Origin of the sequence: Paenibacillus yanchengensis, from assembly GCF_042684845.1 — a bacterium.
Classification (GTDB): Bacteria; Bacillota; Bacilli; order Paenibacillales; family Paenibacillaceae; genus Pristimantibacillus; species Pristimantibacillus yanchengensis.
This window is the reverse complement of sequence record NZ_JBHUMH010000062.1, coordinates 1-57,671: the sequence shown is the minus strand read 5'-3', so window position 1 is coordinate 57,671 and position 57,671 is coordinate 1. Positions and strand designations below refer to the sequence as shown.

At 39.2% G+C, this 57,671-nt stretch carries 48 protein-coding genes and 2 pseudogenes; 36 read left to right on the top strand and 14 right to left on the bottom strand.

Annotated elements, in window-relative coordinates; translation table 11 throughout:
* Positions 1 to 85: 85 nt before the first annotated feature.
* The 4 genes from ACFSTH_RS18620 to thrC all read left to right on the top strand — a co-directional run bounded on the left by ACFSTH_RS18620 (position 86) and on the right by thrC (position 4,816).
* Positions 86 to 1,144 carry a M42 family metallopeptidase gene (locus ACFSTH_RS18620; protein ID WP_377773046.1) on the top strand — a complete coding sequence of 353 codons (1,059 nt, stop codon included), beginning with the start codon at positions 86 to 88 and terminating at the stop codon, positions 1,142 to 1,144.
* A gap of 184 nt (positions 1,145 to 1,328) precedes the next feature.
* Positions 1,329 to 2,147: a sugar phosphate isomerase/epimerase family protein gene (locus ACFSTH_RS18615; RefSeq protein WP_377773048.1), complete on the top strand. Its 819-nt coding sequence runs from the start codon at positions 1,329 to 1,331 to the stop codon at positions 2,145 to 2,147.
* Positions 2,148 to 2,452: 305 nt separating this feature from the next.
* Positions 2,453 to 3,256 (top strand): TerC family protein, encoded by an 804-nt coding sequence (locus tag ACFSTH_RS18610; protein ID WP_377773050.1) that lies wholly within the window; start codon positions 2,453 to 2,455, stop codon positions 3,254 to 3,256.
* Between the two features lie 168 nt (positions 3,257 to 3,424).
* On the top strand, positions 3,425 to 4,816 hold the full coding sequence (thrC, locus tag ACFSTH_RS18605) for a threonine synthase (protein WP_377773052.1): 1,392 nt from the start codon (positions 3,425 to 3,427) through the stop codon (positions 4,814 to 4,816).
* Positions 4,817 to 4,834: 18 nt separating this feature from the next.
* Here the strand turns inward: thrC and ACFSTH_RS18600 are convergent, their stop codons facing one another.
* The gene (locus ACFSTH_RS18600; protein ID WP_377773054.1) at positions 4,835 to 5,701 is read right to left on the bottom strand and encodes a helix-turn-helix domain-containing protein; all 867 of its coding nucleotides are present in this window, start codon (positions 5,699 to 5,701) and stop codon (positions 4,835 to 4,837) included.
* Between the two features lie 148 nt (positions 5,702 to 5,849).
* Between ACFSTH_RS18600 and ACFSTH_RS18595 the strand changes: the two genes are divergently transcribed.
* The 3 genes from ACFSTH_RS18595 (at position 5,850) to ACFSTH_RS18585 (ending at position 8,856) form a co-directional block, all read left to right on the top strand.
* Positions 5,850 to 6,911 (top strand): Gfo/Idh/MocA family protein, encoded by a 1,062-nt coding sequence (locus tag ACFSTH_RS18595; RefSeq protein ID WP_377773056.1) that lies wholly within the window; start codon positions 5,850 to 5,852, stop codon positions 6,909 to 6,911.
* Positions 6,908 to 7,765, top strand: coding sequence for a sugar phosphate isomerase/epimerase family protein (locus ACFSTH_RS18590; protein WP_377773058.1), 858 nt, complete (start codon positions 6,908 to 6,910; stop codon positions 7,763 to 7,765). The genes ACFSTH_RS18595 and ACFSTH_RS18590 overlap by 4 nt, the downstream gene beginning before the upstream one ends.
* A gap of 203 nt (positions 7,766 to 7,968) precedes the next feature.
* Positions 7,969 to 8,856: a sugar phosphate isomerase/epimerase family protein gene (locus tag ACFSTH_RS18585; RefSeq protein ID WP_377773060.1), complete on the top strand. Its 888-nt coding sequence runs from the start codon at positions 7,969 to 7,971 to the stop codon at positions 8,854 to 8,856.
* 660 nt (positions 8,857 to 9,516) lie between these two features.
* On the opposite strand, the gene ACFSTH_RS18580 is transcribed toward ACFSTH_RS18585, so the two are convergent.
* Complete coding sequence (locus ACFSTH_RS18580; RefSeq protein WP_377773062.1) at positions 9,517 to 10,638, bottom strand: glycoside hydrolase family 88 protein; 1,122 nt, start codon at positions 10,636 to 10,638, stop codon at positions 9,517 to 9,519.
* A 205-nt stretch (positions 10,639 to 10,843) separates the two neighbouring features.
* On the opposite strand from ACFSTH_RS18580, the gene ACFSTH_RS18575 reads away from it, so the two are divergent.
* The 4 genes and pseudogenes from ACFSTH_RS18575 to ACFSTH_RS18560 all read left to right on the top strand — a co-directional run.
* Positions 10,844 to 11,713, top strand: a complete 870-nt coding sequence (locus ACFSTH_RS18575; protein ID WP_377773064.1) for an AraC family transcriptional regulator — start codon at positions 10,844 to 10,846, stop codon at positions 11,711 to 11,713.
* An 11-nt stretch (positions 11,714 to 11,724) separates the two neighbouring features.
* Complete coding sequence (locus ACFSTH_RS18570; RefSeq protein WP_377773066.1) at positions 11,725 to 12,618, top strand: helix-turn-helix domain-containing protein; 894 nt, start codon at positions 11,725 to 11,727, stop codon at positions 12,616 to 12,618.
* 106 nt (positions 12,619 to 12,724) lie between these two features.
* Positions 12,725 to 13,360 (top strand): hypothetical protein, encoded by a 636-nt coding sequence (locus ACFSTH_RS18565; RefSeq protein WP_377773068.1) that lies wholly within the window; start codon positions 12,725 to 12,727, stop codon positions 13,358 to 13,360.
* A pseudogene (locus tag ACFSTH_RS18560) lies at positions 13,329 to 13,678 on the top strand (transposase); the annotation flags it as partial. The gene ACFSTH_RS18565 and the pseudogene ACFSTH_RS18560, both read left to right, overlap by 32 nt.
* Positions 13,679 to 14,076: 398 nt before the next feature.
* Here ACFSTH_RS18560 and ACFSTH_RS18555 read toward each other — a convergent pair.
* Positions 14,077 to 15,468, bottom strand: coding sequence for a hypothetical protein (locus tag ACFSTH_RS18555; protein WP_377773070.1), 1,392 nt, complete (start codon positions 15,466 to 15,468; stop codon positions 14,077 to 14,079).
* Between the two features lie 138 nt (positions 15,469 to 15,606).
* On the opposite strand from ACFSTH_RS18555, the gene ACFSTH_RS18550 reads away from it, so the two are divergent.
* The 9 genes from ACFSTH_RS18550 (at position 15,607) to ACFSTH_RS18510 (ending at position 25,276) form a co-directional block, all read left to right on the top strand.
* A complete protein-coding gene (locus ACFSTH_RS18550) occupies positions 15,607 to 16,275 on the top strand; it encodes a hypothetical protein (protein ID WP_377773072.1) in 669 nt (222 codons plus the stop codon).
* Positions 16,276 to 16,426: 151 nt separating this feature from the next.
* Positions 16,427 to 16,618 carry a hypothetical protein gene (locus ACFSTH_RS18545; RefSeq protein ID WP_377773074.1) on the top strand — a complete coding sequence of 64 codons (192 nt, stop codon included), beginning with the start codon at positions 16,427 to 16,429 and terminating at the stop codon, positions 16,616 to 16,618.
* Between the two features lie 221 nt (positions 16,619 to 16,839).
* Positions 16,840 to 17,730, top strand: a complete 891-nt coding sequence (locus ACFSTH_RS18540; RefSeq protein WP_377773148.1) for a phytanoyl-CoA dioxygenase family protein — start codon at positions 16,840 to 16,842, stop codon at positions 17,728 to 17,730.
* A 58-nt stretch (positions 17,731 to 17,788) separates the two neighbouring features.
* The gene (locus tag ACFSTH_RS18535; RefSeq protein WP_377773076.1) at positions 17,789 to 21,226 is read left to right on the top strand and encodes a glycoside hydrolase family 2 protein; all 3,438 of its coding nucleotides are present in this window, start codon (positions 17,789 to 17,791) and stop codon (positions 21,224 to 21,226) included.
* A gap of 185 nt (positions 21,227 to 21,411) precedes the next feature.
* The gene (locus tag ACFSTH_RS18530; protein ID WP_377773078.1) at positions 21,412 to 22,344 is read left to right on the top strand and encodes a manganese-dependent inorganic pyrophosphatase; all 933 of its coding nucleotides are present in this window, start codon (positions 21,412 to 21,414) and stop codon (positions 22,342 to 22,344) included.
* A 108-nt stretch (positions 22,345 to 22,452) separates the two neighbouring features.
* Complete coding sequence (locus tag ACFSTH_RS18525) at positions 22,453 to 22,737, top strand: DUF6509 family protein (RefSeq protein ID WP_377793757.1); 285 nt, start codon at positions 22,453 to 22,455, stop codon at positions 22,735 to 22,737.
* 59 nt (positions 22,738 to 22,796) lie between these two features.
* Positions 22,797 to 23,168, top strand: a complete 372-nt coding sequence (locus tag ACFSTH_RS18520; protein WP_377773152.1) for an ArsR/SmtB family transcription factor — start codon at positions 22,797 to 22,799, stop codon at positions 23,166 to 23,168.
* A gap of 99 nt (positions 23,169 to 23,267) precedes the next feature.
* Positions 23,268 to 24,308: an EamA family transporter gene (locus tag ACFSTH_RS18515; protein WP_377773080.1), complete on the top strand. Its 1,041-nt coding sequence runs from the start codon at positions 23,268 to 23,270 to the stop codon at positions 24,306 to 24,308.
* A 23-nt stretch (positions 24,309 to 24,331) separates the two neighbouring features.
* Entirely contained in the window at positions 24,332 to 25,276 is a 945-nt protein-coding gene (locus ACFSTH_RS18510) for an AEC family transporter (RefSeq protein WP_377773082.1), read from the top strand.
* Between the two features lie 518 nt (positions 25,277 to 25,794).
* Here the strand turns inward: ACFSTH_RS18510 and ACFSTH_RS18505 are convergent.
* The 6 genes and pseudogenes from ACFSTH_RS18505 to ACFSTH_RS18480 form a co-directional block, all read right to left on the bottom strand.
* Positions 25,795 to 26,247: a DUF441 domain-containing protein gene (locus ACFSTH_RS18505; RefSeq protein ID WP_377773084.1), complete on the bottom strand. Its 453-nt coding sequence runs from the start codon at positions 26,245 to 26,247 to the stop codon at positions 25,795 to 25,797.
* 311 nt (positions 26,248 to 26,558) lie between these two features.
* A complete protein-coding gene (locus ACFSTH_RS18500) occupies positions 26,559 to 27,704 on the bottom strand; it encodes a serine hydrolase domain-containing protein (protein WP_377773086.1) in 1,146 nt (381 codons plus the stop codon).
* A 144-nt stretch (positions 27,705 to 27,848) separates the two neighbouring features.
* Positions 27,849 to 28,115, bottom strand: a pseudogene (locus ACFSTH_RS18495) (IS1634 family transposase); the annotation flags it as partial.
* A gap of 253 nt (positions 28,116 to 28,368) precedes the next feature.
* Positions 28,369 to 28,911, bottom strand: coding sequence for a GerMN domain-containing protein (locus ACFSTH_RS18490; RefSeq protein ID WP_377773090.1), 543 nt, complete (start codon positions 28,909 to 28,911; stop codon positions 28,369 to 28,371).
* A 20-nt stretch (positions 28,912 to 28,931) separates the two neighbouring features.
* The gene (locus ACFSTH_RS18485) at positions 28,932 to 30,335 is read right to left on the bottom strand and encodes an N-acetylmuramoyl-L-alanine amidase (protein WP_377773092.1); all 1,404 of its coding nucleotides are present in this window, start codon (positions 30,333 to 30,335) and stop codon (positions 28,932 to 28,934) included.
* A 636-nt stretch (positions 30,336 to 30,971) separates the two neighbouring features.
* Positions 30,972 to 31,139, bottom strand: coding sequence for a hypothetical protein (locus tag ACFSTH_RS18480; protein ID WP_377773094.1), 168 nt, complete (start codon positions 31,137 to 31,139; stop codon positions 30,972 to 30,974).
* A gap of 803 nt (positions 31,140 to 31,942) precedes the next feature.
* Between ACFSTH_RS18480 and ACFSTH_RS18475 the strand changes: the two genes are divergently transcribed.
* The 5 genes from ACFSTH_RS18475 to ACFSTH_RS18455 all read left to right on the top strand — a co-directional run bounded on the left by ACFSTH_RS18475 (position 31,943) and on the right by ACFSTH_RS18455 (position 38,100).
* Positions 31,943 to 32,635, top strand: a complete 693-nt coding sequence (locus ACFSTH_RS18475; protein ID WP_377773096.1) for a PadR family transcriptional regulator — start codon at positions 31,943 to 31,945, stop codon at positions 32,633 to 32,635.
* A complete protein-coding gene (locus ACFSTH_RS18470) occupies positions 32,632 to 34,440 on the top strand; it encodes an ABC transporter ATP-binding protein (RefSeq protein ID WP_377773098.1) in 1,809 nt (602 codons plus the stop codon). Before ACFSTH_RS18475 ends, ACFSTH_RS18470 begins: the two co-directional genes overlap by 4 nt.
* Entirely contained in the window at positions 34,421 to 36,304 is a 1,884-nt protein-coding gene (locus ACFSTH_RS18465) for an ABC transporter ATP-binding protein (protein WP_377773100.1), read from the top strand. Before ACFSTH_RS18470 ends, ACFSTH_RS18465 begins: the two co-directional genes overlap by 20 nt.
* 361 nt (positions 36,305 to 36,665) lie before the next feature.
* Entirely contained in the window at positions 36,666 to 37,733 is a 1,068-nt protein-coding gene (locus tag ACFSTH_RS18460) for a transposase (protein ID WP_377773102.1), read from the top strand.
* A gap of 226 nt (positions 37,734 to 37,959) precedes the next feature.
* The gene (locus ACFSTH_RS18455; protein WP_377773104.1) at positions 37,960 to 38,100 is read left to right on the top strand and encodes a hypothetical protein; all 141 of its coding nucleotides are present in this window, start codon (positions 37,960 to 37,962) and stop codon (positions 38,098 to 38,100) included.
* Here the strand turns inward: ACFSTH_RS18455 and ACFSTH_RS18450 are convergent.
* On the bottom strand, positions 38,093 to 39,094 hold the full coding sequence (locus ACFSTH_RS18450; protein ID WP_377773106.1) for an aldose 1-epimerase: 1,002 nt from the start codon (positions 39,092 to 39,094) through the stop codon (positions 38,093 to 38,095). The two genes, ACFSTH_RS18455 and ACFSTH_RS18450, sit on opposite strands and share 8 nt — an antisense overlap.
* Before the next feature lie 274 nt (positions 39,095 to 39,368).
* Between ACFSTH_RS18450 and ACFSTH_RS18445 the strand changes: the two genes are divergently transcribed.
* The 8 genes from ACFSTH_RS18445 (at position 39,369) to ACFSTH_RS18410 (ending at position 49,682) form a co-directional block, all read left to right on the top strand.
* Positions 39,369 to 40,238, top strand: coding sequence for a DUF2877 domain-containing protein (locus tag ACFSTH_RS18445; RefSeq protein WP_377773108.1), 870 nt, complete (start codon positions 39,369 to 39,371; stop codon positions 40,236 to 40,238).
* A 23-nt stretch (positions 40,239 to 40,261) separates the two neighbouring features.
* Positions 40,262 to 41,824 (top strand): acyl-CoA synthetase FdrA, encoded by a 1,563-nt coding sequence (gene fdrA, locus ACFSTH_RS18440; protein WP_377773110.1) that lies wholly within the window; start codon positions 40,262 to 40,264, stop codon positions 41,822 to 41,824.
* Complete coding sequence (locus ACFSTH_RS18435; protein ID WP_377773112.1) at positions 41,817 to 43,247, top strand: YlbE family protein; 1,431 nt, start codon at positions 41,817 to 41,819, stop codon at positions 43,245 to 43,247. The genes fdrA and ACFSTH_RS18435 overlap by 8 nt, the downstream gene beginning before the upstream one ends.
* A 21-nt stretch (positions 43,248 to 43,268) precedes the next feature.
* Positions 43,269 to 44,219 carry a carbamate kinase family protein gene (locus ACFSTH_RS18430; RefSeq protein WP_377773114.1) on the top strand — a complete coding sequence of 317 codons (951 nt, stop codon included), beginning with the start codon at positions 43,269 to 43,271 and terminating at the stop codon, positions 44,217 to 44,219.
* Between the two features lie 81 nt (positions 44,220 to 44,300).
* Positions 44,301 to 45,839 (top strand): xanthine permease, encoded by a 1,539-nt coding sequence (locus ACFSTH_RS18425; RefSeq protein WP_377773116.1) that lies wholly within the window; start codon positions 44,301 to 44,303, stop codon positions 45,837 to 45,839.
* Positions 45,840 to 45,872: 33 nt separating this feature from the next.
* A complete protein-coding gene (locus ACFSTH_RS18420; RefSeq protein WP_377773118.1) occupies positions 45,873 to 47,036 on the top strand; it encodes an ankyrin repeat domain-containing protein in 1,164 nt (387 codons plus the stop codon).
* On the top strand, positions 47,029 to 48,288 hold the full coding sequence (locus ACFSTH_RS18415) for a Zn-dependent hydrolase (protein ID WP_377773120.1): 1,260 nt from the start codon (positions 47,029 to 47,031) through the stop codon (positions 48,286 to 48,288). Before ACFSTH_RS18420 ends, ACFSTH_RS18415 begins: the two co-directional genes overlap by 8 nt.
* Before the next feature lie 86 nt (positions 48,289 to 48,374).
* Positions 48,375 to 49,682 (top strand): uracil/xanthine transporter, encoded by a 1,308-nt coding sequence (locus ACFSTH_RS18410; RefSeq protein WP_377773154.1) that lies wholly within the window; start codon positions 48,375 to 48,377, stop codon positions 49,680 to 49,682.
* A 95-nt stretch (positions 49,683 to 49,777) separates the two neighbouring features.
* Here ACFSTH_RS18410 and ACFSTH_RS18405 read toward each other — a convergent pair whose 3' ends face one another.
* Positions 49,778 to 50,122, bottom strand: coding sequence for a LytTR family transcriptional regulator DNA-binding domain-containing protein (locus tag ACFSTH_RS18405; protein ID WP_377773122.1), 345 nt, complete (start codon positions 50,120 to 50,122; stop codon positions 49,778 to 49,780).
* A gap of 200 nt (positions 50,123 to 50,322) precedes the next feature.
* Between ACFSTH_RS18405 and ACFSTH_RS18400 the strand changes: the two genes are divergently transcribed.
* On the top strand, positions 50,323 to 51,417 hold the full coding sequence (locus ACFSTH_RS18400) for a lactonase family protein (protein ID WP_377773124.1): 1,095 nt from the start codon (positions 50,323 to 50,325) through the stop codon (positions 51,415 to 51,417).
* Between the two features lie 38 nt (positions 51,418 to 51,455).
* Positions 51,456 to 52,682 carry an MFS transporter gene (locus tag ACFSTH_RS18395; protein WP_377773126.1) on the top strand — a complete coding sequence of 409 codons (1,227 nt, stop codon included), beginning with the start codon at positions 51,456 to 51,458 and terminating at the stop codon, positions 52,680 to 52,682.
* 98 nt (positions 52,683 to 52,780) lie between these two features.
* Here the strand turns inward: ACFSTH_RS18395 and ACFSTH_RS18390 are convergent, their stop codons facing one another.
* From ACFSTH_RS18390 to ACFSTH_RS18380, 3 genes are all read right to left on the bottom strand, one after another.
* A complete protein-coding gene (locus ACFSTH_RS18390; protein WP_377773128.1) occupies positions 52,781 to 53,776 on the bottom strand; it encodes an alpha/beta hydrolase in 996 nt (331 codons plus the stop codon).
* 101 nt (positions 53,777 to 53,877) lie between these two features.
* A complete protein-coding gene (locus ACFSTH_RS18385) occupies positions 53,878 to 55,251 on the bottom strand; it encodes a sensor histidine kinase (RefSeq protein WP_377773130.1) in 1,374 nt (457 codons plus the stop codon).
* Entirely contained in the window at positions 55,248 to 55,931 is a 684-nt protein-coding gene (locus tag ACFSTH_RS18380) for a response regulator transcription factor (protein WP_377773132.1), read from the bottom strand. Before ACFSTH_RS18380 ends, ACFSTH_RS18385 begins: the two co-directional genes overlap by 4 nt.
* Positions 55,932 to 56,118: 187 nt before the next feature.
* Between ACFSTH_RS18380 and ACFSTH_RS18375 the strand changes: the two genes are divergently transcribed.
* Positions 56,119 to 57,405, top strand: coding sequence for an MFS transporter (locus tag ACFSTH_RS18375; protein ID WP_377773134.1), 1,287 nt, complete (start codon positions 56,119 to 56,121; stop codon positions 57,403 to 57,405).
* Positions 57,406 to 57,671 lie beyond the last annotated feature (266 nt).

The window sequence follows — 57,671 nt, the reverse complement described above, 5'->3', positions numbered from 1 at the left end:
AAGCTGAATGTCATGCTGCATTTTGATCATGTATAATGAAAGGAAGGGGAATACTCCAGATGAAATAAGAAGGTAGGTTGATTTTTTGGATACAAAAACATTAGCGCTATTTCAAACATTGACAGAACTGCCAGGCGTTCCTGGTCACGAGCAACAAGTGAGAGCATTTATGCGAGAGCAGCTAACACCGTATGCAGACGAAATAATCGGTGATCGATTAGGTAGCATTTTTGGTGTAAAGCATGGACCGGCTGGTGCGCCCAAAGTAATGGTAATGGGACATATGGATGAAGTTGGTTTTATGGTAACTGCAATTACGGCATACGGTATGCTAAAGTTTGTTCCGCTTGGTGGTTTTCGTCCCCAAGTTTTGTTAGGGCAAAGAGTCCGCGTTATGACAAGTACGAAGCAGCTTGATGGCATTATTATGACGAGTCCAGCTTTTTTGCAAGACAATGAACGAGCTGTACCAATCGATAAATTGTTCATCGATATCGGTGTAAGTACAAAGCAAGCAGCGGTCGATGCAGGGATTGTCCCTGGGCAGCAAGCTGTTTTTCATAGTCCATTCACTCCACTTGTCGACGGGAAACATATCATGGCGAAAGCTTGGGATAACCGTTATGGTGTAGGATTAGCGATTGAGCTGATACAAGAACTGCATGGAGAGCAGTTACCTAACCAATTGTATGCGGGGGCGAGTGTGCAGGAAGAAGTGGGCTTGCGTGGAGCGCAAACAGCAGCTCAATTAATCCAACCCGATATTGCTTATATAGTAGATGCGAGCCCAGAATTATCTTTTGCTGGTGATACAGAGGCGATGGGTCGACTTGGTGATGGAACATTGCTACGAATAATGGATGCTACGATGATTACCGATCGACGTTTAGTCGAATTTATTACAGATATAGCGCAGACGTATCATATTAAATACCAGTACTATGTTGGCAAAGGTGGAACTGATGCAGGTAGAGTTCATTTGAGTGGAATTGGTGTACCATCGACAGTCGTTGGTATATGCGCTCGTTATGCCCATAGCGGCGCATCGATTATTCATACGGAAGACTACGCGCAAGCGAAGGAATTATTAAAGCAATTAGTTCGCCATACGGATGCGACGATGCTAAAGACTGTTACGGAGTAAGCAAGTTTTGATACAATGCCATTTCCATCTGTATTTGTCAGAGGGAGATGGTGTTTTTTATATCGGTAGCATCAATTACAGTTATCCTTGTAATGGCTTACATATTGAGATAAGCTGTAGTTGTTGTTATTTTGTTAAGTATTAAATTTAGGAAATAGGAATATATAAAGGGAGTGAGCATAAAATGAGTTTACAAGTAAAAGTATTTAAAACAACGTGGGGCATGACAGGTAGTATGGAAGAACAGCTGGAGAAAATTGCTGCAGGAGGCTATGAAGGGGTAGAAGGTCCCATGCCAAGTGTAGAACAAACGCCATTATTTCGTAATTTGTTGGAGCAGTATAAGTTAGAATATATTCCAATGATTTATACGTATGATATAGCAGGAAGTCACGTGGAAAGTTTTCGCCAACAATTGGAGCGGGCAATGTCGTTTTCTCCTAAAAAAGTAAACGCCCACAGTGGAAAAGATTGGATGAGTTTTGCTGAGAAAATCGAATATTTTGAACACGCTTTAAAAATTGAAAATGAGTTGGGTGCAGTGGTGGCACATGAGACACATCGTGGACGAGCGACGTTCGCTGCTCGAGAAACATATGAATTGCTACAACAGTTACCAGAATTGAAACTATGTGCTGATTTTAGTCACTGGGTAGTTGTATCGGAATCTTTGCTAGAAGATCAACAACAATATTTGCAATTGGCGATGGAAAGAACGATTCATTTACATACCAGAGTTGGCTTTGCACAAGGACCACAAGTACCAGATCCAGCCGCTCCTGAATATGCGAATGAATTGGAAGCGCATATCAGTTGGTGGGAACAAATATATCGATTGCATCATGCAAGAGGTGAGCAAGAAATTACGATTGATCCGGAGTTTGGACCACCAGCTTATTTGCATACGTTACCATATACGCAACAGCCAGTAGCTGATCTATGGGATGTTACACTATGGACTGCCCAATTATTGAGAAGCCGATTGGCTAATGTTAAACTATAGTTTATTGGGAAATGATGATTGACTAATTAGTCGTAGTAATAGTATTATTATAAAGTAGTAAGTAGCAGGATGAAACCTTCATCATCTAGTTGCGTATAACGTAATTGTAAGCCAAAGTTGAATAATAGATCACACTCCAAAGGGGAGTAGCTGCCACAGTAAAGTCGTCATGACGAGAGAAATCTCCGGTTTTACTGGCAACGCACAACGTTGTTTGCGAGACCTTTGCCTATTTAGGCAAAGGTTTTTTTGTGTGATCAACCAAAATGTAGTAGATGTTATAATATGTAACTGGAGGAATGTTCATGGATTTAGGGATTTGGTTAGAGTATGGATGGGTGTTACTTGTATTGATTGCACTTGAAGGATTGCTAGCAGCCGATAATGCACTTGTACTCGCAATAATGGTAAAACATTTACCGGAGAAACAACGAAAGAAAGCATTGTTTTACGGATTGGGAGGAGCCTTCATATTTCGACTTCTATCCTTGTTCGCCATTTCATTTTTGGTCGATGTATGGCAAGTACAAGCGATTGGCGCATTATATTTGCTCTTTATGGCCATCAATCATATCGTCCGAAAGTTAATTGTAAAAAACCAAGAAGATTCTGTCGATGGAGCAGCCAAACCAGATAAAAAGGGTAGTGGCTTCTGGATGACTATACTTAAAGTAGAGATTGCCGATATTGCATTCGCAGTCGATTCCATACTCGCAGCAGTTGCTTTGGCAGTCGCTTTGCCAGAAATGCCAATCGGTAACATTGGTGGTATGAATGGTGGACACTTTATCGTTATATTTTTAGGTGGTTTTATAGGTTTACTCATTATGCGTTTTGCAGCAAATTTGTTTGTAAAATTATTAGAGAGCCGTCCTGGTTTAGAAATTGCTGCATTTGTTATCGTTGGTTGGGTTGGAGTAAAATTAGCTGTCCATACGTTATCGCACAAAGCAATTAATGTTATTCCACATGAATTTGCAGAATCTACAGGATGGAAAGCAACGTTCTATATCGTACTTATACTTATTGCCGTTTGTGGATGGTTTTTATCGAATGATAAAGATAAGAAAAATTCGAATAAACAAACGAATTCGGAGCAAGTATCTTAATAGATATAGTGCTTGTTATAATGAAGGGAAAAAGCGTCTGTATGTTAAAATAGCATACGGGCGTTTTTTTGTGTTGCCAATACTCGATTTTTATGGTCGTTAATGATAATATAAAGTATGATTATCGAGCGAAATGTGGCTGTTGACTACTAGTAGGGGGAAGTATAAATGAAATATGCAAGTACAAGAGGTAATGTTGCTGGCATAGGCTTTATCGATGCGTTTATGATGGGGCTAGCCAATGATGGTGGATTGCTTATACCAGAGCAAATACCGCAAGTGTCTGTTGCACAACTGGAGCAGTGGCGTACATTAGAATATACAGAGCTTGTCCAAGCGATCTTTGAACTATATGTCGATGGAGAAATTCCATCCGGAGAATTAAAACAATTGATCGAAAGTAGCTATGCTACATTTCGTACCCCTGAAGTAACACCTGTCCAGCAGTTAAAGGATGACTTGTATTTATTGGAGTTATTTCACGGTCCTACTTTTGCATTTAAAGATGTGGCGCTGCAATTTATGGGACAATTATATAGTTATGTTGCGACAAAGACAGGACAGAAAATTAACATACTAGGTGCAACATCTGGGGATACAGGAGCTTCTGCTATAGCTGGATTGCGTGGCAAAGAAGGAATTAAAATTTGTATTTTACACCCCGAAGGAAAAGTAAGTCGCGTGCAAGAATTGCAAATGACTACTGTACTAGACGATAATGTATTGAACTTGTCGGTGGAAGGTAATTTTGACGATTGTCAGCGGATGATTAAAGAGTTGTTTTCAGATATTGATTTTAAAAATAAACATCAGCTAGCGGCTATTAATTCGATTAACTTCATTCGGATTATGGCGCAGACGGTTTATTATTTTTATGCTTATTTCCGCATTACCGAGCCAGGCAGTACGAAAAAAATTAATTTTAGTGTACCAACTGGCAATTTCGGTGATATTTTTGCTGGTTATTTGGCGAAACGAATGGGGCTACCGATTCATAAACTAATTTTAGCTACGAATGAAAATAACATTTTGGAGCGTTTTATAAACCAAGGTGTGTATAAGCCAGATCAATTTAAAATGACATATAGCCCATCGATGGACATTCAAGTAGCGAGCAACTTTGAACGATACTTGTATTACGTTACGGGTGAAAATACAGAACAAGTGAAATCTTTCATGCAACAGTTTGCTGAAAAAGGTGAAATAGTGATCGATTCGGCGATGTTGGCAATCGTTCAAGCAGAGTTTAGCGCTTATGGAGTAGCTGGCGAGCTTTGTTTGCAAACGATTAGTAAATATAATGAGGAAACGAACTATTTGCTCGATCCTCATTCGGCTTGCGGTGTTGCTGCTGCTGAACAATGTGCGGGGCAAGCAGAAATTACTGTATCGTTGGCGACAGCACATCCTGCTAAATTTGACGAAGCAATATCGCTATGTGGCATTAAGCAAACATTCCCAGATGCGATAGCGGAGCTATCCAATAAGCAGCAACGTCAAACAAAAGTAGACGGCGATCTAGCCGCGATAACGGACGAGCTTATTACATTTTACGGATAAATAGCAATCGATCAACAATTACAATCCTCTCGCTGCCGAGGGGGTTGTTTTTTTGTGCTTTTTAAACGTGCGGCTAAAATAATAAATATCATTAAATCCGGTTCGAGTAGCGATATCGGAGATAGTATAATTGCTATGTCGTAGCAAGTAATCAGCTTTATCCAGTCGAATGGCTGTTATATATTCCGTAATAGTACGACCGCATAATTCTTTAAATAATCGGCTAAAATGAAAGCGGCTAAGTCCAGTTAACGCTGCCAAAAAGTCAACGGAAAGCTCTTCGTCAAAGTGTTGTTCAATGTAATGAAAGACGGGATCGAATCGTTCAATATTTTTGATACGCTGCACGTATTCATACTGGCTTAATTCAATGGCAACATGATTTCGTAATAAAATAGTAAGTAAACGATATAGTTCGGCTTTAATCGCTAATTCATAGCCAAATGGTTGTTCATTCAATTCATCGACGATGTTCATCATACATAATTGCGCTTTTCGATCCTCTTTAATATGATTGCGCAGCAATAAACGATTTTGGGAAATCGGTGTAATGAATTTACTTTCAGCAGCATCAACGAATTGGCTTTGTAATAACGAAAGATCAGCAATTAGCGCATAGTAGGAAAGCGAGTCTGTTATGTTTATGCCATAGTGCAATTCATTACTATTAATGACAACGACATCGCCAGCTTGCACTTCTAGCGGGGTCGAACCGCACTCAATATAAGCTTTGCCAGAAACAAAATAAAGTATTTCAATATGTTCGTGCCAGTGGTGTGGAAATAATACTTCTCCGTATTTATGAAAGTTGCAAAAATGAACTTTTATTGGAAAACTAGGGTTGGGCATGTCCATCGTTTCACGTAACGATTCTATTTTTCGCAAAGTGAATTCACCTCTTAACAGTGATAGCACAAAAGTACAAATAAAGCGCACAGTGCTTCATGGCATGTTTTATTAGTTTTATTATAATACGTAATAAAGGGTAATGCACTTTTTTTTATAAAAAGCAAACTAATTGAGGTGGCTGACAATGGTGAAAAAAGTACAGATTGGTGTAATTGGAGTAGGGTCGATTTCAGAGATGCATTTGAATTCCTACCATAATCATGAACAAGTAACTATTCGTGCGGTGTGTGATTTGAATGAAGAACGTGCGAACCGAGTCGCAGAAAAATATAATGTGTCCCAAGTTTTTACTGATTACAAACAATTATTGGCTGATCCAGAGATCGATGCGGTAAGTATTTGTACGTGGAACAACTCTCACGCTGAAATTAGTATTGCTGCACTTCGAGCTGGAAAACATGTATTGGTGGAAAAGCCATTATGTCGTACAGTGGAAGAAGCGTTAGAAGTAGAAAGAGCAGTGCAAGAAACAGGAAAGCTGTTACAGGTTGGCTTTGTCCGTCGTTATGATGCAAATGCTCAATTACTTCGCTCTCTTGTAGATCAAGGAGAATTCGGAGAACTATATTATGCGAAAGCAACAAGTTTTCGTCGTTTAGGAAATCCAGGCGGTTGGTTTTCGGATATTGAACGTTCTGGTGGCGGTCCGCTAATTGATATCGGGGTACATGCAATTGACTTGTGCTGGTATATGATGGGCAAGCCGAAAGCGGTATCAGTAAGTGCTAACACGTATAAAAAGCTTGGTAATCGTTCTAATATTAACAATTTGTCGTATTATAAAGCAGCGGATTTTGACGCTTCCAAAAATACAGTAGAAGATTTGGCTAATGCATTGATTCGTTTTGAAAATGGGGCTTCGCTGTTAGTTGATGTTAGCTTTACACTTCATGCCAAAAAAGATGAGTCAGCTATTCGATTGTACGGAGAAAAAGGTGGGTTTGAGATCGATCCACAAGTGGCGATTGTAACGGAAAAAGAAAATACGATTATGAATATTGAGCCACAAACGGATCATGCTTCCTTCCATTTTGACAGTGCATTCCAAAACGAAATTAATCATTTTGTCGATTGTGTCACGAATAACAAACAGCCGATCAGCCCGGTTAATGATGGTGTGGAAATAATGAAGATATTAGTTGCTGTTTACGAATCTGCTGCAAAAGGTGAGGAGGTAAGACTATGAAATTAGGTGTCAGTACGTATAGTCTACATCAAGCATATCAGAGTGGAGAGATGTCGCTGGAAGAAGTTATTGCATTTATTGCAGAAGCGGGCGGCGACCATGTGGAGATTGTACCGATTGGTTATAATTTAGTTGAGCAACCAGAATTGATTACTACAATTAAAAATGCAGCAGCTGCCAGTGGGCTAGAAATTTCTAATTATGCGATTGGAGCTAACTTTGCTGATTTAAGTGATGCCGATTATCGGGCAGAAATTGAGCGAGTCAAGCAGGAAGTTGATGCAGCAGCAGCGCTTGGTGTAAAGCGAATGCGTCATGATGTCGCTAGCTCACCAGATTTATCGATTACTAATTTTATGAATCAGTTACCGAAATTAGCGGCAGCTTGCCAAGAAATTGCTGATCATGCGATGCAGTATGATATTACTACAAGTGTAGAAAATCATGGCTTTTTTATTCAACATAGTGATCGAGTAAAGGCGCTCGTAGCGGCTACTAATCGTGATAACTTTAAAACGACGTTGGATGTTGGAAATTTCTTATGTGATGATGAGCTGCCAACAGCAGCGGTTCAAAATAATATCGATATTGCGTCGATGGTTCATATTAAAGACTTTTTGTATCGTCCAAAACAACGGATACCAGGAGCAGGCTGGTTTAATACGGCAAATGGTAATTGGCTGCGCGGTACTATCGCAGGGCATGGCGACATTGATATGATTGAAGTGCTACGTATTATCAAAGCAAGTGGTTATGACGGTTATTTCTCTTTGGAGTTCGAAGGAATGGAAAATTGCCGTGAAGCAACTAAAATCGGTCTAGCCAACGTACGTCGTATTTGGGATAGCGTATAGTAACAGATTAGTTTAGCTGTAGTATTGTAGCATGCTAGTTAAACTGTAGTATTGTAGCGTGCTAGTTAAACTGTAGTATTGTAGCATGTTAGTTAAGCTATAGTATAGTAGCAGGCTAGTTTGGTTGTAGTATAATTGTATTGTAGATTTGTTATGTAGTAGTTACTAATTTTACGAAATTTACGAAAAGGAGCCGAATTCATTTGTTCAAACATAACATTGGCGTTATCGTGGACAGTTTCCAAGTCGGAGTACGTGAAGGGTTAAAAAAGGCAAAAGAAGTAGGAGCTGATGGTGTACAAATTTATGCTGTCAAAGGTGAGTTTACGCCAGCTGCTTTATCTCCTGCTGCTCGTCAAGAATATCGTAATTATATTTCTTCTCTAGGCTTAGAAATTTCTGCTCTTTGTGGCGATTTAGGGGGACATGGCTTTCAAGATGTTTCGTTGAATCGTGAAAAGATCGATGAGTCGAAGCGTATTATGGAGTTAGCGAAAGAACTAGGCACGGATATTGTAACGACACATATTGGGATTGTTCCAGATGATACGAATAGTGCCATTTATGAAGCAATGCAAACAGCGTGTGAAGAACTAAGTACATTTGCTAGTGGAATGGGATCGTACTTTGCTATTGAGACGGGACCAGAGAAATCTGCTCATCTGAAACAGTTTTTGGACACATTAAGTTCCAAAGGTGTTTCTGTTAACTTCGATCCAGCTAATATGGTAATGGTAACAGGGGATGATCCAGTACAAGGTGTTTATACACTGAAGGATTATATCGTTCATACTCATGCCAAAGACGGTATTCAACTTCGGCCAATCGATCCACGTGATGTTTATGGCTTCCTTGGTTACGAACAAGGAGCAGGAATGGATCATGAAGCAATTGCACAGATGGTAGAATCAGGCGACGCATTCCGTGAAGTACCACTCGGCGAAGGAGCTATCGACTGGAAAGCTTATTTGCAAGCATTGCATGATATTGGCTACAAAGGATATTTGACGATTGAGCGTGAAGTTGGCACCAGTCCAGAAGCCGATATTAAATTAGCGGTAGAGTTTTTGAAAAAATTGCAAAACAACTAATGTGCAGTTATAAAAAAAATAATATAAAGAGAACTCTGTTGAAATATAGAGACGTTTTATTAGGATAGGTAAGTTGGAGAAAACTGTGGAAGAACAGACGAGGCGAGCAAGTAGCGCCTGGTCTGTTTTCGTTTAACTAGATGTAGATCCTTGTTCCAAGGACTTCTGCTGCTGCTCAACATTCGATCTACAGCCGTTTTATGTAACAATGGGGTTGTGTAGTTGTGAAGTTATGAAATCGTGCAGCTGTCATGACGCACTAGGAGAACATTTATATGAAAAAACGTACAAACGGCTCTGTGTCGAGGCGAGAAGTGAAGGGTTCATACGAAAAAACGTACAAACGACCCTGTGAAGAGGGGTGTGACGAAGGTTTTATACGGAAAAACGTACAAACGGCTCTGTGTCGAGGTGAAAAGTGAAGGGGTTATACGAAAAAACGTACAAACGGTCAGATGCGTTCAGGTGAAGCACTCCAAAAGTTGGATTTCAACTTGAACTTTAATTCAAACTCCAACTCCAACTCCAACTTTTAGGGTCGCTACCACCATTACCTTAATATTTTGTTGTTAATGTTAGTGTGTCTGTTGGTTATCCGTTACCCGATGTTCATTATCCATATCCATCATTCATTATGCGTGACTGGTTATTAGTTATTAGTTATTCGTACCAGTATCCTTTGTGTCCTTTTTCTAGTCGCATTAATGCTTCAAAGTAGTAGTAGTCGCCCCAGATGACATAATCATCGGGTGAGGTGTTCGTGCGAACGCTGTAGGAACCGCGCTCTAGCAATCCTTCGGCATCTGGTTTGCCGATGGTAGCGTAGCCGTTGATTAATCCTTCCATCGAACGTTTCACACCGTCCTCTAACATAGCACGATCTGGATGGTCTTCTCCAATATGTTGAAGTATTTCTAGAGCACCGCATGCTGTAATGGCTGAAGCGGAGCTGTCTCGTTTGGTATCGGCGTTGATCGGAGCATCAAAGTCCCAATATACAACGTTATCTTCTGGCAAACGGGCAAAGAAATAACGAGCCATACGAATGGCAGTTTCCAAGTAAAGCGGATTTTTCGTATAGTGGTAAGATAGTGCAAATCCGTATACTCCCCAAGCTTGACCACGCGTCCATGTAGATCCGTCACGATACCCTTGATGCGTACCACCTCGCAAGGAATCACCAGTTGTTTGATCGAAGTAGAACGTATGATAGGAAGAATCGTCACCTCTTACTAGAAAACGACGACTAGCATCAGCATGACTGACAGCGACATCATAATATTTACGATCACCAGTTTGCTCGTATGCCCAATAGAGTAGTGGCAAATTCATCAAACAATCGATAATAATCCGTCCACCGTTATCCGGATCATCCTTCACACCCCAAGCTTGAATAATGTTCGTATTTTCTCTCCAGCGAGATAAGAGATGATCGGCAGCATCGATCGTCAATTGTTTTGCCGACTCGTCTTTTGTAACGATCCACTGTGCTTTAGAGGAAAGGGAATATAAAAAACCGATATCGTGGTGATCCAATACTTTTTTAATAGCTAATCGTTCTCGGAAATTTTCCGTTGCTTCTTGAGCAGCTTGCAGAAATTGCTCGTCTTTGCTGTATTCATAGCTTAACCACATCATTCCTGTCCAAAAGCCATTTGTCCAATCATTGTTGTCGTTGAGTTCATAACTGTCATTTGTACTAACGTGCGGGTATAGCCCTTGATAACGAATAATATTTTGTCGTGTTTTATTAATGGCATCTTCAATTGCTTTTGTCCACATAGTTCGCAGCTCCTTTAACATTATAATGACGAAGAAACGTATCGTTGCTTGTTCATATCATTGTTACTACTAACTGTTATTATTAATTGCTATTACTACATGTAGCTTATCAAACGAAAGACGAAGAAAGTACATTCATTTTGTGTTAAAATGTAGTTATATTGCGAAATTATCATCCAGAAAATAGAGGACGGAGCAAGCGGATATGAGCCGATTAGAGACAATTAACTTTCAACACAATCCATTTTTGGGTAGTTTTTTTCGAAGTGCCGAACATAATTACAAAGGTTTTTTTCATGCACATGCTGGAATGGAAATACTGATGATTCACGAAGGAACAGGGTCGGTGACGATTCCGCATCATGTCTATAGATTAGAAGGAGGGAGCTTGTTTTTATTTCAGCCTTTTCAATTGCATCACGTCAGAGCTACCCAGCTTGATACCGTACCTTATGTGCGCAGTGTCCTTCAATTTGATCCAATTGCATTGCAACCATTTATTAAACCGTACAAACAGTTGGAGCAACTGTTTTCCTATGTATGGAAAGGAAAGATGCCACAACAAGCATTTGCAAATTTAACAAAACGGTTCCCGATCGAACAAGATTTTGCATTGTTTCATCAAAATTATGCTTCGCAAATCGAAAAACGACAAGAACATTATGCGTTGCTGGTTATTCGTATATTGCAGTATTTACAACAAGACTTGGCGGAACGTGCCGTCTCGATCGAAGCGACTGTCCCACATGCACTATCGCATACAGAAGCTATTTTACATTGGATTGAACAAAATTATATGGAGCCGTTTGAACTTGAAAAATTAGCGAATGAATTACATTTGTCCAAATACTATATATCGCACTTGTTTAGAGAAGAAACGGGGCATACCGTTACGGAGTATTTATTAGCTTTGCGCAGCAAAGAAGCGTGTCAGTTATTACTCCATAGTTCATTATCTGTTGCAGAGGTTGGTACACGAGTCGGCTGGCCCATTCCATCACATTTTATTCAGCAATTCAAAAGATGGGTAGGTTGTACTCCACTGCAATATCGTAAACGTCATGCATTTGGTTAGGAGGGGGAAAGATGACAGCACGCATGCAAGTGCGTAGTTTTATCGGAGCACATGAGCAAGAATGGGAAGATCCTTGTTTTTTTCAACATCAAAGTGTCGAAATTACAGTGATTCTAGAAGGCGAAGGATTGCTTCGCTGGACGAATGGTCAGGCAGAAGTAGATTGGTTGACCGGAGAAAAAATTGCGCTATCAGTGGATAAAAAAGCAGAGAGTGTGGATGAGATTCAAACGAAACAAGCGCGAGTAGAAGCGGGGCAAGTCATTATTATTCCGACAAACGTGTCTCATTCATTTCATGCTCGTACACGAATTAGATTTGGCGTCTTGCTAATTGATGAACTCCATTCCCTCGGAAATGATTTGATTGACAAAATATATACGAGTGTAGCTGCTAATCGACTGACAACGCCGGCAATCATTAGTTTGTCACCGCTGGACAAAGAGCAATATGAACTGTTATTTCGGCAGTGGCTGCGGATGAACTATTCCACGATGAAAGAAACACAATTGCAATATGAAACGTGGGTGCAGCTATTACTATTATTTTTGTACGAACGTTGCTATCTATCAGCGCAAGCAGTTTCTATTTCTTTCATAGCCGATTATATTAAACAGCATTTACAAACGAATATTCAAGTAACTACGCTAGCGAAATTAGCTGGATTATCAGAAGAGGGGCTGCGCAAACGATTTGTAAAAACATATGGAATGACACCGAAAAATTATCAACAAATGTGTCGTCTATCAGAGGCAAAATGGTTGCTCAGTTCGTCAGATAAAGATATGCAAACGATTGCTGAGATGATCGGATTTGCTAGATTACATTCCTTTTCAGCATGGTTTAAAGAGATGGAAGCGATGTCGCCAACGGAATGGCGGAAGCAACAAAGTTTGAATCATTGACTATTAATAACGGATTACTGCTTAATGTATAAAGATCAAGGGAACGATGATCGATGATCGATGATGGAGTTACGACTAAGGCGAGAATGTGTGGAGTGAGTAGAGGATGATGTTGTTATTTGGAGCAGAGCATCACTTGCTAGTGATATCTAATGCGATTGATGCGGAAGAACACCGGCATTCTTTTTTACAGGTGACCGTTTCTTTAGAAGACGAGATGGCAATGGATTTAGATATAGAAGGACAGTATTTACGTTGCTCAGGTGTAATCATTAACTCTGGTGTCGCACATAAGTTAGATGGAAAAGGACATGCTTTGTTGTTGCTTTTGATAGATCGTACTTCTATTTTGGCATTAAGTTTTAAGCAAGCATTAGAACAGCGAAACTATGCCATTATTCCAGACAAAGTAGTGCAGCAACTTCGAGAATACGTCCTAAAAGAGTACGCTCATATTAGTAATTCAACTCATTTTGAAGCCTATTTGCGACATTTTATGAAACTGTTACAGATGGAATTTATACAACCAACAATCGTTGATCCAAGAATAAAAGAACTTATATCCCTTATAAATCAGTGTACAGAGTACAAGCATACGATTCGTTTTTACGCGCAGCAATTAGGGTTATCTAATAGTAGGTTGTCGCACTTATTTAAAGAAAATACGGGTATTTCACTTAGTGGTTATTTATTACTTCATAAACTGGCGTGGCGTTGTTACCGTTGCTGGATTCCTAGCTGAAGTTGGCGATCTGAACCAATACGACCACGGACAACAAATTATTCGGTTGGCAGGCTTGAATCTAAAAGAAAATAGTTCCGGTAAGCGTAAGGGAAAGACCGGCATCACCAAGCGTGGACGCGCTCGACTGAGAGCTTTGCTGTTTCGTTGTGTGATGCCAATGGTAGCTAAGAATGAAGAGTTTAAAGCCCTGCATAAGTATTTTACAACACGAAGGAAAACCCATTGAAGAAGAACCAATCACTTATCGCGCTTTGTGGCAAACTGATACGCGTTTTGCACACGTTAAGTACTAGGCAAATAGAGTACGAGGGCTAACCCGTTACTACGATAAGCTGGATAGCGAAATGACCCACTTAAAAAGTCACATACATGCCAATCTACAATTAAGTTTTCCAGCATTAGAGGGTCTCATCATACACGTTCTGCACTATTTTTAAATGTGATACAACTGTTTCCTCATCCAGACGAAGTGTTGGTTCATTCTAAAGATGGACTTTTTTTAAGTGTCCATTTTATAAAGTACATTTTAAAGTTAGCCGGTTTTTTTATACGGGCTCGTATTCGGTCTCAGGGGCTGTTCGGACTTTCTTCACTTCTATTATAAAAAATAATAGCACAAACCATGTCCTTGGTCTGTGCTACTAATGTTAGTATGTTTGTGGTCTTTATAAAACTGAATACAAACTATTAACTTTTGAATATATCCAGTCGTATTAGTTAACGTTAACCTTGTAATTAATAGGAATTTTCCAATCTGACGTATCTACTTTTGAACCTAGGAAACTAACGTCAAATTTCCAATTTACATAAGCTGTAGTACTTTCATTTTTAGTTTTAGTAGAGTCCCAGGTAGAAACAAGTACACCTAAATCAAGATAATGACTTTCATCATTTAAATATCCAGATTTATCAATTTTATAAGAGTATCCACTCACGTTACCAACTACATTCTGATACGTATTATTATTTACAGTTGTAGTAGTTGTGCTATATGAGATACTTGTTAGTACATCATATGCTGACTTTCCAGCAGCATAGTATGGTATGTTTTTAGTGAAATATCCCACGATAACTGGCCAGTTAACTGAAACTTCTGAGCTGGATTTTTTATATAATCCACCAATTAATCTAGAAGTTATTTTTGTATTTTGACCAGCTGCAATAGTTCCGAGAGTTTGAATTCCTCCACTTGTCACTCCACCAATTTTATAGCTTTGCTCGACACCTGTTGTTGGTTTTCCATTCACTCTTACATGTTCAGCAACTGTTAGTCTAGTCGTCCAATTGGCACTACCTGATGTACCAACATCAACAATATCGCCCTCAACTTTAGGGCAGAAATAGAATTGTGCTACGTCAAAACCAAATGGAACTTCAGAATAGTAAACAGTGGAACAAGCTTTAAGATAGGGATGAGTTGAAAAAAGGTTAATCCCTTCGTTAGTAACTTTATACGACTTAGCAGGCTCAAGAATTTGTTCAAACCAATTGCCATCCAAAAGGCTATCTACATGTGATCCATCAGTACTTATTTTAGAAGTATCAACATCTAAATTATTCAATTCTTCTTCAAAGTACCAAATATCTCCTTTATCATCTTGAAGATATAGCTTAAAATTGGCTTTATTCCGTAAATCTGTAGAAATGAGACTTGTATCTGCTTTATCGTTAGTTTTAATTTTAAAGTGTAGAACCTTGAAATTAGCGTTATTCTCTATTAGATCCCCTACGTAACTTTTAATACCGTCGGATTGTTCTCTGCTTGAGTATAATTTTCCATTTAGTTGAAGTGGAATATCTGTGCTATTATAACTAACAAACCCATTAAAATTTACATCATCACCATTTAGTGTTAAATTATCTATCAATAGTTCAGCCCGATGTATCAATTCTTCTTCAGCGATGTAATCAGAATAATCTTCTGATCCTAGTACTTTTTGAATATTCCCTTTTGATACTGTGTATCCAGGAACAGAAATTGTGTTTTCAGTAATATTTCCTTTTTCTACAGTAGAATCAATTGAAGCGCTACTAATTCCACTAAAAGAAATTAATAGTATGAACATTACAGTCAGCGAAGTCAAACTCTTCATTATCATTTTCATATTCCATTACCTCCCATTTTTGTTTATATTACAATACTATAATAATAAGTATTTATTGTCAAATGATTGAAGAAAATGATAGAGTATATTATGATAATGTATATTATATCTAGTTATTTCTAAGGGGACACTTATCTTATGGGAAAAATTACTCTAATGTATCAAAAAGTTCTTATAATCTTTTTAGCACTTGGCTTAGTGGCTTCTCTAGTTGTAAATCTATGTTTGTATAATTCAAGAAACGGAAAATTAGTAAATTTTTCACACCAACAATACCATAAAGTGCTATCAGATTACGAAAGTATCATTCTTTCTACTTCACACTCTATATTGTCAAAACTGGAGAACTCTATTGCTAAAAAGGAAATTAGTAGAGAAGAAATATTGTTTCTATACATGAGCTATGAAGAGTTGAACGAAAATCAGATTCAATATGCAAACTATGTACAATCCTATAGCTCTCCTGAAGGAAAAAAAGCTATCTCTCTGGAACAGAATGAATCTATTACCCTTAATTATGTTCCTGGTTTTGTTTACTTTAATTCGAGTATTACTATGTTTAAAGAATTACTTTTGCAAAGTAACTCTAATTCTGAAATAGCTGTAACCAATGATTTAGAAAAACGTTTAAAACTTGCAATTGAAATTATTGAATTAAACACAGCGATTTATGAAAAATTCGTTAATGAAGGCTTCGTCCCATTGTCAAACGAGACAATATTGACTCGACTAAAATTACAAAAGGATTTGACTGCTTCATTTGCAAAACTAACTGAACTTTCTATAGAACTATCAAGATTAGATTAAATTAGGATACTATGAATCAATTTCATAAATTAAAAGCCTTGTTACTACTTTGTTACTACTAGCTTTTTAAGGCATAGAAAAAGGAGTACCTCCCCAAATTTCGAATTAGTACAGTGACCAAACCACACTAATGAGACGAGGCGAACTCCTTATGACATTACGGTCGCCATTGATGCCACTCATATCGAAGCACGAGCTCAAGCTCCTGCCAAATACGAAATATTCTTTGCTAATGGCAGCTGCGGTATTTGCAATTATTCCTACTATAATATTGTATATACTTGATATACTAGCACAAGATTATTCTATTAAAGTCATCGTAAGTTCTGGTGTGAAAGTATAGACTATAAATGCAGAATGGGAAAACGTTTTGTTTTCTGTTCTGTTTTTTTATTCTGTTTTTTCATGGATCGTGCCGAGTAAAGCGAAAATTTTCTAATTTGAAAGTACGGTTTTGCGTAAATGATGCTGTTTTTTCACTAACTACTTCTTATCCGTGTTTCGTTATGCTAATGGTGAACAATATAAATGATAAACAGTTGAGGGGAGTTTTTAATATTGGAAATGATGATTGGTAAACAAACCGTAACGATGGGTAGTAAATATATGACTGAACTACGTGATTCAAATGATATACGCGACAATATGGTTGCACTAAGAGATAGACTAAAAGAAGATGGTTATTTGCTAATTAGAGGTTTTCACGATCGTGAGCAAGTATTGAAAGCTCGTTCGGAATTTCTTGCAGAACTGCAACGTACGGGGAAGTTAGATCCCAATTTTCCGATGGAGGAAGCGGTTATTGGAAGCGAGAACAAAGGTGGCATGTGGGGGAAATCCGGTGAAGAGTTGAAAGCAATTTTTCCTACCTTCGTTGATATTGTTAATGGTGATCATGTGATGGAGTTTTTCGAGCAGCTTTTGGGTGATACGCCAATGACTTACGATTATAAGTGGCCACGTGCAGTGCCAAAAGGAGGAAATACGGGAGCGCATTACGACGTTGTATATATGGGTCGAGGTACGAAAGACGTGTTTACGATGTGGACACCTTTTGGTGATACGTCTTATGAGCTAGGGACGCTTGCGATGCTGTTAGGCTCTCAACATTTTGATCAAATTAGAAAAACGTATGGAGAGATGGATGTCGATCGCGATAATATTGCGACAGGCTGGTTTACGGAAGATCCAATCGAAATTGTTGATCAATATGGTGGGCAATGGGCGACAACTGAATTTGAGGCAGGCGATGTGATTATTTTTGGTATGTTTATGATGCATGCTTCGCTTAATAATTTGACGAATAACTATCGATTAAGTGCGGATACTCGTTACCAATTAGCTTCCGAGCCAGTTGATGAGCGTTGGGTTGGTAAACAGCCAAAAGGTCATTATGCATGGGGGAAAGAGCCTGAGAAGTCAGTAGCCGAAGCTCGAAAAGAGTGGGGTGTTTAGTAGATATTGATAGAAAGAGTTATTTGTATGAAAAACTGGTAGTGGAGGAGAGACAATAATGGCAAATATAACGGAACAGCAAACAACAACGCAATTGGTTTGGACTACGCCGGTAATAATTCCGCAACCTGTACAAGTGAAAACAGTAGAAACGCCAATCGTTAGTTTAAATAGCGAAGCGGGTGTGACGTGGTATGTTGGCGCAACACAGCAAACGGCAGATGAGGTTGTAGCAGGGAAAGTAGATACGTCTGTCTGGCAGTCTATCATTGTTCCTGGGGAGCCGGCGATGCAAGGATTTGATTTGGAAAATGATACGGCGTACTATTACAAAACTACGGTAGATATTCCAGCTGATTTTGCAGGAAATCACATCGTACTACGGTTCAACGGTGTATATTCCAGAGCTAGTGTTTGGGTTAACGGACAGTACATTCGCAATCATAAAGGTGGATTTACTACGTGGGATTGTGAGCTAACCAATGTTGTAACTGCCGGTACATCTGCCGAAATTATTGTTCAATTTATCGATGATATCGAAGACCCTTCTATTGGAAGTAAATATGCCCATCACAATATGGGTGGTATTATAAGCAGCGTTGAGTTAATAGCAGTTCCCATGACACATATTAGTAGTTTTCATTATGTAACGACATTTGATGAAAGCTTTATGGATGCTACTTTAGAAGTAACTTTTACATTGCAGTTGGCGGAGCAGGTAGAGCAGGCTTGGGTGAAATTACAGTTGTTCGATCGAGATAATAACGAAGTTGTACTACAGCCATCCCTTGTAGCTGTGCCAGCTACTGCTGGGCAGCAGACGCTACAGTTTCCATTACATGCAGTGCAGAAGTGGGATGCAGAACATCCTTACTTGTATACGTTACAAGCTGAATTGTATCGAGATGAAGCAGAGGAGAAAAGTGACATAGAGCCAGAGCAAACGATAGCGATCAAAGTTGGCTTTCGTGAGATTACGTATGGTGGACAGCGTGGAACAGACAAGCGAGAATTGTATGTTAATGGTGAACGATTAAAATTGCGAGGCACATGCCATCATAATATTCATCCACTGTTAGGTAGAACAACGACGCCGGAATTGGATCGGGAAGATGTGTTGATGCTCAAACGTCAAAACATTAACTATGTACGTACGTCACATTATCCACCAACGAAAGCATTTTTGGATGCATGTGATGAGATCGGTATGTATGTGGAAGAAGAAACGGCTGTTAACTTTCAATATGCGAATGGACCTGGTCCGTGGGGCGATGATGAAGAATGGTATATGAATCAGTTTACCGAAATGTTGGAGCGCGATCGGAGTCATCCGTCTGTACTTATTTGGTCGCTTGCGAATGAATCAGGTTGGAGAGCGGGAAGCGAAGGAGATAAGTATCGTCGACAACTGCAATATTTGAAACAAATCGATACGAGCCGTCCTGCCAAATTTAGCTATCCATGGACGGTGGAAGATGGAACGAAAACCGATATTTATAGTTATCATTATATTGGGTATCACGATGATATGGCATCTTATGGTCCGTTTTGGCCAAAACGTCAAGATACGGATATTGTTTATGATACACCAGTCATTCATGATGAGTATGCTCACGTTGCTTGTTATAATTTAACGGAATTATATCGGGATAATAACGTGCGTAATTTCTGGGGAGAAAGTTTAAAATTATTTTGGGAAAAAATTGTACGTACAGATGGAGCGCTTGGTGGAGCGATCTGGGCGAATATTGATGATGTATTTCATCTCCCAGAAGGGGTAAAAGAACGTCACCAAGTACATTCGGTTGGTCCGGCAGCGGGATATGGCGAGTGGGGTAATATGAGTGATCAATGGCGCCGAGAAAAACCAGAGTTTTGGTTGACGAAAAAAGCCTATTCTCCAATTAGACTAGATGAAAAACAAGCCATTGAAGCGGGCGAAAATCAAGCTACTTTGACGATTGAAAACTGGTTTAATCATACTAATTTGCAAGAAGTACTTGTGAAGTATGCTGTATACAGCGAAGATTTGTTATTGGAGCAAGCAGAGTGGATGGGTCCTGATATAGTGCCGTTTGCAACAGGTCAACTAACTTTGCCGAAGCGAAATTGGCGAGCTGGCGAGCGAGTAGAGTTGAAGTTTTATGCGGCAGATAATTTGTGTGTGGATCACTATGCGATTTTAGTTGCTGGCGAAACAGAAGTATCAGAGCAAGTTAAAGAAGTAGCAGTAGGCGGGGCATGGAACGTTACGCAAAATAATGATCAGTTGGTAGTAGCGAACGACGTTATTTCCTTAATTTATTGTGAGCAAACGATTCAACTAATTGCAGCTGTTGTTGGCGGAGAGAAGTTGATTGCGAAAGGACCACAATTGCATTTGGAAGGTGAATTGCTAGGCGCATGGTCTGGAAAATCACTAGCAGTAAAAGAGCAAACAGCAGCATATGTAACCGTACAATTAGACGGGAAATATGATAATGGACTAGAAGTCATTTTTAGACAAACTATTTTTAACGACGGTCGTTTGCAAAATGAGACAGAAATAGTAGCGAATAAGCAACTAGAAGATAGTTTGGAATTCGAACAAATGAGCAAACGAATAAGCGAGGTAGGCATTGCATTCCAGCTTGATCCGGCAATTGCCTCGGTATCGTGGAATAAAGATGGGCTATATAACGTATATCCGGAAGATCATATCGGTAGGTTGCAAGGAACGGCAGTACGTGTACGTGTTGGTGCAACTGAACAGCCGGATACGTACCGGGAAAAGCCAGCTTGGCCATGGAAAGATGATATGCGGAACTTCTTTTTGGAAGAAGCGCAAGATCCGTACAAAGGTATCGTGACGAAAGATTTCTTGTCCATGCGAGAATATGTACACCACTATACGGTACAATTTGAGCAACTGAAAGGAAAAGTACAAGTAGAAGCATCGGGTGATGTAGCAGCCCGCATCGATTACCAATACGAACGTCCACACCTTATTAATGATCGTCATGACCAAGTGATTACGTATAGCGGTCATTGGCAAAAAAATAATGATGGGCAAGCGATGTTTGGAACAGAAACGTTATCTGATGAGCCGGGTGCAACTGCAACATGCACGTTTATTGGAACTGGAATCAAAGTTTATTATAAAAAACAACGCAGTAATGGTAAAATGCTAGTTTTGATTAATAATCAGTCGGCGGAAACTATCGATATGTACAGTGATATTGGATCTGCCTTGTATCAACAGGTGTATGAGGTGAAAGATTTGCCGTATGGCGAGCATAATATAACCATTACAGTTGCTGAGGCAGAGCAACCGGGGTTTGTCGTCATTGATGCGCTAGAAGTGATTGACCAGACAGCTAGCAAACAACTCGAGGCACAGCTTATCATTAACAGTCAATGGCGCTATCAGCAGTTAGGTTGGGGTAACTATGAAGGAGAACCAATTGAAATTAAAGGTGGCCATAAACAACGTCAAACGATACGACTTTTTTCATAATAAATTTCAGAGAAACGTGATGAATAGCCGTTAATAAACGCTAGGCAGGTGGAAGTAGAATGCGAATGTTCTGCTTTTACCTGCTTTTCTATTGGAAACAATGAAAATTATCGTTATAATAGATTATTAGTAGTGAAACAATTTATAATCAAAAGTTCATTTTGAAGATAAGGAGCTAGGAAGTAATGAGCAAAGTACTAGTTTTTGGACATAAAAACCCGGACACAGATACGATTACATCAGCACTTGTATATGCAAACTTGAAGCAACAGCTTGGTATGAATGCAGAAGCGGTACGGTTAGGTGAAGTGAATGGTGAAACGAATTTCGCCCTTACTTATTTTGATGTGGAAGCACCAAGATTAGTAGAGCAAGTAGCAACAGAAGTTAGCGAAGTTATATTGGTAGATCATAACGAGCGACAACAAAGTGCGGATGATATTGATCAAGTTCGCGTTATCGAAGTAATTGATCACCACCGAATTGCTAATTTTGAAACAAGTGGTCCGCTCTATTTCCGCGCAGAACCAGTTGGTTGTACGGCTACTATTTTGAATAAATTATATAAGGAAAATAATGTGTCGATCAGCAAGCCAATGGCTGGATTGATGTTGTCCGCTATCATTTCGGATACATTATTGTTCAAATCGCCAACGTGCACGGCGGAAGATGTAGCAGCAGGGGAAGAGTTAGCTAAAATTGCTGGTGTAGATGCTCAAGTATATGGTCTCGATATGCTGAAAGCGGGAGCCGATCTTAGTGACAAGACGATTGAACAGTTGGTTACATTAGATGGCAAAGAGTTTTCTATGGGCAATTACAAAGTAGAAATTGCGCAAGTAAATGCGGTTGATACCAACGATGTATTAAGTCGTCAAGTAGAGTTGGAAGCAGCGTTGCGCACTAAAATTGCTGAAAAGCAGCTTGATTTGTTCGTATTCGTCGTGACGGATATTTTGAATAATGATTCTGTAGCGTTAGTACTTGGAGACAAATCTACAGCAGTAGAAAAGGCTTACGATGTTTCGCTTGATGATAACAAAGCAATACTTAAAGGGATAGTTTCACGAAAATCACAAATAGTACCGATCCTAACAGATACACTGAGCACGATGTAACAGCAATAAGCAACGCTCAGAAGTTGAGGAAGCTCCGAAGCACTTTGGTAGTGATAAGCGAGCTTCCTTTCATTCGTTTAGGTTAAACATACTCAGGAGGCGAATAACATATTCAAAATTGAGAGAAGTCAAATTGTAAAGCAGCATGATCCGTATAAAATTATTATAGGGGATCGATATGAGTGTTTATTGGAGTTAAGTGTTGAAGAAGACGATGATTTGTACGATGAAAAAGGGGTTATGTTGCGAGTTATATTTGCAGTAGAGCCAGAGAAAAGTTTTATTGCTAAATATGAATTTCTAACAGCATCAGACAATAAATTTATTGCCCTGGAAATGGTCGAAGAAGAAGAAGCTGTTGTGTTAGATTATTGCCAGCAAAATTGTCAGTAGAGCTATAAAGCGATAAAGTGCTATAATAGTACCCATGACTATGTAATGGTGGGATCATGATGGAAAATCAAGTAACAAGTAACAACGCTTGTGATGAGTCTTGCAATGGTACAGAAATAGATATAGCCGCAGTACGTGAACAGCTTGTAGAAGACCAAGTAGCGATGCAATTAGCAGATTTTTTCAAAACGCTTGGCGATCCAACAAGAATCAAAATAGTACATGCATTACAAAAGTGTGAATTATGTGTGCATGACTTAACTGAAGTACTTGGGATGGGGCAATCTGCCATATCGCATCAATTACGATTACTTCGTAATATGCGCTTTGTCAAACGGAGAAAAGTAGGCAAAACAGTGTACTATTCTTTGGATGACGACCATGTAGAACAAATATTTTCTTTAACATTGCAACATTTGAATCATAGTTAAAAAAGTTGCTTATATGCCACGAATGCGATTGTTTTTTGAAAAAAAGACGTAGTATTCGTGGTTTTATTGCGACTAAAAGAGTAGGAGTGGAAGATTAACATGTGGTTAACTTATGCCATATTGGCGGCCATTTGTTTTGGATTGAGAGGATCGCTATATCACTGGACGAGTCAGCGTCCGCTAAGTAGAAATTTAATGCTATTCGGTGTCTTTACGAGCGGAGCAATTATTAATTTAACGTTTGCAATTATTTATAGTTCGAATTGGACGACCGCTAGTTTAGTTGGTGTGATGATGGGGTTATTTTCTTTCGGAGCGAATGCAAGTATGTACAAAGGATTTGCAGAAGGAAAAGCGTCGCTTGTTGCTATTTTAACTGCTCTTCCACCAGTAATTGTTGTTATATTGGCAGCGCTGTTGTGGAGTGAATTACCTCTTCCGATGCAGTGGGTAGCCTTTATTATTATCGTCGCAGGAATTTTACTAGTCCGCTATTCAAATGACATTACGCTCAAAAATTTACAAGGGGCGCAGTGGGGCTTGCTCGCTATGTTACTATTTGCCTTTAACGACTTGTCTGGAAAATGGTCAACGATGCTGCAAGCAGAAATATATCCTTCAATGTTTTTTATGTTTATAACGGGAAGTTTGTGTTTTGGAATATGGTGGCTACAGGAATTGCGCCAACAGAAAGCAGCGGTTGCTGCTGCCGCATCGACTACCGCATCTATGGAACAAACGGCGGCGACAACAACATCGAGCACAGTATCACAAGGAGCGATTGCATCAGGACCGGAGTCAGTTTCATCAGAAGTAACATCACCAAGCTGCGGTTCAGCTAGTCCAGCTTCTTCAGCGTCAACCAGCAGTTCAACGGCAGCTATAGCGCAATGGGGACACGGAAAAACTTTTGTAACTGGTCTAGGAGTCGGTATTACCAACGCTGTTGGAATGATTTTGTTATTAACGGCATTTCAAACAGGAAAAGCTGGTCTAGTATCGGCAGTTAGTGCAATGAACGTCTTAATTGTATTATTATACACTCGCTTTATTGTTAAAGATAAATTTAGTAAAACAGAAGTAGCAGGTATTGCTATCGCGATTATTGGTATATTGTTAATGCGATTTTTTAGTGCGTAGACGTAGCGAAAGGATATAAAACGATGACGATATTTCTCCACATCTTGCTTACAAATATTGTACCAATGAGTATTGTGATTGGGCTCGGTATTATATTGCAAAAAGCTTTTTCGTTAGATATCAAAACATTGTCCAAACTAAATTTTTATTTATTTTCGCCGGCTTTTATGTTTCAGCTATTATATACAACAGAGATTTCAGGCAGCTTAGTAGGGCAAACGTTGTTATTTTTACTGTTGTTTATGTTTTTACAGTATATAGTCATTGAAATCATCGTGCGATTGCGAGGGTATAAACCGAGCATGAGTAGTTCGATGCGTAACTCTGTCTTATTTTATAATAGTGCTAATTATGGTATCCCCCTTAATCAGCTGGCATTTGCCGGCAATCCGTTAACATTAGCGGTTCAAGTAATTATTATGATGACACAGTCGCTTATACCGAATACGTATGGCATTTATAATGTAAATGCGCACAAAGCGGATATGAAACAAGTGTGGAAAACAATATTTTCCATGCCGATCATCTACGTTATTCCAGTAGCATTGTCATTGCGTGGGTTTAATGTAGCGATTCCGCAGCCAGTGATGGTGCCAATCGAATATTTGTATAATGCCTTTATTGGTACAGCGCTCATTACATTAGGGGTTCAACTCGGAAATATGAACTGGAAAATCAAAAAAGAACAAATTATCGACGTTTCTATTTCGAACGTATTGCGCCTTATAGTCGGACCACTACTCGCCGCATTCGTCGTGTTTTTAGTTGATCTAGCTGTTGGGTTAGAGCCAATTGTAGCTGCTGCCCTTATCGTGTCATCTGCTGTACCGACTTCCTTAAGTAGTGTATTACTGGCAGTTGAGTTTGATAACGAACCAGAGTTTGCATCGCAATCGGTGTTTTTCTCTACACTATTCAGCATCATAACCGTAACGGTTGTTATTTTTTTGGTACAGATGAATGGGTAATGAATGTTTTAATTCCGTACACTAGAACACATGAATGCTACTTACAATTGCTGGGTAAGGAGAGCTAGTGTGTTCTTTTTTTACTCTTTTAATGCGTATCCCATTTGCTCAGTAACTCAGTATCTCGTATTAATTGGAATTAAATCAATATATTGGTTATAATTTGCTTATACCGATTGCAAAGTACTTGAAGATTTTATGATTGATGCACTAACATTAATCGAAGTTAGATGGGAGTTTCATTAAGTGTTGGATTCGGTAACGATGTAATGAACTTTATGTCATTGGACGATATTTTGCTGAGCGAAGGGGATACATGATAAAAAAGGAACGGGAAAGGATGATACAGTGGTGGAAAACAAGGTGGACAGATTATATTCGAGGGAACACCAGCAACGTTATTACAAACAGAAACAACAACAGCAACAACGAAGTAGCTGAGAGCTGCTGTTGCTGAGTGTCCTTTGTAATCTGTATTAAAAATGAATGAAAATGATTGGCTCTCAAAATACTTGTTTTCAAAATTTTCCGATTAATATTGACAAGATGCCTGCTGCAATTAATGGACCGACAGGTACACCTCGGAACAAAGCAACACCTAAAATGGTACCAATTAATAATCCAGCAACGATCGTCGGTTGATGCGTCATTAAAGTAGCACCGCGCCCACCCAAATAAGCAACTAACATTCCAATTCCCACAGCAAGTAATGACTTCCAATGAAAAAAGGATTGGAAGATCGTCTGCATCGTTAACTTACCGCTAGCAATAGGTGCCATGACCCCGATCGTTAAAATAATAATACCAATGTTCAAACCATATTTTTCGAGCCAAGGAAATGCTTGCTGTACATTCATTACCCGCAAAAGCAACAGCACAATCATAGCGATTGTGAGCGGTGTGTTATTACTGAACAGTCCGAGTGCTGCCAAAGCAAGCAATAATACAGCAGCAGTATCTACGTTAGTCATGTCAGAAAGCTCCTTTTCTCTCGTATCCCCATTGCTCAGTGGTGGAACAAAGATTCAAAAATACATATAGAAACATGTGTAAATATGCAGAAATATAGCAGCTATAGAAGCACGAGTAGATATTTGCATGTGCAGATTTAATGGGATAATTTGTACATGCTAGATACGTCTGCTGAGCGAATGGGATACGTCATAAAAGGGGTAATAGTGAGTAGTATACTGCTAGCCCTTAAAGCGTGTGTACTTCTTATTTATATTGTCACGCAATCATATTATTATACAATGTCTATACCAGCATGTGATGAAGTCAATTAAGTTAAGGCAGCAATAATTGCTCGATAGGCAACAACTGCTTCGTAGTCATGTTCCCCGAATACGGTAGGGTCGACGCCAGATTTGACAATTATAACATTCGCAGGTTGATTGACATAGATGTGCTGTCCATAAATCCCTCTAGCGATAAATTCCCCGCCTGTACTGTGGAGTGGTTTCCACCATTGATATTGATAGCCGAAAAAGTCATTGGCTCTTCCAGGCATCAAGTTGGCTCGATCAGGTTCAACCGATTGTTTGATCCAATCTTCCGATATAATTTGCTTCCCTTGCCAGTTACCATTGTTTAAATAAAGACGTCCGATTTTGGCATAGTCACGTAGTGTGGAGTTAACGAAGGTAAACGCAATTGGTGTGCTATGCAAATCTGTACTCCAATAGCCATCGAATTCCATACCAAGTGGTGTCCAAAGTTTTTGCTGCAAATATTGTGAAGCTTTCATACCTGTCACTTTTTCTACTAGCATAGTAAGCACTTGTGTATCGACACTTTTATATTGGTAAAACCCAGGCTCTTCTAATTTAGTTAATTGACTGATATATTGCTGGATTGGTACTTGTTTCTCACCAAAAATATCGATTAGGAAAGTATGAATTTCAGCATCTTTATCCCCGTAATCTTCATTGAATTTTACTCCGGAAGACATTTGCAATATATCTTTAATAGATGCTCCGTCATAGCCACTGCCCATAAGTTCAGGTAAATATTTCGTAACTGGATCAGTAACGTCAGTCATTAGTCCTTCGTCAAAAGCAATACCAACGAGAGCTGAAACAATTGATTTGGCTACGGACATAGACATTGCCGTCGATTCTTTTGTATATCCATTCACATATTGTTCTGTAATTATGGTGTCGTCTTTAATGACTAACAAGCCAGTAGCATGAACCTTTTGCAAGAGGTGTGCAATGCTAGATGTTTTACCGTTATATTCGTAATGTAGATCAAATAGTGGTTGTATGTTTTCTTTAAACTGAAATTTTTGTGCAGGAGCAACTAAATCGTGTTTGGGCATGATTTTGTCCATGTTACGAAAACTCCACGATATATTTTCTTCGTTGAGCATAGCCCCTAATTTATTTAGATCATATGGCTTTGTTGTTGATGTAGTTTGTGTTGTCAATTTCTCCAAACCTCCTCCGTTTACTATACTTATTATACATCAAAGTAAAATAAAAAACATTTTGCTATCAATAGGTGAAAAGTGATTGTTCAAATGCGATATATCGTATAGAATAATAATCTCATCTTTGACAGTGAAAACCGCAAGAATATCGGTTACATCTGTTCTGGTGTAGGCTGGTACATATCCTTCGTCAGCATATTCCAAAACTCTCATCTCACGTAAGGTTTGAATGATTTCACTACAAGTGGCCGATTCGTTAAGCTTTTTTTCAATTAAGCGGTAACTTAATAAGGAGAGAAAACAAACGAGGAAATGTGCCTTAATTCGTTCGTCTTTTTGTAAAAATACTGGTCTTGTCCGCATCTCGCTTTTCAGAATACGGAAAGATTCTTCTACTTCCCAGCGTCGACATTCCGTATTGTTTTAATCCAGTTGCTTTCTCTAAGTGAAGAAATGCTTTAGCCGAATGAGCGGGAAACTCTCACGTACGGTTCTTAGACGAGGAAAAGGGAGCAATCCCTTTTCTTTAGTCGATTATACGTCTCAGGCGCATCAAGAGGCCATAATGGGAAAAGGCATTACCATGAACATGTTCCGCAAGGGAACGCCCGCTGATAACGCCATACCGAATCGTTTCATTTATGTTTATTATTTTTCACCCTTAAGGATTATTACGAGAAATTGGATGCTCCAACTCAGTGTGACCCATGAAACTTTCCAAGGATTTTCCATCAATAAGAAGTTCTAAGCTATGTATCTCCTCAAATTGAAACATTGTTTCTTTCAATGCATCCAACGCTAACAGTTCACCGCTAGATCCTAATCTTGCCTTATCAGGAATATGAATATCTATTGTTAACACCCCTTCATGGAATTTCATAGCATTTAACTCGATTTTGTTCCATAAGGATACAAGATTAGAATGACTATTACTTTGCAAAGCTTTGAATACTTCCTCATACTTATCTATACCATTCGTATAAATTATTTCAGTCTTACTTTGTTTTAACTTCGTTACTTGAGAATCAACGAAATATACAAAAATCTCTTCAGTTTGATCATTAACTTGATTGATTGTCTTATCAGTTTCATATACTATCCCCTGGTTTGGAGCTGAAGATTTTGTAGTAGACTTACTATCACAGGCTATTCCTGCCATTGCTATGATACATAACAAAATAGAAATGTACATCCTTTTTTTCATACAAGCACATCCTCACAGTTTTACTGTACTTCCAAATATTCTTTGATCCCATTAACAATAGCTTGAGCCGCCTTATTTTGAAAAGAATCCGAAAACATCGCTTCTTCTTCTTCAGGGTTACTTAAAAACCCAACTTCTAATAGGACTGCCGGCATAACTGTTTCTCTAATGACTTCCAGGCTACTATTTTTCACACCACGATCTTTCAGTCCAATGGCTTCGATTAAATGCATATGAATGATGTCTGCCAATTCTTTACTGCTGCTGCGTTGGTAGTAGAAAGTCTCTGTGCCTGTTGCCTGGGGTGATGCAACCACGCTATTACAGTGTATTGATACGAACACATCCGGCATTAATTTATTGGCCAACTGGACACGCTCTGGACGGGTGGGATATACATCTTCCTCACGAGTCATGACAACTTCTATCTCAGGTTCCTTTAAAAGCAGCGCTTGAACTTTTAGAGACAAGGCTAAATTAAAGTCTTTCTCTTGTTTATTTGAAAAACTGATTGTCCCAGGGTCTCTCCCACCGTGCCCGGGATCGATCATTACGGTTTTTTTACCTGAATCAGGAGGTATAGCTCCGGTAGTACTGGTCTCACCAGTAATATTCAGATCAAGAATCAACTTATCTTCAATAAACTGTGACGTATACTGGACGGCACTTATATGATTCAACTCAATTACAATTCGAACAATAGCTGGATCATGTTTAAATAAGGAATACCTTACTTCAGTAAGATTAGGAATCTCGCTTATATCTAATTTACCTAACGATTTTGATTTTTGTGATTCAACCACATTACTACCTAATGTAGTATGGGGTAGATCAACGACGATCCGGTCTGGGTTCGTTAACTTAGAGATTGCCGGGGTAACCTCTTTATCTAAAGAAACAACCAGTTGATTGTTTGCATAATTAATTCTATTAACATGATTTAATTTAGATTCATATTCCTCACTCGTTAAAGGAGGAGATGGCTGCATATGGTTACGATCCAAAGTGACTATTTTGTCTGTATTGTTCCAGTTTACTTTAAGTCCCATCTCTTCACTAACGAATCGGATTGGGACAACGACTGTGTTTTTTATAATTTGAGGGGCAATACTCAGCATCTTTTGATCATTATCAACCTTAACTTCTTTTTTATCAACTATTAAAGAGATGACTTTAGAGTCATGCTGTATCTTCACACTTTGAGTTTTTTGGTTCCAGTCCACTTTAAACTTCAAATTTTCAGCAACTACACGAATGGGGATCATTACGTTATTTTTAACGTTTACAACCTCAACATCCTCAGGTAGTACTAATTCTTCACCATTTAAAAAAATTTTAGTTAGGTTAGTTGCAGCATAACTATGATGCGGTAGTGCTATTAGAAAAAATACACTAAATACAATTAAAAGTATGGATTTCTTCATTCTTACACCTCAGTTTAATGTTCTACTTCTTATTGCTTTTCGTGAGCATACCTCAACTAATGATTCAGTTATAAAAAGGGCACCATGGATTCTCGTCTAAATCTAAATATATCCCGGAATTACTTATAAAAACCTTGTCCTTATTTTACTTACAGATATACAAAATTGGAGTTGCAAAAGTATAAGTGGAAAATGGAATCATTTCGTCAGTAGATTATCAACCTCCTAAGTAACGAAACGTGGAGAACCCTAAAGTCCACTAGAGGATGACGCTATTTGCAGAATAAAGTTTTCTATAGTTTCACGATTGTTATCAATCGCTCAAAAAATTATAAAATTACTCTTTTTCACAATAACTTATCATCACCCCATGAAAAATTTTCACAATAGTTATTTTTAATTACATTACCTTCTAATAATAGTGATACAAATATAGTTATTCTTAGTGAATTTTGAACTGTTTTTTAACCAGGTGTTTCTATGAAAACCCAATTATTGTATATAGACGTGTGATCTGCTGGTTAAGTTTCGGTATTTCGACAATAAATATTAAATTATTTCCCTTTTAAACCTTTCACTGTATTTTTCTTTCTAGTACCTAACTCAGTTGCAGGTTTCAATTTCGACGACTTGCCTCTAAAGTACAAGGTGTTTGATCCATGTCACATAATCAGGGGTCAATTCCCATGAGATCAACACTGTTAACCAGAGTGGATTTTTCATGCCACCACAAAGGACAGATACAACACACGGCCAATTCACCAACCCAATAATGCCCATATTTAGCAGAGTTGAAGCCTTCATTTGAACCTCACATTTGATTAAACGCTTGGCTGATCAAATAATCTCGATATTCCAAATCCAGCGCTGCAACGATTCTTTTATTGGGCTTACTCATTTTGGGCTTGATTTTCGTTTCGTTTTTTAGCGAAGGACATTCGTTTTACAATCACTAGATTATGGGCTGCTGCCTTGTCGAGGGTTTTATTGTGGTCGTCCCCAAATGTAACATCCAGCGTCCAATGCATGCTTTCAACGCCCCAATGTTTCCTGGCTGCCCGTGCGAAGTCTGCCACGTTGTCGACGCTTCCGATGAAATAAGCCGTTTCTATCGTTGTTTAAGTAGGGTTCACAATCATCGTGACCTCACGCTTCACCATGCCAATCCCCATCAACTTGGTCCAGTCGGCCTTTGCATTGATGATCCCATCCAGATCCGTTGTATACCAATAGGTGCGTCTCTCCATGTGTCCATGCCCTTTTTCAAAGGTACTGTGATTGGGAATAGCCTCTCCTTCGGCGTCACTTAATGTCCCGGCTTGTTCCGCCAGGGCGAAATAGTGTTTAACCTGTTCCTTGGTTTCCTTTCAGCAATTTCACCATCGTTTGTGATATGGGTGGATTGTATGAATCGATCTGGTGAGTTCGCTCGCTTTTAGTAAAATAAAAAACATTTTGCTATCGATAGGTGAAAAATGATTGTTCAAATGCGATATATCGTATAGAATAATAATTAGAGATGATACGATATATCGTATCGTAATACATCAAATGCTTTAGCTAAGTGAAAAAGAATGGTAGATCGGCATTTTGAAGGGGGGACTGAGGTGGAACATCGTTGGTTGGAAGAGGAAAGATTGTTTGTTAATGTAGAAGCTGAGCAAGATGGTAGCGCTTCAGGGAAAAGATATTTTAGCCGTGGAGGTGTGAAGTTTGCCTTATTAAAGTTGTTAAGTAAGCAAGCGATGCACGGTTATCAAATGATGAAGGCGTTGGAAAAACAATCAGGGGGATTGTACAAACCAAGTGCTGGCACGATTTATCCCACATTACAGATGTTGCGTGATCAAGGTTATATCGTTTCTGCTAAGCAAGAGGATAAGCAAGTGTTTTCAATTACGGAGAGTGGCTTGGTACTGTTAGAGAAAAAGGGACACCATGCCAGAACGATAGAGCCTGGAGAAAATCAGGAGCAGCTAGATCAAGGTGTAGTTATCGTAGTGGATAGCGAACAAACTCAAACTGCGTTGGCTGGAAAAGATAGTGAACAGAAGCAAGAGGCGACACAGGAGAAAACTTCGGAGTCGTTGGGGCTAAAAGAACAAGTAGAACAAAAAGCAGAGGACGAACATCGCAAAGGACGCAGATTAACGCCAGTAGGACGTGAACTTATTCATTTGCTGCGAGCAGCGGAACGGTCAGCACTGAGTGATGGGGATAAAGCAGTTCAGTTTCGGTTTATATTGCATCAGTTGCGCAATTCCTTATATGAGCTCGTCGAAGGAGAAGGTGAGGAATGAACGAATCAATGAGGGGAAAGAGAGAACAAAAAGCAAAAGATACGAGTGGAAAATCGCCATCGATCTTGAAAAGTTTTGTACGAAATGTATGGCACGTATATGCGTTAGCGATCTTCTTTCATCTTATTGCCCATATGTTCAACGTGAATTTTCCGAACGTGCTTGGCAAGTTTACCGATCAGCTAAAAGATGGTCAATTAACGGGGCAACTTGTTTTGCAGTTTAGTTTGTTGTTACTGTTGATTGGCGTTGGTCACGTTGTATTTAATGGGCTAGGTATGTATTTGATTATGAAGGTTGGTCGTAAGTTTGAATTTATTACTCGGAGTCATTTGTTCCGCCATTTTACTAGTTTAAGTGAACGATTTTACTCCAACCATAGTGTTGGTAAGTTGTTAAGTTATTTTATGAATGATGTTACTGCTGTTCGTGAATCGATTTCGATAGCGGTCAATCAAGCAGCCAGTGCAATTATTTTACTCATTGCTGCGGTTTCCATGATGCTCGCTATAGGCATACCTTATTATTTAATTATTGCTTCTGTCGTACCACTTCTTTTAATTCCTCTTATCGTTACAACTGTAGGTCCGATCATCAAACAACGTTCTCGTAAAGTGCAAGAAGCACTTGGCGAGATGACTGAAACAGCAGAAGAACAATTCGGCGGTATCCGTGTTACAAAGAAGTTTGCAGTCGAGACCATTATGAATGAACGATTTGCACAAACAGTAGAACAAATAAAAGAGCAGCAACTTCGGCTAGTGCGAGTATCTTCTTTTTTTCAAGCGGTTATTCCTTTTTTAGGTACATTATCACTCGTCATTGCGCTTGCTTATGGTGGGTATTTGACGATGAACGGGACGCTTTCTCTAGGGAATTTTGTAGCACTTACTCTTTATATTCGAATGTTAATGAATCCACTACAGCAAATCGGTAACGTCATTAATACTATTCAGCGTTCGCGCGCGTCGTTGGAGCGGCTTAATGATTTACTATCGAAAACTTCTGAAATTGAACAATTGGAAGAACCGAAACAAGTTTCATTGGATCATGCTTCTATAGAAATGAAAAATTTGCAGTTTGCTTATCGGAAGAAAATGGCGCCGGTACTGGATAACGTCTCAATTACGATGAAACCTGGTATGACTGTTGGTATTGTTGGCAAAACGGGAAGTGGAAAAACAACGTTAATGAAGTTATTGTTACGTACTTACGATCCGCCGCCTAGAACGGTATTTATCGGTGGAGTAGACATTCGTGAACTATCGTTGGAGAATTTGCGAACCGGAATTGGTTATGTACCGCAAGACGGTTTTTTGTTTAGTACTACGTTGCGTGAAAATATTGCTTTTTCTGACCGTAAGTTACCACTTGAAAAAGTAGAGTCAGCAGCCCAGCAAGCACAAATTTATAAAAGTATAACTACTTTTCCTAAACAGTTCGATACGAGGTTAGGCGAGCGTGGATTAACGCTGTCTGGTGGGCAGCGGCAACGCACCAGTTTGGCGCGGGGTTTAATTACCGATGCTCCTATCCTTATACTAGATGATAGTGTCAGTGCTGTTGATGCTGTTACAGAAACAAAAATTATTGATTCAGTCAAACGAGCCCGCAAAGGAAAAACGACAATAATTGTTGCGCATCGGCTTAGTGCGGTAGAACATGCTGATCTGATTGTTGTATTAGATGAAGGTAAAATAGTTGCACAAGGAACGCACGAACAATTACTAGCAGCTGGCGGGCAATATGCTCGTATTTATGCGATTCAGAAAGAGGGTGATCCGGATGCACTCTCCGCACAATAACGGGCGAACTTCCAGTGAGAATATTGGAAAATCGACAGATAGGAACGATCAGCAAGATAGAAGAGGGGCAGAAGGAGGGAAACTACCTGTTGTTCCTGCTTTTAGAACGTTACTAAAGTATATGAAGCCGTTTCGTGTCACACTATTTATCGTATCAGTTAGTACGTTAATTGCTATTCTATCCGACTTATTGCAGCCTTATTTAATGAAAATAGCGATTGATGATAACTTGTTGTCTGATAAGCAAGATTTCAAACAGCTAATTTACATTTGTGCTATTTATTTTGGACTGTCATTATCGAGTTTTATATTTACCTACATTCAAAATAATTTATTACAATACATCGGGCAAAATATCGTAGCCAAAATTCGGAAAGAGTTGTTTGAACATATATCAAAGCTATCGATGCGTTATTTTGACCGTGTATCTAGCGGTAGTTTAATTACGAACGTCTCGAGTGATACGGAAGCATTGAACCAATTTTTTAATCAAGTGCTGTTAAGTTTGTTTCGGGATGGATTAATGCTTGTATTCATTTTAGTAATGATGTTTCAGTTGGATACAGAGTTAGCGTTATATTGTTTAGTATTGTTACCGATTATTTTTGTTATTGCCATTTTATTTCGTACGAAAATTAGAAAAGCATATCAAACGACGCGTGCGCGTCTTTCTCAAACAGTTGCTTTTGTCGCAGAAAATTTGAATGGTATGCAGTTAATTCAAGTATTCCATCAAGAGAAAGAACAACAAAAACAATTCGTGGAAAAAAATCAGTCCTACTATAATGCCAATTTACGTGAAATTAAATTAAATGTACTGTTCCGCAGTAGTTTTGAAATATTAGCCAATCTATCTATCGCTCTGGTGACGTGGTTGGGTGGAAAAGCGGTACTGGGAACAACGTTAGAATTTGGTGTGCTGTATGCTTTTATTACGTACATTCGTCAGTTTTTCCAGCCGATTAATACAATTACACAACAATGGAACACTTTTCAATCCGCATCTGTAGCATTGTCACGGATATGGTCCGTATTTGCGATTAAACCTGATGTGACGGATGAACTAGCACTAGACAGACAACGACAAGGAAAGAAATTACTTACCAAGGAACAAGTTGAAGGAAAAGTAGCTTTTCGTAATGTGACGTTTGCTTATAATGAAGGAGAAGCGGTGATCAAACAGCTTAGTTTGGCGATTACTCCTGGAGAAATGATCGGTGTCGTCGGAGCGACGGGAGCCGGTAAAAGTTCTTTGATTAGTTTGCTCTGTCGATTCTATGATGTGCAAATAGGTAGTGTCACCATTGATGATGTGGATGTTCGTCATATTCGGCAAGCAGATTTACATCGAATTGTCGGACTGGTTCAGCAGGAACCTTATCTGTATTCAGGCACGATTATTGATAATGTACGGATGTTTGACGAAACGATTTCGCGCGAAGCAGTCATAGAAGCTTGTCGCTTTGTTGGAGCTGAGGCGATTGTTGAGCGACTTGAAGATGGTTATGAGACGCAGTTATCGGAGCGAGGCAGCGGCTTATCGGCAGGAGAGCGACAACTTATTTCGTTTGCACGGATCATCGTGTTTCAACCGAAAATTTTAATATTAGATGAAGCGAGTGCAAATCTTGATTCAGAGACGGAACAACTTATTACACAAGCATTGGCTACCGTTTCGCAAAATAGGACAACAATCGTTATTGCCCACCGCTTATCTACAATCGTTCATGCCGACCGCATTATTGTAATGGAGGATGGACAAATCGTAGAAGCAGGTTCTCACCAACAGTTGCTAAAAGAAAAAGGTTACTATAATGATCTCTACACGTACGCTACTGCCCGGAAAGAACATGTGGTGATGTAAGAGGTTAGGTGACAGCCGTAAATCCGCTGAAATGGTAGATTTACGGCTTTTGTTATGCCTATTCATTAGCTGTATTGCATGTGCCACGTGTACTCCATATACTCCATGTATTTCATATTCTCCATGTCCCTCGTGTATTCTACTACACTTTTTTTAACACTAACCTATCCATTTCTATGCCTTTATTGCGTATCCCCATTGCTCAGTGAAAAATTTATATATAAATTTTTGGAATTTATACTCAAATATGTATTCGCTGAATTTATTTTAAATAAAGTTGACAAAAGAACATTTGTTCGCTATTATTAATGTAACAATAAGAACGTACGTTTCTTTTAATGTTATTCTGAAGGGGGAAAGAATGATGTTAATTCATGAAGATGATCTATTATCTACTCTTTTTCGTGTTCCATATATGAGACAGCGTTATAGAATATCCGACTATCCTAACATCAAAGATCTTCTTGCTAAGTGGCGTCAATTTTTAAAAAAATTTCCTGATGAGAACACTTGTTACAACTACTTCTTTCAATTAAAATGGCCTAACGGATTTCGATGTCCCCAATGTCATTTTCCTAACGCTAGTAAAATCACTTCCCGCAGACTTCCTATCTACCAATGTTATCAATGCCACCACCAAACGACATTAACAGCAGGTACTATCCTTGAACAAACACGATTGCCCCTACAAAAGTGGTTGGCTGCTTTCTTCTTCCTATCTTTAGATCAACTTGGCGTTAATGCTTTGCAGCTACACTTACTTCTACAAGTTACTTATAAAACAGCTTGGTCCATGCATCGTAAAATTCGCCAGCGAATAAGTCAAGCCGATTACTTCCATCCTGTGGGTGGTCATCCTACATCTATCTCTATTTCAAGTAGCATAAGTATCGACCTTACAAAGAAAGAAACCGACTCGACAGAACTAACAGAAGGAAACGAACCAACAAAAACAAACGAACTAACAGAATCACCAAAGGAAACTATTAACCGTGTAAGTACATGCGGGATAATGTTTGAGCGAGCTCCAGGTCATAAAGCTGTCATGATCGGTTTTGAAATAGCCGACGATCTTTATGATCCTGCATTAGAACAAATCAAAATAAAACTGATTCCTCAACAATATTTGATTAGTCGGGAAGATGGCAATAGTATATCATTCTCGTACATCGAATTATTTAAGGAACAGCATTTTGCTATCGAATCTACTGTAGTACCTGCTCCACGAATGCGTTATCGTAAAAAACGGGCAGTCCAACGGGTATTTGATCAGGTGGTGAAACGGCTTGTTCAAACATACGGTACAATCCGGAATAAATATTTGCAATATTACTATGATGAAATGTGTTTTTACTACCAAGCAGCTATTCAAAAAATAAACTTGTTTCAACGTTTGTCGCAACTTAGTATGGTTAATTATGTAGCATAATCGGTTACTATCCTACTAACTAACTAACTAACTAACTAACTTACTTACCTAATTACTTATTAACTACTAACTTACCTAATTACCTAACTACTTACTAATTACTTACTAATTACTTACTAATTACTTACTAATTACTTACTTAATTATTTTCTTGTTGAGGTGCTTACTTGCTGAGTGAGGGGGATACGGAATAAAAGAAGGAGAATAGAAGGGAGAGGGGAGCAGGTTGGAAAATATTCCAATTAGGGGGCTTGATTGGTTTGGGTTGGTGGGATTGTATTGTATTGTATTGTTAAAAAAAACGAGTAAGGACGCTGGGTTGAGTGAGCATCTCGTTACTCGTTTTGTTTGTGATGAAATTAAATAACATAAAAGCGGCTTGTTTCTTCCCAAATGCTTGCAGGTTCTAATGTTACTAGTCCCATTTTGTCAGTATCGAGAGCAACATTCGGTGCATTTACCAGATTGAGTTGTGGTTCTGGGCAGAAAAATCCAGGAGTGGCATTGTTGTTATAGATCATCCACTGTTTATAGGCTGTTCCTGCATCATATACGAGCGTCGTATTTGTCCGTGTGTCGGTCAATCTCATTTGATTACGCCCATTATGTGGTTCTGCTGAGTAATGATTATCCATTGCTGCAAAGAAAGGTGATACGCCATCTGTTTTCATTTGTTGTTCGGCAGCCGTTAGCGGTTGGGTTTGTCCAGTTGGTAGCATGCGCTCATTAAGTTCCCAACGTTTGCCGGCAGTAACCGTAAATTTGTAATCTTCGTGAGAGCTATTTGGATCGAATGGAGCATTGAGCGTCGTATGGAAGCCGATTAAACATGGCATAGCATTCGTACCAATGTTATGTACTTGTACATGCATTAACAATCCTTGTTCACTTAAAGTATAGCGAATTCGTATCGTAAAATGATGTGGTAAGTAAGAATAAATAGGATGATTCTCATCGATTGTAATTGATAGGACAGCGTAGCTTTCGGTTTTACTTGTACCTAAGTCTTCTACTATAAAGGTAGCATCGCTAAAAAATCCATGTAAATGATTGTGTGTTTTCTCTTCATTAACAGGGAAGGTGTAAGTGATACCATTCCATGTAAAGGTTCCGTCTTCGTAACGATTTGGTGGAAAGAGAAGTGGTACACCATGGAGTACTGGCCGTTGGCGAAAATCCTCCATTTCTTCGGCTGCTGGTTCACGTAAAAAAGAAATTTGCTTACTCGTATCTCGAAAAGCAATTAGGTTTGCTCCGATATTAGGCAATACTGCCGCTTCATAATTACCCCATGTTAGCCAAAGTGCTGGCTCATCATGAAATGGTTGTTCATAAGCTTGACCACTAGTTTGCTTACTCATTTCGATACCCTCCTGTATTTTAAACTCTCCATCATAGGATAACAGGACTGAGACAGACAGACAACCTGCTAAAAAAGAAAGCTTCCTTAAAGCAGCTTGATAAGTTAAATATATATGTCTTAGTTACAAGCTATATAAATGTTGAATATCAACTTTACCGCAATAGTGATGTTGAGCGCGCTTACAATTATGGTTGTGATTGATAGCACAATGTCTTTTGGGGCATAGTAAAGTAATGATTACTCTATTTTTCAACTGTAGCGAGGACCGTATTATGATACATGTAAAATCTGGAGATGCGCATTTTATCATGCGTATAAAAGAATCTGATTTCTATGGAGAAGTTCATAGTTTGTTTAAACGTACCATGAATATTCGCTGTTTGGACAGTGGAGTATTGTATACGGTTGCTTGTCGCGACCTTGATAATGCTCCAAATACTTTAATAGCGGATTTTACCAATATCCATGTTTTTGATATTAAGCTAAATATGCGTGTCTCTTCATCAATGCATCGGCTTTATATCGATGATCGGATGGTTCTTTCTGTAGAATTAACAGAGCAATGGGTATGTAAGCTACCCCAGTTTCCTGTTAACTATAGCAAGTTAAAGAAAAATATATCTGTAATGAAGAAATATATGCATGAATTTGGGCAACAAGGGAAACGTAAGAGAACTGAGCAACTTGATCATTCTTTTGAGAAAGAGGTTGCAAGATTATTGCAAGAGCGCTCTGTAGTATTTGTTCATGAATTGTATGCTGGTCGAGAAGAAAAAGCTGTTAATGCTGCGCAGCGTTTACTTGGATTAGGACCGGGACTAACCCCATCGGGTGATGATTTTTTAGTTGGGTTCTTTGGTGTCATCCATTTGCCAGGTGGTCCGCTTCATAGCCATACTACGCTCTGTTGTAAAATTCTTAACCAAGCAGCCCAATATACTAATGAGATTAGTTTAGCCGCACTACAGCAAGCCGCAAATGGGCGAGTGAGAGAATGTATTGTTACGTTAATCGATGATCTGGCTTATGGTACATCGGAGCAAGTATTGACTAGTCTTTTTGATGTATTACGTATTGGATCTTCCTCAGGTATGGATATCGCAATGGGAATTTACTCGGGAATGCAGCTTTGTTGCAAGTAAGTATTAGGGAGGTAAATAGATCGATGTCAATTAAAGTAGTAATTAAGTCTAACACCTATTTCGATTCTGTTTCACTGATGTCTTTGTCTACAAAAGCAAACCAAATTGAAGGTGTGGAGCAAGCGGTTATTGCAATGGGGACAGAAATGAATAAAGAAGTTTTACAAAATGTTGGATTACTAACAGCAGAATTGGAACAAGCGAAGTCAAGTGATTTAATGATTGTTATTAAAGCGGCGACTGATGATATTAGTGAGGCGGCTTATGAAAGTGTAGAACAGTTATTTACTAAAAAAAATAACGGCAAACAGGGGACCGGTGAAGTTGTTTATGCGACGATTGATTCCGCTGCGAAAAGTAATTCGAATGCTAACCTTGCCGTTATTTCAGTAAATGGTAAGTTTGCCGCTAGAGAAGCAAGAAAAGCATTAGAAAATGATCTACACGTTATGATGTTTAGCGATAACGTCAGTATTGAAGATGAGTACGAGTTGAAAACATTTGCTCATGAAAAAGGATTGCTGATGATGGGACCAGATTGTGGAACTGCTATCATCAGTAATGTAGGATTGTGCTTTGCAAATAAAGTAAGAAAAGGAAGTATAGGAATCGTCGCTGCTTCAGGAACTGGGAGTCAAGAGGTAAGCGTTCGTATTCATGATTTTGGTGGTGGAATTACACAGCTGATAGGTACGGGCGGTCGAGATTTAAGTGAACAAATTGGCGGCATCATGATGCTGGATGGCATGAGAGCACTAGATGCTGATGAAGAAACTAAAGTGATCGTGTTAGTATCTAAGCCACCTGCGCCTAGTGTCGAACAAAAGGTGCTTGCTGAAATTAAAAAGTGCAGTAAGCCTGTAGTCGTTTATTTCATTGGCGGATCCGAGGAAGCAGTTAAGGCTGCTGGAGGACATTTCGCTAAAACGACAAAAGAAGCGGCGCTTCAAGCAGTTTTGCTTGAAGGAGCAGATGAAAGCAAAATTAATAAACGCGCATTGAATTTACCTCTAATTGCAGAAGTAAAAAGCAAACTAAAACCAGAGCAAAAGTATATTCGTGGTTTGTTCTGTGGAGGTACACTTTGTGATGAATCGATGTATCTAGCAATGGAAAAATACGATGATGTATATAGCAATATTCCGAAAAATCCTGAATTCAGGCTAAAAGATTTAGGTGTCAGTCAAGCACATACGTTCATTGATTTTGGTAATGATGAATTTACAAATGGAAGGCCTCACCCGATGATAGATCCATCGCTTAGAATCGAAAGATTCGAACAAGAAGCGAAAGATCCAGAAGTTGGAGTTATTCTGTTAGATTTTATTCTTGGTTTCGGAGCACATGAAGATCCAGTAGGTGTTATGCTACCGTCCATTATTAAGGCTAAACAAGAAGCTGAGCAGGCGGGTCGACATCTTGAAATATTAGGTTATATACTCGGAACTGAATTAGACAGACCAACGCTTGAAAGCCAAGTAAACAAATTGTTATCAGCTGGAGTCACTCATGCGAGCAGCAGTACGAATGCAGGTTTGTTGGCTAGAGGATTTGTCGAGAAAGAAGGTGCAGCAAAGCATGAGTAATATTAATACGTTATTTAAAAATGATCTTCATGTTATTAATGTTGGAATTGAAATGTTCAAAGACGATATTATAGCTCAAAATGCTAAAGTAACACATTTGGAGTGGAAACCTCCAGGAGGCGGTAAACCGGAAATAATAGCAGCTCTTGACAAGCTTTCGAGACCAGAGATTGAAGCGAAGATCGAAGAAGCTAATAAAATTGCATTCGAGAGAATAATTAATTCCAGACCACTATTGATTGGATATGATCAAGCAATCAATGTAGTACCAGGTATGACCAAGAAGACTATCCTACATGCAGGACCGCCAATTACGTGGGAACGTATGAACGGACCAATGAAAGGTGCCGTGACAGGTGCTATTGTTTTTGAAGGATTGGCTAAAGATTTGCAGGAAGCAGAACAACTAGCAGCTTCAGGTGAAATTACTTTCTCGCCATGTCACGAGCACAGTTGTGTTGGGTCAATGGCTGGTGTCACCTCTGCATCCATGTTTATGCATGTTGTGGAGAACAAAACATACGGCAATAAAGCTTACACAAACTTAAGTGAACAATTATCAAAAATTTTGCGGATGGGCGCAAATGATGAAACGGTTATTGCTCGTTTGAACTGGATGCGAGATGTATTCGGTCCAATTTTAAGAGATGCGATGAAGCTTACAAAAGATGGTATTGATTTGCGTTGGATGCTTTCACAAGCAATACACATGGGCGATGAATGTCATAATCGTAACAATGCAGGTACAAGCTTGCTGATCCAAGCGCTATCACCATATATTTTGGAAACAGATTATACGATTAAACAAAAGCGTGAAGTGTTGGATTTCGTGGCGAGCAGTGACTATTTCTCAGGTCCAACTTGGATGGTAATGTGTAAAGCGGCACTTGATGCAGCGCATGGTGTTCCGAACAGTACAATTGTAACTACTATGGCACGTAATGGAGTAGATTTCGGTATTCGTGTTAGTGATTTGGCAGGCAACACTTGGTTTACTGGACCAGCACAAAAAGTTATAGGACCAATGTTTGCAGGCTACAAACCAGAAGATTCTGGTCTTGATATCGGAGATAGTGCGATTACAGAAACTTATGGCATCGGTGGTTTTGCCATGGCAGCTGCACCAGCCATTGTTGCACTTGTCGGTGGAACGGTAGACGAAGCTATTGGCTTTACGACGAAGATGGGAGAAATTACGACGGGTGAAAATCCAAATGTAACGATTCCTTTACTAGATTTCCGCGGCATTGCATCGGGAATTGACGTTCGCAAAGTGATACAAACGGGAATTCTGCCTATTATCAATACGGCAATAGCTCATAAGGATGCTGGAATTGGAATGATCGGTGCGGGTATTACTTATCCTCCGATGGAAGCATTCGAAAAAGCATTGTTAGCTTTGAGCGAAAGTATTAACATCTAATTGGAACGGGGAGGAGTTACCTTGGATAAGCTTGTTGTAGTTGCGATTGGCGGTAACTCGCTTGTTAAGGATTCTGGAAAGGAATCAGTTCAAGAGCAATATGAAGCAGTATGCAAAATTGCTTCTAATATTGCCGATTTAATTGAGTCAGGTTATAGAGTTGTGGTTACACACGGCAACGGCCCACAAGTAGGAATTACACTTCGTAGGTGTGAAATTGCTAATGAAGTAGAGAACTTGCCATTAGTTCCACTTGCCAATTGTGTTGCAGATACGCAAGGTGGAATCGGGTACCAAATTGGGCAAGCATTGACGAATGAGTTTCTTATTCGAAAAATGGATAACCAAGTCGCAACCATTATTACTCAAGTAGAAGTGAAAAGCGACGATCCCAACTTTGAAAATCCATCTAAACCAGTAGGATCATTTTATACAGCTGAGCAAGCTACTGAGTTGAAGGAAAAAAATCCGAACTGGGTCATCATCGAAGATTCTGGTCGTGGCTATCGTCGAGTTGTACCATCTCCAGAACCGATTGATATTGTGGAAAAAGATGCGATCCGTTCCTTGATCGATGCCGGCTTTGTTGTTATTGCTGTAGGCGGGGGCGGTATCCCTGTCGTCAAAGCAGATAATGGTACTTATTCTGGAATTGACGCAGTGATTGACAAGGATTTTGCAACTAGCCTTCTGGCAGATCAAATTCAAGCACAAGCATTGATTATGACGACAGGGGTGCCTCAAGTATTCATAAACTTCGGCAAACCGAATCAACAAGCGTTAGAAACAATAGGCATATCGGAGACAAAACAGTACATGGAAGAAAATCAATTTCCTAAAGGAAGCATGCTTCCTAAAATAGAAGCAAGCTTAAAGTTCTTAGAGAACAGCGGTAACAAAGTTATCATTACGAATCCAGAGAGCTTGAAAGATGCGATTAACAATAAGGCAGGAACACATATTGTGAAGTAAACTTTTCGGTGGTTCACCTTGTTTTGATGAGGAGGACCACTACGAAATCTATGTTAATAATTCCAATTTTGGGGTGAAGAAATGGATCAATCACTAGGTAGAATGCTTTGGAGAAGAGGAGATTGGGCGGCATATTTTGGTTTATTAGCCAACAACTTAACAAACCTGTTGACCTTGTCATCTCTTTTATTGTTTGTAGTTGGCTTTCCAAAAGAGATGGTATATGGTAGAATAATTCCCGCATTTGGATTATCTATTTTTCTTGCCAGTGTATGTTATTTTTTCTTTGCAATCCAGCTTGCGAAGAAAACAGGTAGAAGCGATGTAACCGCACTTCCTTCGGGACCAAGTGCACCATCCATATTTACAGTTACCTTTCTTGTTATATTACCAGTTTTTCAACAAACTCAAAATGCGGAGTTTGCATTTCAAATTGCATTAGTTTGGTGTTTGTTTGAAGCAACAATTCTTATTGTAGGTGCATTTTTGGGCGATCTTATTCGTCGAATTGTCCCAAGAACAGTACTCTTGTCTACATTGGGCGGTTTAGGGCTATTGCTGCTTGCCATGAACCCGATGCTACAATCTTTTGAAACACCAGTTGTTGCTTTCGTTGTTTTAATCTTGATTTTTATTAACTGGTTTGGTAAATCACCAATCTTCAAAAAAATCCCGACTGGATTTCTTCTGCTCTTAGCTGGTACAGCTTTAGCGTGGATATTTGGTTTACAAAGCCCAGATGCTGTAGCTGCAGCGTTAAGTACACTTGGTTTTAATCCTCCAGAAGTTCATATTACTAGCTTGATTCAAGGAATTCCGCATTCGTTGCCATACCTTGCTTCAGCTGTTCCGTTAGGACTTGCTAATTATGTGTTTGACCTAGAGAACATCGAAGCCGCTGATGCAGCGGGTGATAAGTATAATACTCGTAATGTAATGCTTGCTAATGGAGTTTCTTCCAGTATTGGTGCTTTTTTTGGAAATCCATATCCAGTTACGGTTTATATCGGGCATACTGGCTGGAAATCAATGGGTGCAGGAATCGGTTACTCCATCGCTACAGGTATTTCCATGCTTGTCATTGCCTTTTTTGGACTCGGTGCCTTGTTACTTTCGATTATACCAGTCGTTGCGATTGTGCCAATACTCGTCTACGTCGGTATAGTTTCTGCTAATCAGGTCGTCAGGGAAACAACCAAAAGTGAAGTGCCAGTTATCTTCGTAGCGATGTTCCCTTGGATAGCCAACTGGGGATTAACGATGGTCAACAATATTTTTAGTGCTGCTGGCACAAGTCCAGCAGGCGTTGGAATTGATGTCCTTCTCTCGAAAGGTGTTTACTATAATGGATTGTTCCACTTAGGAAACGGTGCACCGTTAAGTAGTTTGTTATGGGGGATGTTAGCGATATTTGCCATACAGGACAAACCGCTGAATGGGGCAATTACTGCTAGTCTAGCCTCTGTACTTTCCTTGTTTGGTATAATTCATTCTGGCAAAGTTGGATTTGCACATCCAGATTTATTACCGTTCGTGTGGGCTTATCTAATGGTTGCAGCCATATACTTGTATAAGTATTTGATGGATCGCAGAAATCCTCAGCTATTAGAGGAAGCGTGATAAAATTAATTTTTGAAAGGTGTGTCCATCAACATGGAGCAACAGTTAAGTCAAAATCTTATTCAAGCAACTGAACAAGGTGATCTAGATGCGGTTGAGCAACTTCTGAAAGACGGAGCTAGCATTGATTATAAAGATGAGCTTGGTCGTACAGCTCTTATGGTCGCGGTTCAAAAAAATAATATTCCAGTTGCGAAACGTTTAATAGATGCTGGTAGTAATGTTAACGAGCGAGATATTACGATGTTAACCCCGTATTTATGTGCGGGAGCTAATGGGTTTCATGAAATATTGAAACTGACTATTGCAAACGGTGCTGATCTTAAAATGGTTAATCGTTTTGGAGGAACGGCGTTGTTACCGTCTAGTGAAAAGGGTTATTTAAGAACGGTGCGAATATGTCTAGACAACGGAATTGCAGTTAATCATGCGAATGATCTTGGATGGTCAGCATTGCTCGAATCGGTCATCCTTGGTAACGGTGGTCGATTGTATTCCGATATTATTGAACTACTTGTTGAAGCGGGAGCAGATCCGAATCTGCAGGACCGTGATGGAAAATCTTCGTTGGAACATGCACAATCGCTTGGTCAGACGGAAGTCATCAAGATTTTGAATAAAGAAAATAGACAGCAACATAAAGCGATCTTGCAGGTTAAGTTGTTGATCAAGTCAGATAAGTATGAAGAAGCACTCAACATTGTAGATGAGGCACTCGTTAAAGATAGTGAACTAGCTGATTTACTTTATTATAAAGCCTACTTCTTAGGTGAATTGAAACGATATGAAGAAGCGCTTGAACAATATCGCAAAGGACTTGCACTGAATCCGAACGATCTCGATTTTTATTTTTATACAGCGAATACTTTACGGATGATGAAAAAGCCTGAAGAGGCGCTTGCTGAATACGATAAAGCAGTCGAGCTTGATCCAGAAGAGACCTTTTATAGATACCATAAATCAAATTATTTAAGGGAACTAGGAAGACATGAGGCTGCAGTTGCTGAAATGGACATCCTGCTAGGACAGCAGCCACATCGTTACGATTTCTCCTTCCATAAAGCTAATAGTTTGCGTTCCCTTGGTAGACATCAAGAAGCGATTGAAGCAATTGAGAATGCAATTAAGCACGATCCGACCAATGCCCTGTACCAAAAACATAAAGCTCAATCCCAGGAGCTGTTAGCTAATGAATAAAGCAAATAAGATGAACGTTAACAGGTTGTTAGCAACGTTATCTCATATTAATCAATACGGAGCTAATCAGCATGGGAAAGGAATTACGAGGTTAGCTTATACTCCACTATATGAGGAAGCATTACGTGATTTCATTGGTTTGTGTGAGGCGGAGAAGATGACAGTTCGGGTGGATGCATTTGGCAATATGATTGCTAGGCGAGAAGGTACAAATCCCAAACTTCCCGTTGTGGCTCTCGGTTCACATATGGATACCGTTATTCAAGGGGGAGAGTATGACGGTACGTTAGGCGTAGTTGCAGCATTGGAAGTAATTAGAAGCTTGAACGAAGAGGAAATTGAAACGATCCATCCCATAGAGTTGATTGTATTCGCTTGTGAAGAATCTGCACGTTTTGGTGCCTCGACTCTTGGAAGTAAGGCAATGACGGGTCTGCTTGACACTTACTCTGTATCTAATCTAAGAGATAAGAATGGTATTACCATTCAACAAGCTTTTCAAGATTATTCATTAGATTTCCAAAAAATTGATAAAGTCATTAGAAAACGAGAGGAGTTCAAGGTTTTCCTTGAGCTCCATATTGAGCAAGGGCCTATACTGGAAATGCAACGAAAGAAAATCGGCATTGTGACTGGTATAGCATCTCCTACTCGCATCGAAGTACGTATACAAGGTAAAGCTTCACATTCCGGAACAACACCTATGAATGATAGACAAGACGCTCTCGTTGCGGCTGCTGAAATTATTTTAGAAGTTGAGCATGCAGCAAAGGAAGAATCTGCATTCGGCACAGTTGGAACTGTTGGAGTATGTATGGTGCAACCCGGGGCAATGAATGTCATTCCTGACTCGGTCCATCTTCAATTGGAAGTACGTGGTACTTCGGAGCAATCGAAAAATAACGTGCTCGATTCCCTTTTTCGATTGTTTCGCGAATTGGAAGAGCGGCGCGGTGTCGTTATAAATCCTTCCGTAATCATTGTGGAGCGTCCGGTTCTCCTTTCTAAGGAAGTTGTAAACATGTTAACGGATTGTTCAAACACATTAGACTTGAGCTACATCCATATGACAAGCGGTGCTGGTCATGATGCGATGAGCATGGGGCACCTATGCCCAACAGGATTAATCTTTATACCCTGCAGGGAAGGCTTAAGCCATCACCCTGATGAATATGCATCGGCAGAGGATATAGAAGCAGGGTTACAATTGTTGAAAGAAGCGACCTTACGCTTCGCTATTTCTACTACATAGCAAAAGCCGAGCGATATTTGGGTGTTGCACCTGAATTTTGCTCGTTTTTTTTATATTTTATGAAAAGAGGATTGGATTTGGATAAGGTGACATCTTGGAAAACAGCAATAGCTTCTATGCAATGGTTATTTTTTATATTTGCGAATACGATAGTCGTTCCTATATCAATTGGAGGAGCGTTCGATCTGCCAGGAGAAATGATTACAGGAATAATACGGAGCTCGCTTATATTTACGGGGATTGCTTGTATGATTCAAGCGCTCATAGGGCATCGTTTTCCTATAATGGAAGGTCATTCAGGAGTCATGTGGGCGCTTGTCTTGAATTTATGTGCAACAGCTTCTACGATGGGAATTAGCTTATCGACGGTTGGTGGGGGAATTGCAACAGGTTTACTGCTTGCGGGAGGCGTTGTTGTTATTTTGAGCAAATTTAATTTACTAGCCTTTTTGCATAAAATATTTACACCAATGGTTATGAGTTGTTTTTTATTTTTACTTACTTTTCAACTTGTTCTTATCTTTTTTAAAGGAATGTTTAAAGTTGGTGTAGATGGAACGTTACTATTACCACAGTCACTCTTTTCAATAGCTATTGCTGTACTTGTTTTTTTAGTGAAAGTAAAAGGCAAAGGAACAGTTGGTAATTACTCGTTATTGATCGGGATGGCAACAGGCTGGATTGCATATTTGCTCTTATTTCCATCGGAACAACAAGCGAATGATACACAATCGTTATTATCTATTCCTATATTTCCTCTTGGTGAGCCTAACCTTCATATGGGTATTATTATCGTTACGTTTTTAGCAAGTTTAATCAATTTAAGCAATACATTAGCTTCCATTCATTCGATAGCAGATATGTTACAAGAACGGGTAACGCAAGCTCGTATTAATCGTTCCTTTATGACGACGGGATTTTTTACAATTGTTTCAGCAGTATTTGGATTAGTACCGTTTGCACCATTTGCTTCTTCGTTAGGCTTTTTGGAAAGTACGCAAAATTATAGTAAAAAGCCGCTCGTTTGGGCTGGGGCAACGATGGCAGTGCTCGGCATTATCCCGATGATGGGCAACTTGATGGCTACATTGCCAGTTACTGTTGGTAACGCGGTACTATTTATTATGTATTTGCAACTATTGGGAACTAGTTTCCGAAGTTTGAATGGTTATCAATTTAACTCTGTAACAATTCACAGGCTAGCTATCCCGATATTAACCGGGCTCGGAGTGATGAGTTTGGACGCAAGTATATTTAGTAATTTTCCCGTGTTGATCCAACCAATATTAACGAACGGCTTTATGATAGGTATATCAATATCGCTCGTGCTTGAAAACTGTATAGAGTGGGAAGAAAAGTCTCCATCTACCACAGTTTGGGATGAAGTAGACTGACAATAAAAAGCAATTAGATAATTAAGCAAAAAGCTCACTCTACCTGCATCAAAAAGGATACGGTAGAGTGAGTATTTCGTTAAGACTGAAATGGATTAGCGAGCGATAGACATGTGATTATCAAATAGTTGCTTGATTACTGATTGTTTGCGCCGATTAACGTTAATCCGTTTCGTTTTAGGAATATCAGTGCCGAAATAGATGGTACCGCTTGCTACAGTCTTAATTTTACTCAGATTGACATAACAAGTAGAACTAATTTTGAAGAAGTTAGGATTGGATATATACTGCTGTAGTAAGTTGCTGGAAACTCGCTTCTTTATGTTGTAGTTGTTTCCATGAAAGCTGACTAAACTTTGTGTTCCGATCTTAAAAAATAAAATGTCTTGTTCGAGATTAAAGTCTTCGTACATATTCCGTTGTTGCAAAGCCTCATTCATCCTCTAAGTACCCCCTTAGATATGTGAAGTATAAGGTGACAGCGCTTTCATTATAACATGTAAGAAATACAAATGTACAGTTGTTTTATAAATATTTCTGTTTTCAGTGAGGTGTAATACTTTAACAAAATCATTGTTCCTTTGGCGTAGCTATGTTATGTTCAAGTTATTCATAAAAATATAGGTGGGAGGAAGAAAAGATGCAAAATATGGAGCAGAACGACGACGCAGTAAATTCAAAGTTTTATGTTGGATCGTATGGGGAGCAAGGGGAAGCTACCGTCCATTTATGCGAAATCAATACTAGTACAGGGGAAATTAAGAAATTACAAGCTTTTAGAGGAGTAGCGCAGGCTTCTTATTTAAGTTTAAATGAGGAGAAAACAAAGCTGTATGCGGTGCAAGAGACAGCGGAGACAGCAGGAGAGCCGGGAGGTTCAGCAGTTTCGTTGGAACTAGATACTAATGGTCAACTTGTCTCGGTTACTAGTCAGTCACTGACACATGGCGATCATCCGTGCTACATATATTTTTGGGAAGAGCAGCAAGTAGCAATCGTAGCGAATTATTCTGGGGGAAATGTGGCAGTGTTGCCGGTGGATAGCAAAGGTTATTTAATGCCAGCTTCTGCAATAGTTAAAAATGGTGATACTGGTACTAAAGTTAATGAAGAGCGACAACAAGGCGCATATGCGCATAGTATTATTCCAATTCCTGATACTACTTTTGTAGCAGTAGCTGATTTGGGGATGGATGCTATTATTATTTATCAATTAGATGGTGCAACGAAACAGTTAAGCCGACATTCCGTTTGTTCTTTGCATGCTGGAGCTGGACCGAGACATATTGTCTTTCATCCACAATTGGCAGTTGCATACGTTATTAATGAGCTGGATTCTACTGTTTCTGTTTTGCAAGTGAATAAAGAGCAAGGGACGGTTACGGTCGTTCAAACTATATCGGCTCTACCTGAAGGTTTCAATGCATATAACGATGCTGCCGATATACATATAACAAAAGACGGACGATTTTTATATAGTTCCAATCGTGGGCATAATAGTATCGCTGCATTTGCTGTTGATGCTGAAACAGGACAATTAACAGCGGTTCAACATGTTCCAAGTGGTGGCGAGCTACCACGTAATTTTGCTATCGTACCGGGCGAGAAGTATGTACTAGTAGCTAATATGAAATCAGGACTAATCGTTGTGTTTACAAGAGATGAAGTAACAGGATTATTAACGAAAACAGACAATAACTTAGAAATAACAAGTCCGGTTTGTATTCGATTCTAACAGTGACTTAGACAAGAGGAAAGGCAAGGGTACAAATAATGGGGTCTCAATTAAAAGGCACACCCGCACAACAGACAGCGAAGCAAGCGACGGTTTATTTTATACTGTTCGCCATTAGTTCCGTTCACTTACTAAATGATGCGATGCAATCGGTTGTTGTCGCATTGTTTCCTATATTTGAAGAGTCATTACATTTAAGTTATACCCAAGTGGGCTGGATTGCGTTTACACTAAACATGACATCTTCTGTCATGCAGCCCTTTGTTGGATTAGTTTCTGACAAAAAGCCAATGCCATGGTTGTTACCGATCGGAATGTTTTGTAGTTTACTCGGAATGGCCGGGTTATCTGTAGCGCCTAATTTTGGATTATTGCTATTATCAGTTGTATTTATTGGGCTTGGTTCGGCGGTCTTTCATCCGGAAGGTTCGCATGTTGTCCACTTGGCAGCTGGCAATCGACGAGCGTTTTCGCAATCGATTTACCAAGTCGGTGGTAACTTTGGGCAAGCACTCGCTCCACTGATGACGATCTATATTTTTATTCCACTAGGTCAACGTGGTGCAGCATGGGGAATGTTAATAGCTGCGCTGGCGATTGCAATTTTATTCAAAATCGTACCATGGTATGCTACACAGTTAGCAGCTCAAGGGGCAGCAGCACGTCAATCAAAGGGAAAGGCAGCGGCAGTTCGCAAACCATTACATAGTCGTAATACAGTTATTTTTGCGCTTACGATTTTGTTTATCGTTGTCTTTGCTCGTTCCTGGTATTCGGCGGCGATTACAAGTTTTTATCAATTTTTTGCGCGACAAAACTATGATCTTACGATCAGAGAAGCGCAAATTCCGTTATTTTTATTTATGATCGCTGGAGTTATCGGTACTTTCTTTGGTGGAGTGATGGCAGATCGGATTGGTCGTAGAACGATGATGCTTATCTCCATTGTTGGAGCAGCACCATTTGCGCTATTATTACCACATGTTTCGCTTGGTTGGATGTATGCCATTATTGCCGTTTTAGGTTTCGTTCTTCAATCTGGCTTTGCGGTTAGTGTTGTTTATGCACAAGAATTAATGCCGGGTAAAGTTGGGACAGCGTCAGGTTTAATAACAGGGTTAGCCTTTGGAATGGGAGCATTAGGCTCGGTCGTGCTCGGTAATTTGGCTGATGCACACGGGATGGCGTATGTTATGATCGGCTGTAGTTTCTTACCACTTATCGGTTTATTGTCCTTTTTATTGCCGAAGGATCAACGTGAATAATAGATTATGACGAAAATAGAGCATCATCCGCATAGGTAATTTATTAGACCTACTCGATGATGCTCTTATTATTTGTTTCTTTAAACTGGTGGAGTTTATTATTGCGCTAGGTTTTGACTTTGATTATTGTTTTGTTTTTGCTGTTTTACTTGTTCTAAATATTGCCGTGTCGCATCTGCTATTTCTTTTGATTTCGTATGATGCAAATAATGACTGCCATCCAGCGGAATGACTTTGCCATACTGACTTTGCTTCGCTTGTTCCTCATGTAGTTCTAACCAGTTAGGCACACCAGCTCCAAATTGTTGGATGAATAATAGTAGCGGCAGTTGCTCAGGAAACGTAAGGGACTGTGCTGCTTTAAAATTTTCGGAAAGTAATTTCAATTCATTTAATGTCGTTTTGTTCATACTATTTTTGTTGCTAAATAACGTTAGCTGTTCTACTGTATGTTCCTTATATCCGAATGCGGTGTAAGGACTGGAACTGAAATTGGACATAAATCGTAGTAACCCCGATTGTTTTGCAAATGCAAAAGTACGAAGCGGTAATTTCGCATCCATTCCACTTTGGTGAGGGACACTTGTATCAACACCGATGAAGGCTGTTACTTGCTCGGGATATTGGTTGGTATATTCTAAGGCGTAAATTCCAGCAATGGAATGCCCCATTAATATAAATTCGTCCACGTTCACATGCTCCAGCGCTGTATGAATTTCCTTCACGATGTTAGAAGTAGTACGTTCCGTGTTCGTTGTATCGCTCCAGCCATATCCGAACGGTTCGACGACCACCACTTTATAATCTGTGACTAGTTCATCGATAAGTAATTCAAAATCTAACGTAGGGGAAGCTGTTCCTTGACCAGGTATTAATACGATTGTTTCAGCACCCTCACCTTTGATCGTCACGTTCATTTGCTTACCATCTACCGGAACTAGTTGCCCATAGGGTTCTATTTTTTTTAGATCCGTTTTATTTAAAATAAGATTAGAAACAAATGTAAAAGCGAAAAATAACCCGACAAGCGCTACGACAATGCCAAAAATTTTTAATAAAGTATGCCGGATTTTTTTTGATTTATTTTTCTTCACAAGCTCACTCCTATACTATTGTTACTCGCTGTAGATAGCAGTATAACAAACGAATATAGACTGATCATGACATGAATATGAACGCAATATGAACGGAATCACTAGGTCGTTGTTTGCTGTAAAGGTAAGATGACGGTCATCGTTGTTCCTTTTCCGAGCGTACTTGTCGTGTGTAGCTGCCCATGATGTAGCGAAATAATTTGTTTTACAATAGCTAGTCCCAAGCCGCTTCCTTCATATTGTTGTTGCGAACGAGAAGTATCCGCTCTAAAAAAACGATCGAACATTTGCGCTTGATCTTTTTCAGCAATGCCGATTCCTTCATCTCGGATCGTAACGATAAGTTGCTCATCTGTTTGCTGTAAGTGGATAGTAATGGTGCAAGTCGGTGGAGAAAATTTTATACTATTGCCGATAATGTTTGTCCAAACTTGATACAATTGCTCCGGATTAGCTTCTATTTGTAGTGGCGGGAGCTGTAGTTCGAAATGAATTTGCTTTTTGACCCATTGCTGCTCCATGGAAATAATGACTTGCCTTATTTGTTCATCTACATAAAAAGTTTGTAATTGTTGCGCAGTAGTAACCGTTTCTAACATGCTCAGTTGCAACAAATTTTTGCTGAGTGAAGATAACCGTTTTGCTTCGCTATTAATAATATCTAAATAATGATGTTGTTTCTCGATTGGAATATCTTTCTTTTTGAGTGCGATCGCATAACCAGAAATAGTGGTTAACGGTGATTGTATTTCATGGGATACGTTAGCTACAAAGTTTTTGCGCAGCTGCTCAATTTGTTGCAAATCATGCGACATGCTTTCGAAGCTTCGAGCTAGTGTACCTATTTCACCCGATTGTTTAATGTTTAATTTTACATCAAATTGTCCCTGCGCAATATGTTCGGTTGCTTTGGTCAAATGTTTAATTGGTCTAATGAGAAAAATAGTGGCAATCAGAATCGCTAAACTACTAGCTAGCAAGGAATAGGTTAGAAAAATAAAGATCCATTTTTTTATAAATGGAGCATTCGGTGGTGATAATGGTTCAATAAACATAGCTGTTGTATTTCCATCCATCGATAATGGCATACCGAAGAGAACAGTAGTTAGACCAGTCGGATTTACTTGCACCGTTTGACCAGATAATACGGTTGTAATTTGTGCATCAGAAATGTTAACCGATGGTTGCTCCAGATCAGGTAAGCCATAAGAAGCTAATTGTTTGGTAGCATCAAATATTGTAATCCGATAAGTGTGTAATTGCTGCATATTGCTAATATATTGTTCGGCTTCTTGAGTAGGTAAATATTGATAGATGAGGGCGATATCTTGTCCGAAATTTTGTAGTGGCAGGAGCATATTTTCATTCAGTTGATGTCGATATATATTAGTTGTGATCATAAAGGAAACGGTAATTCCGCCGACAACAGCCGCTATAAAAATTATTACAATTCTAACATATAAGGAACGGATCATTGGTCTACCTCAAGCCGGTAGCCTAAACCTCGGATCGTCTCAATGTGAATCGATATTGGCGTTTTTGTTGTAGCAAATCGTTCTCGTAATCGTTTAATATGCACATCAATTGTTCGCTCGTCTCCATCAAAATCAAAACCCCAAACTTGCTCAATCAGTTGATCTCGAGTAAACACTTGACCCGGCTGACTAGCTAATTTGTATAATAGTTCAAACTGTTTAAGTGGTAAGCTGAATGCCTCATTATCTACCGTAACTTTGTAAGTTTGTCGATTTAATGTAACATTGCCAAGTATAATCGTTTGGGTGGTATCTATTCGATATCGCTTTAGTAATGATTTGACACGAACGGTTAGCTCTAATGGATCAAATGGTTTTGTCATATAATCATCGGTTCCAAGTTCGAATCCTTTTACTTTTTCCCAAGTTTCTCCTCGAGCACTCAACATCAATAGTGGTAAATGTTGATTTAATTTCCGTAGCTGTTTACATAGTGCCCAGCCATCGATGACCGGCATCATGATATCTAAGACGACAATATCTATCTGATGTGTCTCATATAGTTGTAGGGCTTCAGCACCATCGGCTGCTTCTAATGTTTCATACCCTTCATTTTGTAAAAATAAACAAACTAACTCGCGAATATGTTGATCATCATCTGCAACTAATGCGGTTATCATTCCCATCACTCTCCTTGCTATATTCATCTTAGTTGTAAAAGAAATGGTTACCAAAAGTTAAATATCATTCTCTAGACCGATCACTTTCATTCTCCATTCGTTTATGATAACAAAGGTTTGTTTTGGCTGGCTAGTCTTTTTATGATTTAAGCAATCTAAAGGTATGGATTTTGGAGGGGGAAAGCAATTGACGAATCAACAAATATCGAGCAATCGATTAGATGAAAAAGAGCATGCAAAAGTAGAAAAGAGTAATGATGTACGGGATCTATTTAAAAATAAATTTTTTCAAACAATTTTAGTGTCCAATGTGCTACTGCAAATTGGAATATGGGTCCGTAATTTTGCTCTATTAATGTTTGTCACTGATCAAACGAATAATGATCCATTTGCTGTTGGACTGATGGGTTTTGTCGAGTTTTTACCCATATTTATATTTTCTTTTATCGGCGGTACCTTTGCTGATCGCTGGAAACCACGCTTAACGATGATTCGTTGTGATTATTTATCAGCTGTATCCGTACTTGTCGTTTTAATTACACTAAAACTAGGCTCATGGCATATGGTCTATCTTGCAACGTTTTTATCTGCTATTTTGTCGCAGTTTTCACAGCCATCAGCAATGAAATTGTTCAAACAACATATTAAACCAGCGCAGCTACAACAAGCGATGGCATTTTTTCAATCGTTAATGGCTATTTTTATGGTCGTTGGACCTTCTTTGGGAGTAATAACTTATCAACGGTTTGGGATCGAAATTTCCATCGGAGTGATGGGTGTTGCCTTTTTATTATCTGCTATCGTTCTTTACCGTATTCCGAAAGATAAGGAAGTTAAACAAGAGAAGCCAACTAAAGGGCAATTTTGGTCAGAGCTGTCGGCTGGATTTCAGTATGTATGGCGTAGTCCAATGCTCAAATCGTTAGGTGGCGCATTTGCTCTAGCAGGAATTGCTGTAGGAATTGTGCAAACATTAAGCATATTTGTTGTAATGGAGCGATTAGAACAGCCCAAACAATTTTTGCAATATATGCTGATGGTAAACGGAGTAGCGATGTTAGTCGGCGGGGCGTTAGTAATGACGCTAGCGAAAAAAGTTTCGCCACAAAAGTTGCTAGCTCTAGGCATGCTTATTAGTTCCTTAACGATGATTGGAATTGGCTGGTCAACGAGTGTACCACTAACGCTTGCCTTACAGTTTATTAGCGGATTAGGATTTCCTTGTATTCAAATTGGAATCAGCACTTTGATTCTACAATCAACGGAAGAGAAATACGTTGGTCGAGTTAACGGTGTCCTATCTCCGATGTTTGTCGGGATGATGGTCATTATGACATTAGTAGCAGGACAGCTAAAAGTATACTTCCCACTCGTATCCATTTATTCGATCGCCGGGATAATGATGTTTGCGGGGATGAGTCTTATTGTTCCGCTGTTTAAATATCGCCCAAGTGTAATGATGGAACAAAGATAATTAACGCAGAAATCAAAAAAGCACCAACCAATATTTTGGTTGGTGCTTTTTTGTATGTATTAGTGATGCGGATGGTTAAGTAGTGTGTGCTACGATTCTACAGTACTCTACAATCCCAGTGTATTTAATTGCTTTAATGCGTATACCTTTCGCTCAGCATTCCTGTAGAGCGTTAAATTTAGACTTTGTAATTAATGAAGCATCCCTATAGGATAGAGATAGGCCGGACCAAGGCACTATTCTATCTTAGGAGATGCTCTACTATG

Coding starts and splice junctions, on each gene's coding strand:
- ACFSTH_RS18425 (WP_377773116.1), top strand. CDS start 44,301: ATGGATCAATCACTAGGTAGAATGCTTTGGAGAAGAGGAGATTGGGCG.
- ACFSTH_RS18590 (WP_377773058.1), top strand. CDS start 6,908: ATGAAATTAGGTGTCAGTACGTATAGTCTACATCAAGCATATCAGAGT.
- ACFSTH_RS18515 (WP_377773080.1), top strand. CDS start 23,268: ATGTGGTTAACTTATGCCATATTGGCGGCCATTTGTTTTGGATTGAGA.
- ACFSTH_RS18395 (WP_377773126.1), top strand. CDS start 51,456: ATGGGGTCTCAATTAAAAGGCACACCCGCACAACAGACAGCGAAGCAA.
- ACFSTH_RS18415 (WP_377773120.1), top strand. CDS start 47,029: ATGAATAAAGCAAATAAGATGAACGTTAACAGGTTGTTAGCAACGTTA.
- ACFSTH_RS18485 (WP_377773092.1), bottom strand. CDS start 30,335: ATGAAGAAATCCATACTTTTAATTGTATTTAGTGTATTTTTTCTAATA.
- ACFSTH_RS18535 (WP_377773076.1), top strand. CDS start 17,789: ATGGCAAATATAACGGAACAGCAAACAACAACGCAATTGGTTTGGACT.
- thrC (WP_377773052.1), top strand. CDS start 3,425: ATGAAATATGCAAGTACAAGAGGTAATGTTGCTGGCATAGGCTTTATC.
- ACFSTH_RS18595 (WP_377773056.1), top strand. CDS start 5,850: ATGGTGAAAAAAGTACAGATTGGTGTAATTGGAGTAGGGTCGATTTCA.
- ACFSTH_RS18570 (WP_377773066.1), top strand. CDS start 11,725: ATGACAGCACGCATGCAAGTGCGTAGTTTTATCGGAGCACATGAGCAA.
- ACFSTH_RS18565 (WP_377773068.1), top strand. CDS start 12,725: ATGATGTTGTTATTTGGAGCAGAGCATCACTTGCTAGTGATATCTAAT.
- ACFSTH_RS18545 (WP_377773074.1), top strand. CDS start 16,427: ATGACATTACGGTCGCCATTGATGCCACTCATATCGAAGCACGAGCTC.
- fdrA (WP_377773110.1), top strand. CDS start 40,262: ATGTCAATTAAAGTAGTAATTAAGTCTAACACCTATTTCGATTCTGTT.
- ACFSTH_RS18490 (WP_377773090.1), bottom strand. CDS start 28,911: ATGAAAAAAAGGATGTACATTTCTATTTTGTTATGTATCATAGCAATG.
- ACFSTH_RS18615 (WP_377773048.1), top strand. CDS start 1,329: ATGAGTTTACAAGTAAAAGTATTTAAAACAACGTGGGGCATGACAGGT.
- ACFSTH_RS18510 (WP_377773082.1), top strand. CDS start 24,332: ATGACGATATTTCTCCACATCTTGCTTACAAATATTGTACCAATGAGT.
- ACFSTH_RS18435 (WP_377773112.1), top strand. CDS start 41,817: ATGAGTAATATTAATACGTTATTTAAAAATGATCTTCATGTTATTAAT.
- ACFSTH_RS18520 (WP_377773152.1), top strand. CDS start 22,797: ATGGAAAATCAAGTAACAAGTAACAACGCTTGTGATGAGTCTTGCAAT.
- ACFSTH_RS18450 (WP_377773106.1), bottom strand. CDS start 39,094: ATGAGTAAGCAAACTAGTGGTCAAGCTTATGAACAACCATTTCATGAT.
- ACFSTH_RS18405 (WP_377773122.1), bottom strand. CDS start 50,122: ATGAATGAGGCTTTGCAACAACGGAATATGTACGAAGACTTTAATCTC.
- ACFSTH_RS18505 (WP_377773084.1), bottom strand. CDS start 26,247: ATGACTAACGTAGATACTGCTGCTGTATTATTGCTTGCTTTGGCAGCA.
- ACFSTH_RS18580 (WP_377773062.1), bottom strand. CDS start 10,638: ATGTGGACAAAAGCAATTGAAGATGCCATTAATAAAACACGACAAAAT.
- ACFSTH_RS18550 (WP_377773072.1), top strand. CDS start 15,607: ATGGGAAAAATTACTCTAATGTATCAAAAAGTTCTTATAATCTTTTTA.
- ACFSTH_RS18540 (WP_377773148.1), top strand. CDS start 16,840: ATGATGATTGGTAAACAAACCGTAACGATGGGTAGTAAATATATGACT.
- ACFSTH_RS18420 (WP_377773118.1), top strand. CDS start 45,873: ATGGAGCAACAGTTAAGTCAAAATCTTATTCAAGCAACTGAACAAGGT.
- ACFSTH_RS18470 (WP_377773098.1), top strand. CDS start 32,632: ATGAACGAATCAATGAGGGGAAAGAGAGAACAAAAAGCAAAAGATACG.
- ACFSTH_RS18530 (WP_377773078.1), top strand. CDS start 21,412: ATGAGCAAAGTACTAGTTTTTGGACATAAAAACCCGGACACAGATACG.
- ACFSTH_RS18555 (WP_377773070.1), bottom strand. CDS start 15,468: ATGAAAATGATAATGAAGAGTTTGACTTCGCTGACTGTAATGTTCATA.
- ACFSTH_RS18445 (WP_377773108.1), top strand. CDS start 39,369: ATGATACATGTAAAATCTGGAGATGCGCATTTTATCATGCGTATAAAA.
- ACFSTH_RS18465 (WP_377773100.1), top strand. CDS start 34,421: ATGCACTCTCCGCACAATAACGGGCGAACTTCCAGTGAGAATATTGGA.
- ACFSTH_RS18380 (WP_377773132.1), bottom strand. CDS start 55,931: ATGATAACCGCATTAGTTGCAGATGATGATCAACATATTCGCGAGTTA.
- ACFSTH_RS18610 (WP_377773050.1), top strand. CDS start 2,453: ATGGATTTAGGGATTTGGTTAGAGTATGGATGGGTGTTACTTGTATTG.
- ACFSTH_RS18400 (WP_377773124.1), top strand. CDS start 50,323: ATGCAAAATATGGAGCAGAACGACGACGCAGTAAATTCAAAGTTTTAT.
- ACFSTH_RS18460 (WP_377773102.1), top strand. CDS start 36,666: ATGATGTTAATTCATGAAGATGATCTATTATCTACTCTTTTTCGTGTT.
- ACFSTH_RS18480 (WP_377773094.1), bottom strand. CDS start 31,139: ATGAAGGCTTCAACTCTGCTAAATATGGGCATTATTGGGTTGGTGAAT.
- ACFSTH_RS18575 (WP_377773064.1), top strand. CDS start 10,844: ATGAGCCGATTAGAGACAATTAACTTTCAACACAATCCATTTTTGGGT.
- ACFSTH_RS18385 (WP_377773130.1), bottom strand. CDS start 55,251: ATGATCCGTTCCTTATATGTTAGAATTGTAATAATTTTTATAGCGGCT.